This window comes from Cedecea sp. P7760 (genome assembly GCF_013386425.1).
In the GTDB taxonomy this organism is placed as follows: domain Bacteria; phylum Pseudomonadota; class Gammaproteobacteria; order Enterobacterales; family Enterobacteriaceae; genus Cedecea; species Cedecea selenatireducens.
Window position 1 is genome coordinate 1 of the sequence record NZ_JACARU010000004.1, and the last position, 57,671, is coordinate 57,671.

47 protein-coding genes (1 of these 47 running past the window's edge) are annotated in these 57,671 nt (G+C 56.4%); 27 read left to right on the forward strand and 20 right to left on the reverse strand.

Annotated features, from left to right (window positions below; all coding sequences use genetic code 11):
* Positions 1-5: 5 nt before the first annotated feature.
* On the reverse strand, positions 6-1,256 hold the full coding sequence (icd, locus tag HX778_RS00960) for an NADP-dependent isocitrate dehydrogenase (protein WP_038473518.1): 1,251 nt from the start codon (positions 1,254-1,256) through the stop codon (positions 6-8).
* A gap of 388 nt (positions 1,257-1,644) precedes the next feature.
* Between icd and HX778_RS00965 the strand changes: the two genes are divergently transcribed.
* From HX778_RS00965 to HX778_RS01005, 9 genes are all read left to right on the forward strand, one after another.
* Positions 1,645-2,124 (forward strand): hypothetical protein, encoded by a 480-nt coding sequence (locus HX778_RS00965; RefSeq protein ID WP_176981089.1) that lies wholly within the window; start codon positions 1,645-1,647, stop codon positions 2,122-2,124.
* Positions 2,125-2,242: 118 nt separating this feature from the next.
* Positions 2,243-2,842 carry a 23S rRNA pseudouridine(2457) synthase RluE gene (gene rluE / locus HX778_RS00970; protein ID WP_176981090.1) on the forward strand — a complete coding sequence of 200 codons (600 nt, stop codon included), beginning with the start codon at positions 2,243-2,245 and terminating at the stop codon, positions 2,840-2,842.
* 9 nt (positions 2,843-2,851) lie between these two features.
* Entirely contained in the window at positions 2,852-3,313 is a 462-nt protein-coding gene (locus HX778_RS00975; RefSeq protein ID WP_176981091.1) for an NUDIX hydrolase, read from the forward strand.
* A gap of 53 nt (positions 3,314-3,366) precedes the next feature.
* Positions 3,367-4,476 carry a tRNA 2-thiouridine(34) synthase MnmA gene (gene mnmA / locus HX778_RS00980; protein WP_038473524.1) on the forward strand — a complete coding sequence of 370 codons (1,110 nt, stop codon included), beginning with the start codon at positions 3,367-3,369 and terminating at the stop codon, positions 4,474-4,476.
* A gap of 22 nt (positions 4,477-4,498) precedes the next feature.
* Complete coding sequence (gene hflD / locus HX778_RS00985) at positions 4,499-5,128, forward strand: high frequency lysogenization protein HflD (RefSeq protein ID WP_038473527.1); 630 nt, start codon at positions 4,499-4,501, stop codon at positions 5,126-5,128.
* Positions 5,129-5,144: 16 nt separating this feature from the next.
* Positions 5,145-6,515, forward strand: coding sequence for an adenylosuccinate lyase (gene purB, locus HX778_RS00990; RefSeq protein ID WP_176981092.1), 1,371 nt, complete (start codon positions 5,145-5,147; stop codon positions 6,513-6,515).
* 228 nt (positions 6,516-6,743) lie between these two features.
* The gene (gene phoP, locus HX778_RS00995) at positions 6,744-7,415 is read left to right on the forward strand and encodes a two-component system response regulator PhoP (RefSeq protein WP_008453365.1); all 672 of its coding nucleotides are present in this window, start codon (positions 6,744-6,746) and stop codon (positions 7,413-7,415) included.
* A complete protein-coding gene (phoQ, locus tag HX778_RS01000; protein ID WP_038473537.1) occupies positions 7,416-8,885 on the forward strand; it encodes a two-component system sensor histidine kinase PhoQ in 1,470 nt (489 codons plus the stop codon).
* A gap of 73 nt (positions 8,886-8,958) precedes the next feature.
* Positions 8,959-10,080 (forward strand): cupin domain-containing protein, encoded by a 1,122-nt coding sequence (locus HX778_RS01005; protein ID WP_038473541.1) that lies wholly within the window; start codon positions 8,959-8,961, stop codon positions 10,078-10,080.
* Between the two features lie 69 nt (positions 10,081-10,149).
* On the opposite strand, the gene HX778_RS01010 is transcribed toward HX778_RS01005, so the two are convergent.
* From HX778_RS01010 to HX778_RS01020, 3 genes are read right to left on the reverse strand one after another with little or no spacing between them, the layout of a single operon-like run.
* Positions 10,150-11,178 carry an ABC transporter ATP-binding protein gene (locus HX778_RS01010; RefSeq protein ID WP_176981093.1) on the reverse strand — a complete coding sequence of 343 codons (1,029 nt, stop codon included), beginning with the start codon at positions 11,176-11,178 and terminating at the stop codon, positions 10,150-10,152.
* Positions 11,166-12,863: an iron ABC transporter permease gene (locus tag HX778_RS01015; protein ID WP_255483309.1), complete on the reverse strand. Its 1,698-nt coding sequence runs from the start codon at positions 12,861-12,863 to the stop codon at positions 11,166-11,168. Before HX778_RS01015 ends, HX778_RS01010 begins: the two co-directional genes overlap by 13 nt.
* 18 nt (positions 12,864-12,881) lie before the next feature.
* The gene (locus tag HX778_RS01020; RefSeq protein WP_176981095.1) at positions 12,882-13,859 is read right to left on the reverse strand and encodes an ABC transporter substrate-binding protein; all 978 of its coding nucleotides are present in this window, start codon (positions 13,857-13,859) and stop codon (positions 12,882-12,884) included.
* 214 nt (positions 13,860-14,073) lie between these two features.
* On the opposite strand from HX778_RS01020, the gene HX778_RS01025 reads away from it, so the two are divergent.
* Entirely contained in the window at positions 14,074-16,500 is a 2,427-nt protein-coding gene (locus HX778_RS01025; RefSeq protein ID WP_176981096.1) for a DUF3772 domain-containing protein, read from the forward strand.
* Between the two features lie 220 nt (positions 16,501-16,720).
* Here HX778_RS01025 and HX778_RS01030 read toward each other — a convergent pair whose 3' ends face one another.
* Complete coding sequence (locus HX778_RS01030) at positions 16,721-16,879, reverse strand: hypothetical protein (protein ID WP_176981097.1); 159 nt, start codon at positions 16,877-16,879, stop codon at positions 16,721-16,723.
* 678 nt (positions 16,880-17,557) lie between these two features.
* Here HX778_RS01030 and HX778_RS01035 point away from each other — a divergent pair.
* Positions 17,558-17,815, forward strand: coding sequence for a hypothetical protein (locus HX778_RS01035; protein WP_255483310.1), 258 nt, complete (start codon positions 17,558-17,560; stop codon positions 17,813-17,815).
* Between the two features lie 715 nt (positions 17,816-18,530).
* Positions 18,531-20,294 carry a DUF262 domain-containing protein gene (locus tag HX778_RS01040; RefSeq protein WP_176981098.1) on the forward strand — a complete coding sequence of 588 codons (1,764 nt, stop codon included), beginning with the start codon at positions 18,531-18,533 and terminating at the stop codon, positions 20,292-20,294.
* 237 nt (positions 20,295-20,531) lie between these two features.
* Here HX778_RS01040 and pepT read toward each other — a convergent pair whose 3' ends face one another.
* On the reverse strand, positions 20,532-21,758 hold the full coding sequence (pepT, locus tag HX778_RS01045; RefSeq protein WP_176981099.1) for a peptidase T: 1,227 nt from the start codon (positions 21,756-21,758) through the stop codon (positions 20,532-20,534).
* A 284-nt stretch (positions 21,759-22,042) separates the two neighbouring features.
* Between pepT and potA the strand changes: the two genes are divergently transcribed.
* Genes potA through potD form a run of 4 tightly spaced genes read left to right on the forward strand, consistent with a single transcriptional unit; the run spans position 22,043 to position 25,851 of the window.
* The gene (gene potA / locus HX778_RS01050; protein ID WP_176981100.1) at positions 22,043-23,179 is read left to right on the forward strand and encodes a spermidine/putrescine ABC transporter ATP-binding protein PotA; all 1,137 of its coding nucleotides are present in this window, start codon (positions 22,043-22,045) and stop codon (positions 23,177-23,179) included.
* Complete coding sequence (gene potB, locus HX778_RS01055; RefSeq protein ID WP_176981101.1) at positions 23,163-24,020, forward strand: spermidine/putrescine ABC transporter permease PotB; 858 nt, start codon at positions 23,163-23,165, stop codon at positions 24,018-24,020. The genes potA and potB overlap by 17 nt, the downstream gene beginning before the upstream one ends.
* Positions 24,017-24,808 (forward strand): spermidine/putrescine ABC transporter permease PotC, encoded by a 792-nt coding sequence (gene potC, locus HX778_RS01060; RefSeq protein ID WP_176981102.1) that lies wholly within the window; start codon positions 24,017-24,019, stop codon positions 24,806-24,808. Before potB ends, potC begins: the two co-directional genes overlap by 4 nt.
* On the forward strand, positions 24,805-25,851 hold the full coding sequence (gene potD / locus HX778_RS01065) for a spermidine/putrescine ABC transporter substrate-binding protein PotD (protein ID WP_176981103.1): 1,047 nt from the start codon (positions 24,805-24,807) through the stop codon (positions 25,849-25,851). Before potC ends, potD begins: the two co-directional genes overlap by 4 nt.
* A gap of 180 nt (positions 25,852-26,031) precedes the next feature.
* On the opposite strand, the gene cobB is transcribed toward potD, so the two are convergent.
* Genes cobB through lolC form a run of 5 tightly spaced genes read right to left on the reverse strand, consistent with a single transcriptional unit; the run spans position 26,032 to position 30,934 of the window.
* Positions 26,032-26,853: a Sir2 family NAD+-dependent deacetylase gene (gene cobB / locus HX778_RS01070; protein ID WP_038473565.1), complete on the reverse strand. Its 822-nt coding sequence runs from the start codon at positions 26,851-26,853 to the stop codon at positions 26,032-26,034.
* Between the two features lie 3 nt (positions 26,854-26,856).
* Complete coding sequence (gene nagK, locus HX778_RS01075) at positions 26,857-27,768, reverse strand: N-acetylglucosamine kinase (protein WP_038473566.1); 912 nt, start codon at positions 27,766-27,768, stop codon at positions 26,857-26,859.
* Positions 27,769-27,793: 25 nt separating this feature from the next.
* Entirely contained in the window at positions 27,794-29,038 is a 1,245-nt protein-coding gene (gene lolE / locus HX778_RS01080; protein ID WP_038473568.1) for a lipoprotein-releasing ABC transporter permease subunit LolE, read from the reverse strand.
* Positions 29,038-29,742 carry a lipoprotein-releasing ABC transporter ATP-binding protein LolD gene (lolD, locus tag HX778_RS01085; protein WP_038473571.1) on the reverse strand — a complete coding sequence of 235 codons (705 nt, stop codon included), beginning with the start codon at positions 29,740-29,742 and terminating at the stop codon, positions 29,038-29,040. The genes lolE and lolD overlap by 1 nt, the downstream gene beginning before the upstream one ends.
* Complete coding sequence (gene lolC, locus HX778_RS01090) at positions 29,735-30,934, reverse strand: lipoprotein-releasing ABC transporter permease subunit LolC (protein WP_038473572.1); 1,200 nt, start codon at positions 30,932-30,934, stop codon at positions 29,735-29,737. Before lolC ends, lolD begins: the two co-directional genes overlap by 8 nt.
* 234 nt (positions 30,935-31,168) lie before the next feature.
* Here lolC and HX778_RS01095 point away from each other — a divergent pair, with 234 nt between their 5' ends.
* Positions 31,169-32,233, forward strand: a complete 1,065-nt coding sequence (locus tag HX778_RS01095; RefSeq protein WP_038473574.1) for an acyltransferase family protein — start codon at positions 31,169-31,171, stop codon at positions 32,231-32,233.
* A gap of 41 nt (positions 32,234-32,274) precedes the next feature.
* Here HX778_RS01095 and melB read toward each other — a convergent pair whose 3' ends face one another.
* Both melB and HX778_RS01105 read right to left on the reverse strand, forming a co-directional pair.
* Positions 32,275-33,705: a melibiose:sodium transporter MelB gene (gene melB, locus HX778_RS01100; protein WP_176981104.1), complete on the reverse strand. Its 1,431-nt coding sequence runs from the start codon at positions 33,703-33,705 to the stop codon at positions 32,275-32,277.
* A gap of 81 nt (positions 33,706-33,786) precedes the next feature.
* Entirely contained in the window at positions 33,787-35,145 is a 1,359-nt protein-coding gene (locus tag HX778_RS01105; protein WP_176981105.1) for an alpha-glucosidase/alpha-galactosidase, read from the reverse strand.
* Between the two features lie 248 nt (positions 35,146-35,393).
* On the opposite strand from HX778_RS01105, the gene melR reads away from it, so the two are divergent.
* From melR to HX778_RS01120, 3 genes are all read left to right on the forward strand, one after another.
* A complete protein-coding gene (melR, locus tag HX778_RS01110; protein WP_176981123.1) occupies positions 35,394-36,320 on the forward strand; it encodes a transcriptional regulator MelR in 927 nt (308 codons plus the stop codon).
* A 116-nt stretch (positions 36,321-36,436) separates the two neighbouring features.
* Complete coding sequence (mfd, locus tag HX778_RS01115) at positions 36,437-39,883, forward strand: transcription-repair coupling factor (RefSeq protein ID WP_176981106.1); 3,447 nt, start codon at positions 36,437-36,439, stop codon at positions 39,881-39,883.
* Between the two features lie 150 nt (positions 39,884-40,033).
* Positions 40,034-41,008: a L,D-transpeptidase family protein gene (locus HX778_RS01120; protein WP_052048966.1), complete on the forward strand. Its 975-nt coding sequence runs from the start codon at positions 40,034-40,036 to the stop codon at positions 41,006-41,008.
* Positions 41,009-41,114: 106 nt separating this feature from the next.
* Here the strand turns inward: HX778_RS01120 and bhsA are convergent, their stop codons facing one another.
* The gene (gene bhsA / locus HX778_RS01125; protein WP_038473578.1) at positions 41,115-41,372 is read right to left on the reverse strand and encodes a multiple stress resistance protein BhsA; all 258 of its coding nucleotides are present in this window, start codon (positions 41,370-41,372) and stop codon (positions 41,115-41,117) included.
* A gap of 247 nt (positions 41,373-41,619) precedes the next feature.
* On the opposite strand from bhsA, the gene HX778_RS01130 reads away from it, so the two are divergent.
* Complete coding sequence (locus tag HX778_RS01130) at positions 41,620-42,255, forward strand: TetR/AcrR family transcriptional regulator (protein WP_038473580.1); 636 nt, start codon at positions 41,620-41,622, stop codon at positions 42,253-42,255.
* Between the two features lie 30 nt (positions 42,256-42,285).
* Here the strand turns inward: HX778_RS01130 and HX778_RS01135 are convergent, their stop codons facing one another.
* Together HX778_RS01135 and HX778_RS01140 are read right to left on the reverse strand one after the other, a co-directional pair.
* The gene (locus HX778_RS01135; protein ID WP_176981107.1) at positions 42,286-43,176 is read right to left on the reverse strand and encodes a siderophore-interacting protein; all 891 of its coding nucleotides are present in this window, start codon (positions 43,174-43,176) and stop codon (positions 42,286-42,288) included.
* Between the two features lie 15 nt (positions 43,177-43,191).
* Entirely contained in the window at positions 43,192-44,403 is a 1,212-nt protein-coding gene (locus HX778_RS01140; RefSeq protein ID WP_176981108.1) for an MFS transporter, read from the reverse strand.
* A gap of 132 nt (positions 44,404-44,535) precedes the next feature.
* On the opposite strand from HX778_RS01140, the gene iucA reads away from it, so the two are divergent.
* The 6 genes from iucA to HX778_RS01170 all read left to right on the forward strand — a co-directional run bounded on the left by iucA (position 44,536) and on the right by HX778_RS01170 (position 53,778).
* Entirely contained in the window at positions 44,536-46,260 is a 1,725-nt protein-coding gene (iucA, locus tag HX778_RS01145; RefSeq protein WP_176981124.1) for an aerobactin synthase IucA, read from the forward strand.
* Positions 46,261-47,208 (forward strand): N(6)-hydroxylysine O-acetyltransferase, encoded by a 948-nt coding sequence (iucB, locus tag HX778_RS01150; RefSeq protein WP_176981109.1) that lies wholly within the window; start codon positions 46,261-46,263, stop codon positions 47,206-47,208. It abuts the gene before it with no gap.
* The gene (gene iucC, locus HX778_RS01155) at positions 47,208-48,941 is read left to right on the forward strand and encodes an aerobactin synthase IucC (protein WP_176981110.1); all 1,734 of its coding nucleotides are present in this window, start codon (positions 47,208-47,210) and stop codon (positions 48,939-48,941) included. The genes iucB and iucC overlap by 1 nt, the downstream gene beginning before the upstream one ends.
* A 3-nt stretch (positions 48,942-48,944) precedes the next feature.
* Positions 48,945-50,300, forward strand: coding sequence for an NADPH-dependent L-lysine N(6)-monooxygenase (gene iucD, locus HX778_RS01160; protein ID WP_038473590.1), 1,356 nt, complete (start codon positions 48,945-48,947; stop codon positions 50,298-50,300).
* A gap of 123 nt (positions 50,301-50,423) precedes the next feature.
* The gene (iutA, locus tag HX778_RS01165) at positions 50,424-52,625 is read left to right on the forward strand and encodes a ferric aerobactin receptor IutA (protein WP_038473593.1); all 2,202 of its coding nucleotides are present in this window, start codon (positions 50,424-50,426) and stop codon (positions 52,623-52,625) included.
* Positions 52,626-52,758: 133 nt separating this feature from the next.
* On the forward strand, positions 52,759-53,778 hold the full coding sequence (locus HX778_RS01170; protein ID WP_176981111.1) for a Gfo/Idh/MocA family oxidoreductase: 1,020 nt from the start codon (positions 52,759-52,761) through the stop codon (positions 53,776-53,778).
* A gap of 47 nt (positions 53,779-53,825) precedes the next feature.
* Here HX778_RS01170 and HX778_RS01175 read toward each other — a convergent pair whose 3' ends face one another.
* The 4 genes from HX778_RS01175 to nagZ form a co-directional block, all read right to left on the reverse strand.
* The gene (locus tag HX778_RS01175; RefSeq protein ID WP_071842928.1) at positions 53,826-54,362 is read right to left on the reverse strand and encodes a glycine zipper 2TM domain-containing protein; all 537 of its coding nucleotides are present in this window, start codon (positions 54,360-54,362) and stop codon (positions 53,826-53,828) included.
* 211 nt (positions 54,363-54,573) lie between these two features.
* Positions 54,574-55,878: an NAD(P)/FAD-dependent oxidoreductase gene (locus HX778_RS01180; protein ID WP_038473598.1), complete on the reverse strand. Its 1,305-nt coding sequence runs from the start codon at positions 55,876-55,878 to the stop codon at positions 54,574-54,576.
* Between the two features lie 214 nt (positions 55,879-56,092).
* The gene (gene ycfP, locus HX778_RS01185) at positions 56,093-56,635 is read right to left on the reverse strand and encodes an alpha/beta hydrolase YcfP (protein ID WP_176981112.1); all 543 of its coding nucleotides are present in this window, start codon (positions 56,633-56,635) and stop codon (positions 56,093-56,095) included.
* Between the two features lie 41 nt (positions 56,636-56,676).
* On the reverse strand, positions 56,677-57,671 hold the 3' portion of the coding sequence (nagZ, locus tag HX778_RS01190; protein WP_176981113.1) for a beta-N-acetylhexosaminidase. Its footprint extends 31 nt past the window's final position; only the last 995 of its 1,026 coding nucleotides appear in the window; its start codon lies off the right edge, out of view; its stop codon occupies positions 56,677-56,679.

The following is a 57,671-nucleotide window of genomic DNA, read 5'->3' on the forward strand; positions in this document are numbered from 1 at the left end:
GCTGATTACATGTGTTTAATGATAGCGTCGCCAAACTCTGAACATTTCAGCAGTTTAGCGCCATCCATCAGACGCTCGAAGTCATAGGTTACGGTCTTCGCGTCGATTGCGCCTTCCATACCTTTGACGATCAGGTCAGCCGCTTCGAACCATTCCATATGACGCAGCATCATTTCTGCGGACAGGATGATGGAGCCTGGGTTTACTTTATCCTGGCCTGCATATTTAGGTGCAGTACCGTGCGTGGCTTCGAACAGCGCGCACTCGTCACCGATGTTTGCGCCCGGTGCGATACCGATGCCGCCAACCTGTGCCGCCAGGGCATCAGAAATGTAGTCCCCGTTCAGGTTCATACAGGCGATAACGTCGTATTCAGCAGGACGCAGCAGGATTTGCTGCAGGAACGCATCGGCGATCACGTCTTTCACAACGATCTCTTTGCCGGTGTTCGGGTTCTTGATTTTCACCCACGGGCCGCCGTCGATCAGTTCCCCGCCGAACTCTTCGCGAGCCAGCTGGTAGCCCCAGTCTTTGAACGCGCCTTCGGTGAACTTCATGATGTTGCCTTTGTGCACCAGGGTCACGGAATCACGGTCGTTGGTGATTGCGTATTCGATGGCCGCGCGAACCAGGCGCTTAGTGCCTTCTTCGGAGCAAGGCTTAATGCCGATCCCGCAGTGCTCAGGGAAACGAATTTTCGTCACACCCATTTCGTCACGCAGGAACTTGATCACTTTGTCCGCTTCGGCGCTGTCCGCTTTCCACTCGATGCCAGCATAGATATCTTCGGAGTTCTCACGGAAGATAACCATATCGGTCAGCTCAGGCTGCTTAACCGGGCTTGGCGTCCCCTGGTAGTAACGTACCGGGCGCAGGCAAACGTAGAGGTCAAGCTGCTGACGCAGCGCAACGTTCAGGGAGCGAATACCGCCGCCGACTGGAGTAGTCAGTGGGCCTTTGATGGCAACGCGGTAGTCACGAATCAGGTCCAGAGTTTCTTCTGGCAGCCAGACGTCCTGGCCATAAACTTGGGTAGATTTTTCGCCGGTATAGATTTCCATCCAGGAAATTTTCCGCTCGCCGTTGTAGGCTTTTGCCACGGCAGCATCCACCACTTTAATCATGGCTGGGGTTACGTCCACACCGATACCATCCCCTTCAATGAACGGGATCACTGGGTTGTGAGGTACGTTGATTTTGCCATTTTGCAGGGTGATCTTTTTACCTTCCGCCGGAACGACTACTTTGCTTTCCATTCACCTCTCCTTCGAGCGCTTCTGGTTTTTTGTTAATGATTTGTAATTTGCGGGCTCATACTACTGCAATATCAGGCTCGCGCCAATCACTCATCTTTTACGTTGGTACGACTGAATCAATTCAGCTAAAAATTGTTTAGTTATTGCCGTTTTATGAATCAAATTTCTGTGCCATCAAGAACATAACATTCATCCCTGAATAGAGGAACTTATGACAAATCAAAACGAAAAAGATTTCTGTGATGGTATTTGAATTTTGTTACATCTTCTGCAACGGACATCACCCTGATGCGCCATAACACCTCATTTGTGATAAGATTCGGGCGCAATAAACCCACCTCAAAGTCAGCCTGTAGCGCCAGGCTATGTCTTCTGTAAGGACAATAGAATGAAATTTTTGCCTTTCGCCGTCGCCACTCTTGTCGGTGTGGCCGGGATTGCGCATGCCGCACCTGTTTCATATACCTGTGAAGAATCCGCCATCACTGAAGGCCTGGAAACTGAGTGGACGGCCGTTCTCGATGTGGATTACCAGACGGGAGCGTTTCGGCAGTTCACGGTAAAAAACAAAACCTATACTGGTTTCACCATGAATACCCAGGCAGTGAACGCCTGGAACTCTATGGTTCGTGAAGACGATGCACCGGCTCTTGCTTTTTACGAGAAAGACTACAATCCCCGTAAAATTAACGGTACTTATCAAATAGGCCTCTTCGGCGTGACTCGGGGTGTTAAAGCTGGGGACGTGATAAAGATCATGCCGCCTTTCGATGAACCTGCCTATTTTTGCTACAAAAAAGGTAGCCTGAAAGATAAAATCATGACTGACCTGCGTCGTTCGCACAATGCACGCGTGACCGGGCAGTAATCCGCCACAAGAAAACTCAAATCCCGGCTTTATCCGGCTATCAACACGGCAGAGAACTTAGCACGTGAATGACAAAAGCAGTTTCACCAGAAAACCAAATTCCGAGGGGCGCCGCCCGATGCGTTCAGGCACCCGCCCTGCAACCAGACGCAAGCAGCCTGCCGGGCCAAAGAAGCTGGTTATCTTCAATAAGCCGTACGATGTGCTGCCGCAGTTTACCGACGAAGCGGGGCGCAGCACGCTGAAGGATTACATTCCTTTAGGGGGTATCTATGCCGCAGGCCGTCTCGACCGGGACAGCGAAGGGCTGCTGGTGCTCACCAATGACGGGGCGCTGCAGGCAAAACTGACCCAGCCCGGCAAACGTACCGGCAAAATTTATTACGTCCAGGTTGAAGGCGAGCCAACGGAAGAGGCGCTGGCAGCCCTGCGTAGCGGCGTTGAGCTGAACGACGGTCCTACGCTTCCGGCAGGGGCCGAGCTGGTTGCAGAGCCGGAATGGCTGTGGCCGCGCAATCCGCCGATTCGCGAACGCAAGGCTATTCCCACCCGCTGGCTGAAAATCACGCTTTATGAAGGCCGCAACCGCCAGGTTCGCCGCATGACCGCGCATGTTGGCTACCCTACCCTGCGACTGATCCGCTATGCGATGGGGGATTTGACCCTCGACGGCCTCGAGCCGGGCAGCTGGCGCGAACTCCCACTCACCTCCGCGTAAGGAAAGCTCATGTTCAAACCTCACGTCACCGTGGCCTGCGTTGTGCAGGCCGAAGGCCAGTTTTTAGTCGTCGAAGAAACCATTCAGGGTAAGGCACTGTGGAACCAGCCCGCCGGGCACCTCGAAGCCGACGAAACGCTGCTCGAGGCCGCCAAACGCGAGCTGTGGGAAGAAACGGGTATTACCGCCGAGCCGCAAAGTTTTATCCGCATGCACCAGTGGATTGCCCCGGACAACACGCCGTTCTTGCGCTTCCTGTTTGCTATCGATCTGGACAAACAGCTGCCGACCACGCCGCACGACAGCGATATTGACCGCTGCCTGTGGCTCGATGCCGAAACCATTATAAATGCAACAAACCTGCGCTCGCCGCTGGTGGCGGAAAGCATTCGCTGTTATCAGCAGGAGCCGCGTTATCCCCTGTCTATGCTGGGGGCTTTTAACTGGCCGTTTACAGAGGGTGTCAAGTAGCAGGCTGCGTGATAGAATACGCCGCTTTCAAGTTCAATGTCGTGAGTCTCTCCATGTCTGATAACAGCCAGAAAAAAGTGATCGTCGGGATGTCCGGCGGTGTCGATTCCTCCGTCTCCGCTTACCTGTTGATGCAGCAGGGTTATAAGGTGGAAGGCCTGTTCATGAAGAACTGGGAAGAAGACGATGGCGAGGAGTACTGCACCGCAGCGGAAGATTTAGCCGATGCGCAGGCCGTTTGCGACAAGCTGGGCATTGAACTGCACACCGTTAACTTTGCCGCAGAGTACTGGGACAACGTGTTCGAACTGTTCCTCGAAGAGTACAAAGCCGGGCGCACGCCAAACCCGGACATCCTCTGCAACAAAGAGATCAAATTTAAAGCCTTCCTCGAATTTGCCGCAGAAGATTTAGGTGCCGATTACATCGCCACCGGCCACTACGTGCGTCGCGCTGACGTAAACGGGAAAAGCCAGCTCCTGCGCGGCCTGGACGGCAACAAAGACCAGAGCTACTTCCTTTATACTCTCGGCCACGAGCAAATCGCCCAAAGCCTGTTCCCGGTCGGCGAGCTGGAAAAACCGGAAGTGCGCCGCATTGCCGAAGAGCTGGATCTGGTCACCGCGAAGAAAAAAGACTCCACCGGTATCTGTTTCATCGGTGAACGCAAGTTCCGCGACTTCCTGGGCCGCTACCTGCCTGCACAACCGGGCAAAATCCTCACCGTGGACGGCGAAAGCGTAGGCGAGCACCAGGGATTGATGTATCACACCCTCGGCCAGCGTAAAGGCCTCGGTATCGGCGGCACCAAAGAAGGATCTGAAGATCCGTGGTACGTGGTCGATAAAGACGTCGCCAACAATATTCTTGTCGTCGCGCAGGGCCATGACCATCCGCGCCTGATGTCCGTTGGGCTAATTGCCCAGCAGCTGCATTGGGTGGATCGCGAACCTTTAACCGCACCGCTGAGCTGCACGGTAAAAACCCGCTACCGCCAGACGGATATCCCCTGCACGATTACTCCGCTGGATGACGAACGCATAGAAGTGCGCTTTGAAGAGCCGGTGGCCGCCGTTACCCCAGGCCAGTCCGCGGTGTTCTACCTCGGCGAAGTGTGCCTCGGCGGCGGTATTATTGAGCAGCGTTTGCCGCTCGTCAGTTAATTACACACAAGGACGCAGCCCTGTGGCTAAAAACTACTACGACATTACTCTCGCGCTGGCCGGCATTTGCCAGTCAGCCCGTCTGGTGCAGCAGTTAGCCCATCAGGGTCATTGCGACAGCGACGCGCTTCACGTCTCGCTCAACAGCGTGATTGACCAGAATCCGGGTTCAACCCTGGACGTTTTTGGCGGCAGCGAAGCTAACCTTAAGCTCGGGCTTGAAACCCTGCTCGGCGTGCTGAATGCCAGCAACCGTCAGGGCCTGAACGCCGAGCTGACGCGCTACACGCTTAGCCTGATGGTGCTGGAGCGTAAACTCCACGCCGCCAAAGGCGCGATGGACACGCTCGGCAACAAAATTAACGGCCTGCAGCGCCAGCTGGAACACTTCGATCTCGAGTCCGAAACGCTGCTGAGCGCCATGGCCGGGATCTATGTCGACGTCATCAGCCCGCTTGGCCCACGTATTCAGGTCACCGGCTCCCCTGCCGTGCTGCAAAGCCCGCAGGTGCAGAGCAAAGTGCGTGCCGCGCTGCTGGCCGGTATTCGTGCCGCCGTGTTGTGGCATCAGGTTGGCGGTGGCCGCCTGCAGTTAATGTTTTCTCGTAGTCGCCTGACCACTCAGGCCAAACAAATTCTCGCTCATTGTTAACCTCTCAGGAGTTGTTATGGAATTATCCTCACTGACCGCCGTTTCCCCCGTTGACGGGCGCTACGGCGACAAAGTCAGCGCTCTGCGCGCTATTTTCAGCGAATTCGGTCTGCTGAAATTCCGCGTACAGGTCGAAGTACGTTGGCTGCAAAAGCTGGCCGCGCACGCAGCGATCAAGGAAGTTCCTGCTTTTGATGCGGACGCAAACGGTTACCTTGATAAAATCGTTGCGGAGTTCAGTGAGGCTGACGCCGCGCGCATCAAAACCATCGAGCGCACCACCAACCACGACGTGAAGGCGGTTGAGTACTTCCTGAAAGAGAAAGTGGAAGCTATCCCTGCCCTGCACGCGGTATCCGAGTTTATTCACTTCGCCTGTACTTCCGAAGACATCAACAACCTGTCCCACGCGCTGATGCTCGACACCGCACGTAAAGACGTGGTGCTGCCATACTGGCGTAAAATCATCGACGCGGTGAAAGACCTTGCCGTGCAGTATCGCGACATCCCGCTGCTGTCCCGTACCCACGGCCAGCCTGCGACGCCGTCCACCATGGGTAAAGAGATGGCAAACGTCGCTTACCGCATGGAGCGCCAGTTCCGCCAGCTCGGCAACGTTGAAATTCTCGGCAAAATCAACGGCGCGGTCGGTAACTACAACGCCCACATCGCCGCTTACCCGGAAGTTGACTGGCACCAGTTCAGCGAAGAATTCGTGACTTCCCTGGGCATTAAGTGGAACCCGTACACCACCCAGATCGAACCGCACGACTACATCGCCGAGCTGTTTGACTGCATCGCACGCTTCAACACCATCCTGATCGACTTCGACCGCGACGTGTGGGGCTACGTGGCCCTGAACCACTTCAAGCAGAAGACCATCGCCGGTGAGATTGGTTCCTCCACCATGCCGCACAAGGTGAACCCGATTGACTTCGAAAACTCCGAAGGCAACCTCGGCCTGTCCAACGCCCTGCTACAGCACCTGGCCAGCAAGCTGCCGGTCTCCCGCTGGCAGCGCGACCTGACGGACTCCACCGTGCTGCGTAACCTGGGCGTGGGTATCGGCTACGCGCTGATCGCCTATCAGTCCACCCTGAAGGGGGTGAGCAAGCTGGAAGTGAACCGCGATCGTCTGCTGGACGAGCTGGATCACAACTGGGAAGTCCTGGCAGAGCCTATTCAGACCGTGATGCGCCGCTACGGCATCGAAAAGCCGTACGAGAAGCTGAAAGAGCTGACCCGCGGCAAGCGCGTTGACGCCGAGGGCATGAAGCAGTTCATCGACAGCCTCGAGCTGCCGGAAGAAGAAAAAACCCGCCTGAAGGCCATGACGCCAGCCAACTATATCGGCCGCGCCACCACCATGGTTGACGAGCTGAAGTAATCTTAAGGCCCTCTTCGGAGGGCTTTTTTTTGCCTTCTGTTTGCCCCCCACCCCGGCCCTCACCCTAACCCTCTCCCTCCGGGAGAGGGTTAGGGTGAGGGCCTAAGCCGTATTACATTGTTGACTCAGCGTTAATGTTCATGAGGGCATTGTTTATACGAGGTTTATTCCCTGTCATGAATAATTAGCGCTAAACTATCAATACTATGAATAGACTGGGGAAATACGATGCGCGTTCTGGTTGTGGAAGATAATGCCCTGTTGCGCCATCATCTGAAGGTACAGCTGCGTGAAGCGGGCCATCAGGTGGATGCGGCCGAGGATGCCAAAGAGGCAGACTATTTCCTGAATGAACATACGCCGGACATTGCGATTGTTGACTTAGGGCTGCCGGACGAAGACGGCATGAGCCTGATCCGCCGCTGGCGCAGCCACGATGTCACCATCCCTATTATGGTGCTGACCGCCCGCGAAGGCTGGCAGGATAAGGTTGAAGTGCTGGGCGCCGGGGCCGATGACTACGTCACCAAACCTTTCCATCTGGAAGAAGTTGTCGCCCGCATGCAGGCGCTGATGCGCCGTAACAGCGGCCTGGCCTCGCAGGTGATTTCCCTGCCGCCGTTCCAGGTGGACTTGTCCCGCCGCGAGCTGTCGATCAACGACAACCTGATCAAGCTCACCGCGTTTGAATACACCATCATGGAAACCATCATCCGCAACGCCGGGAAAGTGGTCAGCAAAGACTCGCTGATGCTGCAGCTCTACCCGGACGCCGAGCTGCGCGAAAGTCACACTATCGACGTGCTGATGGGCCGTTTACGTAAAAAAATTCAGGCTGAATATCCGCAGGAAGTGATTACTACCGTGCGCGGCCAGGGCTACCGATTCGATCTCCACTAAATGTTGAAAATTTTTCGCCACATTCTGCCCCTCTCGCTGCGGGTTCGCTTCTTACTGGCTACCGCCGCGGTGGTGATGGTGCTGTCCCTGGCCTACGGCCTGGTGGCGCTGGTCGGCTACAGCGTCAGCTTTGACAAAACCACTTTCCGCCTGCTGCGCGGCGAAAGTAACCTGTTCTATACGCTTTCCAGCTGGAAGGACGGCAAACTGCAGGTGGATTTGCCCGACAACATCAGCATACAAAGCCCGACCATGGCGCTGATTTACGACGAGCACGGCAAGCTGCTGTGGATGCAGCGCAACGTCCCGGACGTGGTGCAGCAGATCCAGAAAGAGTGGCTAACCGGCAACGGTTTCCACGAGCTGGAGGCCGACTACGCCACCAGTAGCGCCCTGCTGGACAACGATAAAGACCGCCTCGCCCAGCTGAAAGACATGCACGATGACGAAAGCGACGACGGCTACGAAATGACCCACTCGGTGGCGGTGAACCTTTACCCCGCGACGCCGCGCATGCCCGCGCTGACCGTGGTGGTGGTCGACACCATTCCTATTGAGCTGAAGCGCTCTTACATGGTGTGGAGCTGGTTTATCTACGTCCTGCTGGCCAACCTGCTGTTGGTGGTACCGCTGCTGTGGCTGGCCGCCTGGTGGAGCTTACGCCCGATTCAGGAGCTGGCTCAGGAAGTGCGCGAGCTGGAAAAACACGACCGCGACAGCCTCAACCCGGAAACGACCCGCGAGCTGACCAGCCTGGTTCGTAACCTGAACCAGCTGCTGCGCACCGAGCGTGACCGACACGACAAATACCGCACCACGCTGACGGACTTAACCCACAGCCTGAAAACCCCGCTCGCCGTGCTACAGTCGACCTTGCGTTCGCTACGCACCGACAAGATGAACGTCGAGCAGGCCGAGCCGGTGATGCTGGAGCAAATCAGCCGCATCTCGCAGCAGATTGGTTACTACCTGCATCGCGCCAGCATGCGCGGCAACAGCACGCTGCTCAGCCGCGAGCTGCATTCCGTTGCGCCGCTGCTGGACAACCTGTGCTCCGCGCTGAACAAGGTGTACCAGCGTAAAGGCGTGAACATCACGCTGGACGTGTCGCCGGAAATTACTTTTATTGGTGAGAAAAACGACTTTATGGAAGTGATGGGCAATTTGCTGGATAACGCCTGTAAATACTGCCTGGAGTTCGTGGAAATCACCGCCCGCCAGACCGACGACACGCTGCACCTGATCGTGGATGACGATGGCCCGGGTATACCGGAAAGCAAACGCGCGATGGTCTTCGACAGGGGCCAGCGGGCCGATACGCTGCGCCCTGGCCAGGGCGTGGGGCTGTCGGTTGCCAGAGAAATTGTCGAGCAGTACAACGGCGAGATCCAGACCAGCGCCAGTATTCTGGGCGGCGCGCGCATGGAAGTTATTTTCGCCCGCCAGCAGCCGGAACAGGATGAAGGGTGAAATAGTCCCGTAACCCGGCTCGCCATCCGTTATAATCCGTGTCAGGCTCCTCCATCTGCAGGAAGACAATAATATGGATTATCACCTGGATTTAAACTGGCCCGACTTTATTGCACGCTACTGGCAAAAACGCCCTGTGGTTCTGAAGCGTGGCTTTAAAAACTTCATCGACCCTATTTCACCGGATGAGCTTGCCGGTCTTGCCATGGAAAACGAGGTGGACAGCCGCCTCGTCAGCCATCAGGGCGGTAAATGGCAGGTCAGCCACGGCCCGTTCCAGAGCTACGATCACCTCGGCGAAAACAACTGGTCGCTGCTGGTGCAGGCCGTGAACAACTGGCATGAACCTTCCAGCGCCCTGATGCGCCCCTTCCGCGCCCTGCCCGACTGGCGCATTGACGACCTGATGATCTCCTTCTCTGTGCCAGGCGGCGGCGTTGGCCCGCACCTTGACCAGTACGACGTGTTTATTATTCAGGGCGTGGGCCGCCGCCGCTGGCGCGTGGGCGAAAAAGTCGCCATGAAACAGCATTGCCCGCACCCGGACCTGCTCCAGGTTGAGCCGTTCGACGCCATCATCGACGAAGAGATGGAACCGGGCGACATTCTGTATATTCCACCTGGCTTCCCGCACGAAGGCTATTCGCTGGAAAACGCGCTGAACTACTCCGTGGGCTTCCGTGCGCCAAGCGGCCGCGAGCTTATCAGCGGCTTTGCTGACTATGTGCTGCAGCGTGAGCTGGGCGGCCTGCGTTACACCGACCCGGACGTGCCTGAGCGCCAGCATCCGGCGGATATTCTGCCGCAGGAAGTCGACAAGCTGCGCGGCATGATGCTGGACATCGTCAACCAGCCGGAGACCTTTAACAGCTGGTTGGGTGAGTTTATTACCCAGTCCCGCCACGAGCTGGACGTCGCGCCGCCGGAGCCACCTTATCAGCCGGATGAAATCTACGATGCGCTGCAACAGGGCGACAAGCTGGTGCGCCTGGGCGGCCTGCGCGTGCTGCGCGTAGCCGGTGAGGTGTACGTGAACGGCGAGAAGCTCGACAGCCCGCATCGCCCGGCGGTGGAAGCTCTGGCCAGTCATATCAAACTGGACGCCGGGAAGTTAGGTGACGCGCTGGAAGATCCTTCCTTCCTGGCCACGTTGGCCGCGCTGGTGAACAGCGGTTACTGGTTCTTCGAAGACTAAAGACCCGCCCCGCCTTCATCGTTTTTATTACGGCGAAGGCGGGATATTCCCGCTTACACTATGACTCTCTCACGCCGCATCCAGCCGCCAGCCCTGTAACAGTTGCACATGCACCGTTTGCTGCACCGCCAGCGGCGCAGAATGAAACGCGCTCAGCGCCTGCCCGTCCTGTAAACGTAGCTCCAGCAGATACCGCTCTCCCTGATAAATACAGCTTTCGACGCTGGCACTCAGCCCGCTATCCGCGACCTGAACATGCTCGGGACGAACCAGCACCGGCACGGTTTTACGGCTCGCCGGATGAGCAAAACCCTCATGCAATGCAGGCAGATCCAGCTGCTGTGCTCCGGGCGATACGCCAAGGGAGAGCACGCTGCCTTTGCCAATAAACCGCGCCACCCATCCATTTTGCGGCTGCTGATAAAGCTGCTGCGGCGTGCCCCACTGCATCAGCTCGCCCTGGTGCATCACGGCAATATGGCTGGCGAGCGCCATCGCCTCGGCCTGATCGTGCGTCACGTAGACAAAAGTCGCCCCCGTGCGGCGGTGAAATTCGCGAAAAGTTTGCTCCATCGTGGCGCGGAGGTGGCGGTCAAGGTTCGCCAGCGGCTCATCGAGCAAAACCACCTGCGGCTCCGAAACCAGGCAACGAGCCAGCGCCACCCGCTGCCGCTGCCCGCCGCTAAGCTCCTGGGGCGAGCGCCCAAAGTACGCCCCAAGCTCCACGACTTCCAACGCCTCCATCACCCGCTTCTGGCGAGTGGCGCCGTTAATCTTACGCAGCTTCAACGGGTAGCCGACGTTTTCGCCCACGGTCATATGCGGCCACAGGGCGTAGGACTGAAACACCATGCCCATGTCACGCTGTTCCGGCGGAACGTGGGTGGCGCTGTCCGCCAGCAGCTTATCGCCCAGCAGCAGACGACCGCCGCTCAGCGCTTCAAGGCCAGCCACAATCCGCAGCGTGGTCGTTTTACCGCAGCCGCTGGGGCCCAGCAGCGCGGTAAAGGCCCCTGAAGGGATCGTCAGACTGAGATCCTTCACTACGGCCTGCTCGCCAAAAACTTTGCTGAGCTTGTCCAGCCTTAGCTCTGCCATGGAATGACTCCTTTCGGTAAATACCGCCCCAGCGCGCCCAGCAGCAGCATCACCACGGCCACCAGCATCACCACCAGCACGGAAATCGCCGACGCCATGACTTTGTCGCCGCTTTCGTCGAGGTTAAAAATGACCACGCCGAGGGTTTCTTTCCCGGCGCTCCAGAGCAGCGCGGAAACGGTCAGCTCGTTCACCGCCGTGAGAAACACCAGCAGCGCGCCGGCAAAGGCCGCCGGGGCCAGCAGCGGCAGGACAATGTGGCGTAACCGCCGGGAGGCGTCGGCCCCCGCCAGGCTCGCGGCCTCCTCCATCGCCGGGTCCAGCTGCAGCATGCTGGTGTGAACCGGCTTCAGGCAGACGGTAAGAAACCGGGCCAGATAGGCGAAGAAGATAATCGTCAGCGTGCCGCTGAGGCTGACGTTCAGCAGCGGCAGCGGGCGCGCAAACAGCAGAATGCAGGCGATGGCCAGCACCACGCCGGGCAGCGTGTAGGGAATATCAATCAGGCTGTGCAGCCAGCGCAGCGGCCGGCTGGGGCGGCGCACCAGCAGCCAGGCCAGCGGCAGGCTCAGCGCCATCAGCAGCGCGGCGGCACCGACTGACAGCAGCATACTGTTGGTCAGCGCCCGCCAGGTGGCGCTTTGCTGGTCAAAAATGGCGCGCCAGGCGGTAAACGTCAGCGTGTCACCGTTGAGCGGCACGCCCAGCGTGGGCACCAGGGAAGTAGTAATCAGCGCCAGCAGCGGGGCCACCAGCATCCCGCCCAGCACGATCGCCAGCAGGATCTCCACCGCCAGCCGCCCTTTGCCTGCAGCAAAACTTGCCGCTCGCCCCGCCATGCCGATCAGCGGCAAAGCGTAACGCCGCTGCATAATCCCCTGCAGCGTCACAATGGCGACGGCCAGCACGCCCATCAGCACCGAGAGCGAGGCCACCTCGTTCAGCATCGACGGGCCAAAGCTGGAGAGCGTCTGGTAGATGTAAACGGGCAGCACGAAATAGGAGATGGGGATGCCGAGCATCGCCGGGATCCCAAAGTTACCGAGGGCGGAAACAAAGGCCAGCGCCGCCCCGGCCCACAGCGCGGGTCGGCACAGCGGCAGGATGATGTCGATGAAAACCCGCCCAAGAGAAGCGCCGTTCAGCCGCGCCGCCTCAATCTGTTCCTGGGGCAAACTTTGCAGCTGCGTGCGCAGGGTCAGAAACACCAGCGGCGCGTGCTGGATGCCGAGCAGGAACGCTATCCCCTCGGCGGAATAAAGCGGGTTGGTACTGCCAAAACCCGGTGCCAGGCCGAGGCTGTTGAGCAGCACGCTGCCGGGCCCGAACAGCTGTAGCCAGCTCAGGGCCGTGACCTGCGGCGGGATCATCATCGGCAGCATAAAGAGAAACGCCCATGCCTGGCGGCCACGGATGTTCATCAGCCCGAGGCAAAAGGCAAACAGGCTGCCCAGCAGGAGGGACAACAGCGCCCCAAGGCCGCTGGTGTACAGGCTATTCCACAGCGCTATCCAGGTGGTCGGGTTGCTGAGCACGCGCCCCAGGCTGCTGTGGCTGCCCAGCCGCCAGTCCAGCAGCGCGGAGGCCAGTAATTGCAGGCTGGGGAGCAGGCTCAATAACGCAATGACGACGATAAGCAGACGCAGCAGCCCTTTCATCAGGCTGCCGTCGTCGGGGCGGGACAATGCCAGGCCAGGCATCAATCAGCGGCTACCGAACAGGTCGGCAAATCGCTTTTTGTTCGCTTCGGTGTCCGCCAGCGCCTGGGCGGCATCAAACGGCATGATTTTGATGCTGTCACGCGGCGGGAAGCCCTGCGGCACCGGCAGGCTCGCATCGGCAGGCAGATAGCCCTGTTTCAGCACCAGCTCCTGCCCCGCCTTAGAGAGCACGAAGTCGATAAACGCTTTCGCCGCTTCGGGATTTTTAGCGCCCTTCATCATCGCCACCGGCTCGGTGACAATGCTCACGCCCTCGGTCGGGAATACAAACTCAATCGGCGCGCCCTTGGCCTTCTCGCGGATCGCCATGTAATCGACCAGTACGCCATAAGCCTTGCTGCCGGAGGCAATGGCGTTCATCACCGCGCCGTTACCGCTCTGCGGCATCGCCCCGTTGGCCTTCAGTTTTTCGTAGTATTGCCAGCCCAGCGTCGGGGCGCCCATAACTGCGGCCTGATGGATCTGCGCCGCGCCGGAATACAGCGGGCTGGGCAGCGTGGTCATGTTCTTCAGCTCGGGTTTGAGCAAATCGAGCCACGACCCAGGTTTGACCGGGGCTTTGCTGTGATACGCAATGCCGGTGGTGATCAGCTTGGTGCCGTAATAATAGCCGTCTTTGTCATACAGCTGGGCATCGAAGCGCGTGGCTTCGGGTGACTTGTAAGCCGCCAGCAGGTTTTGCTGCTTGAGGGATTCCATCGTCACGCTGTCGGCAATCAGCAGCACGTCCGGCACTGCCCCCCCGGCCGCCATCTCCGCCTGTAAACGGGCGGTCAGCTTGCTGGTGCCGTCGCGGATCCATTTCACTTCAATGTCCGGGTTCGCTTTTTCGAAGGCGCTGACGGTGGTCTGCGCATCTTCATTGGGCTGGCTGGTGTACAGCGTTAAGGTGGATTTAGCCAGCGCAGAAGCGCTCATGACCGCCAGCATCACCATCAGCAACACATGTTTTTTCGTCATTTTTTGTCCCTTTTTTCCGTTGCGACGATTAAAGCAGCCGAATCTGACAAGAGTGTGACCAGAACCAAACAAAGCAAAGCAAAGCAAAGCAAAGCAGGTCTTTTGGACCAACGGGATAAGTAACCCCTCTGGACCGCCGATGATAAAAAATGGCAATCTGATCGCCCGCTGACCATACTTTAAAAACATTAATAGGGACATTGAGAATTTTCCCATGAGCAAATCGCTGCCTGTTTTCCTCGCCACCTTCTTGCTATTTATCGGCCTGTTTCTGGCACCCCAAAGTACCCTTGCCGCACAAACCGAAGGCCAGGAGCCCAGCCTTAAGGAAATTGCCGGGCAGTTAAAGCAATATAAGACGCAAATAGACAACATTAAGCAGCAGGTTTCCCAGACCAATACCGACAGCCGGCTGATCAAGCTGTTCGACACCACGCAAAAGCTGGGCGTGGAGGTCGATAACCTGGCCGCCCTGCTGCAGCCGATGCATGAGAAAGTCCAGGCTCAGCTGCAGGTTCTGGGGCCAGCGCCGGAGTCTGGGGCGGGAAATGAAACCGCCAGCGTTTCCCAGCAGCGCAATGCGTTAAACAGGGACAAAAAGCAGATTGATGAGGCGATCGGCACCTCGCAAACCCTGCAAACCAATATCCGCGCGCTGGGCATTCAGATTAACGATCTCCGCCGCACCTATTTTAAGTCGCAGCTGACGTCCAACAGCGGCAGCATGCTAAGCGGCACCTTCTGGCTGCAGGAAGCCGACACCCAGGCCGTGGATATCCAGCGCTTCAACGACTTCTGCCAGCAGCTGCTGAAAACCTGGCAGGCGGCCTGGGAGCCAGAGTGGTTCTGGGGCACCTTCTGGCTGCTCGTGGCCGCCGCCGGGATTGCGTTCTCAGGCTGCTATCTGATTGACCGGCTGCTGGTGTGGATCAATATCAGTTATTTGCCGGATGGCCGCCTGCGCCGCAGCTTCAACACGCTGGCCAGCACGTTAGTGACCATGTTTACCATTATGCTGGCGCTTTCCATTGTGAAAAGTGCTTTTTCGCGGGTGGCGGAGTTCTCTCCCCAGGTGAGCGATTTTGTCGACGGCTTCTTCCAGCTGGCCGTGTTCTGCTCGCTAATTTATGGCGCAGGCCGGGCGTTTCTTTCCCTGAAACGCCCTTCATGGCGGCTGGTGCAAATCGACGACAGCGTGGCCGAAAGCGTGCGTTACTTCCCGCCGCTGCTGGCGATTCTGGGCCTGCTTATTGGCTGCCTCGATCTCTTTAATAATACGATTGGCGCCAGCCTCGGGACCACGATCCGCGCCAACGGGCTGATTTCCGCCGTCATGGCCAGCGTCCTGCTGGTGATGATGGTGCGCGTGCAGCACGCCCACCGCCGACTGGAAAAAGAAGGCGAACCTGCCGAGAAACGTTCCCGGCTCGATGCGCTGGTCTGCATGCTGATCATGCTCGCCTCGCTGGTGATTCTGGCGTCGCTGCTGATCGGCTACATCGCCTTCGCCCGCTACCTCACTTACCAGATGATCTGGTTCAGCATGGTGCTGATGGCGTTTTATTATCTGGTGACCTTCGCCACCGACTTTTTCGCCGCCGTTTTTTCACCGCACACCGCCACCGGCCAGGCGATGAAAAAGTCGCTGCGGTTTAAAGACCGGCACCTTGAGCAACTGGCCGTGGTGTTTACCGCCTTCACCAAATGCACCCTGCTATTAATAACCATCATCGCGCTGTTTAACGGGACCTTTGGCACCACTACCCCGAGCCTGCTTATCAGCAAACTGGTGACAATTTTAAGCGGCGACGGGCTGAAGCAGCTGCACATCGTGCCCGGCAATTTACTGAACGCCGTGCTTTGCCTGGTTATTGGCCTGTACATTCTGCGCGTGACCCAGCGCTGGCTCAGCCAGGAACTGCTGCCCAAAACCATTACCGATATCGGCATTCGCGCCTCGCTGATCACGCTGTTTACCAACGTCGGCTACGTGCTGCTGATCCTCATCACCCTGGCCGCGCTGGGCATTCAGTGGAACAACCTGGCCTGGATTGTCAGCGCCCTGTCGGTGGGGATCGGCTTTGGCCTGCAGGAGATTGTGAAGAACTTTATCTCCGGCCTGATCCTGCTGACGGAACGCCCGGTCAAGGTCGGCGATATGATCGGCATCGGCGGCATTGAGGGCGACGTGCGGCGGATCAACGTGCGTGCCACGGAGATCCAGCTCAGCGACCGTTCGACGATGATCGTCCCCAACTCACAGCTGATTTCCCAGAACGTGCGCAACGCCACGATGGGCAACGCGCAGGGAGTGGTCACCATCGCCCTGACCTTCCCGACCAATATTGACCCGGAGCTGGTGCGCGATTTGCTGCTCAGCGCCTATCAGGACTATGAGGTGATCCTGCCGACGCCTGCGCCGTATGTGCGTTTCAGCCAGCTAGGGCCGGAGGGCATTATCCTGAGCGTGACCGGCTACGTCGCCAGCCCGCGCATGGTCGGCGCCAGCAAAAGCGAACTGCTGTTTAATATCCTCAAGCTGCTGCGCAAAAATGAGGTAAATCTTTCCAGCCCGCAGGAAGTTGTTTTTATGAAGCAGCGGGCGAAAGCTTTAGACGATGACGATGAGTTTTCTTCATAGGGCTGGCATGGCTGACGAGCCGCTTGCCTGATTCTCAGGTTCCCTGCCCGCCTTCGCCGTGCTTTATCACGACGAAGGCGGGAGCACCTCTGATCTTCCACCTTTAACAGCTCAATGAGATGCGGCGGCGGCGGATGCTCTAAAACCACTCTCAGCACGCTAAACCCTGCCAGCAAACGCCCCGCCAGCGCGAGATATTCAGCGTGGTTATCTATTTCGATTAATTCATCCACCCGGCAGCGGCAAATATGCAGACATGAAATAAATCGTCCTTTGCGCCTAGAGGCATTTTTAATAAGGCTGCGATGTCCTCAGCAATAATCGTTTGATCCTTCGTCATTTCCGTGTGCGTGAATGTGTTACTATCGGCGTTAGCCATAATGTGACTCCGTATAAGTTACGTTGTGGTTAGTCCTCGTCTGGTATTGGTGTACCTTTCAGGGGCGAATTTTTTCTTCGGTTACCTTTGATTGCTTCTTGGTTATTATCCTCTGTTTTTTGTACTGGATAAGTCAACAGTGGTTTGTCGGATAATTATTGGAAACTAAAAAAATTCGAGGGGGATCTCGGAAATATGATAACTGGGGAGTTGGGTTTCATTGAGGAATGTCTTTCACTTCCGTTACTCTTTTGAGTGCTATTTAACTCTCTATATTTGTGATGCGGGATAATATCTAAATATTGTCAAATAAATACTATTCCCATCCCAACTCACTGTATGTCTTTTTATCCTGCTCAGGAAAATCCGTTGTATATTCCCCCCAACCGCGAAAATGATAGTACTGCGTCATGGCTTCAAAGTGGGAAACAGCCTCGCAGGACCAAACCAATCTGGAGCCTGGTTCGAGCAATCCGCGAGCGGAATCGCCTTGCTGACCTGCAAGGCAAAACAGGTCCTGTCCGTCTTCATTTGTCCAAAGTTCATGTATCATCAAATATGCTTCCAAATTTTAAGGTAACTTATCAATCATAAGAGCGGTTCATTGGCTATATTTATACCAGAAAATCGCTGAAATGAGCGTTAACATTAAACTACATAATCAGCCACGGAAAGAGTATGACATTGTTTGAAGAATGTAGGGCTGCACTTAAAGCCGATTTTACGATTGTTGAAGGCGAACCACTGAATCAGGCTATGGATATTTTTCACCAATACCCATGGCAAAACGGAAACATCGCATGGTCCAAAATTAATTTCAGTGATTATGAAATCACGAATATGCTGCTGAGCGACATGACATTGAAGGACATGCCTGTTTTTGACATCACGGATGATACAGACATCCCCGTTTTAAAACCCAGCCAAGTTTGGTAGTTGACAATATCTATGATGTGATGGCGCTGTCTCCTAAACTATTTATACTTAATGAAGAGGTGATGATGAGGCCGTTGCTCTCAGATGATTTTTTGAGGATTAGTGTTGATGAAGAGTAGAGTAAGAAACATTATTATCCCCCCTTTAATTTTAAATAGTCATTTATTACAGCAACAAACCACATTGTTATATGAACCACAATCATCATAACGATGAGTGCTCAAATAAAAAACAATAAATATATAACCTCGGTGGCATTAGCTCAGTTCCAAGTTCCCCTGAGATAGAAAAATCAGCATAATTGATGTAGTAAAAATAGTACCTACCAATATTAGTGGTTGGAATCCAATCGAATTTACTCAGTTTTTTCTATATATTATCCACAGTTAGCTCTGAGCAAAATCAGAAATCACCTGTACTTATGGTAAGTCAAGCCACGACAGGATAGCGGTCAAGGCAATGACAATTCAGTGCAATTTCCAAGACCAGTATGGTTTGAATCTTGCATAGCGAGATTTCGATGAGCACACATATCGACTTAAATGAAAACACAAAACCTTCACAATGGATACTTTTTTTTCGAAGAGATGAACTGACCTTTAAACATATCACAGAAGGCTCTTCCTAGAGGGGGGGTATATGTTGACTTAAATTAATAACACAGCATGCCTATGATAATATTTATTGTTAAACTTTACTTAAGAGAGTATTTTTGATGAGTGTAGAAAGCAAAAGTGTTCAGAATTTATTTTCGATGTATAAAAATGGGGATTTCATAGTAAATCGCAGGTACCAAAGGAAGCTTGTATGGTTAATGGAGGAAAAAGAGAAATTCATAAATTCATTGCTACATAACTACCCAATACCAATGGTATTAACATCTAGGTTTATAGATACTGAAAACAATGGATATGAGATACTAGATGGACTCCAAAGACTAAATGCAATTACATCGTTCATAGAAAATGAATTTGCTGTTAGTGGTAAGTTCTTTGATTTATCATCTACGGCACAAACCCTTGAGCTTCTCAAAAATGGATTAGTCCAACAAAAAAATCCTACTTTGAGCATAGAAGAGTGTTCTAACATATTGAACTATCCAGTGCCTATATCTGTAACTCAATATAAAGACAGTGAGTTTATTGATGAAACATTCCGAAGGATAAATACAGGCGGCAGGAAATTATCAAAACATGATATCCGCCAAGCTGGTGCTTTAGGTGAATTTCCAATTCTAGTTAGTAATATTGCATCATTTGTTAGAAGGGACAAATCAAGAACAAATTTGGTGAATCTTTCAAATATAAAATCAATAAGTATTAGTAATAAAAAAATGAACTATGGCATCAATATAAATGATGTTTTTTGGGTTAAAAATGGCATTATAAACCACGAAAACATTAGATGTTCAAGAGATGAAGAACTAGTTGCGTATTTATTAAGTTACATTCTCGACAAAGATAACTCATCTACATCATCTATCTACTTAGATAAAGTCTACGATACAAACTCAAGTGAAGCCGCATCTTTAACCACAAAAATAAATGCTTATGGTGTTGAAGAGTTAACCAATCGAGTTAAACATATATTCAATCAAATTGAAAAAGTATTTTCTCTGAACGCTAACACCCCATTCAATAAGCATTGCTACAAAGAAAAAGCTTTAAATTCAGCAATGACTTTTCAAATAATATTCCTGTCCTTTTACGAACTAATAATAAATGACAACATGGAAATAGCTAATTATAAAAAAATTCATGACTCATTACATCACTGCTATGATAAATTATTCAGCAAGACCTTGGAAGGCAATAGCAAATGGACAAACAAAGATAGGCAAACTCTAATAAGTGCACTGTCTGGGTTGTTGGTTAAAAACATGAAAAAATCAGGTGAGGAAAAGTTCCCTCATGGTAAAAAAGTTGAGAATTTAGAAGGTATACTGAACGAATCTTCAGTAGAGCAAACCTATTATGACTTTAAATCCGGATTAGTTCAAACTAGTCCACCCAAGAACTATATAAATACAAAAACCCTAAGTAAAATAGTCAAAACCCTAACAGCAATGATAAATACTTATGATCAAGAGTGCTCAGTACTAATTGGTGTTGCAGAATCAAAAGAAGGTGCAGAAAATCATAAGGCTGCATATGGTAATAATTATATAAAATATAGCAACTTCTACATTGTGGGCATTGCTGATGAGGCAGTAAAAAGCCACAAGTCAATAGATGCCTATCTAAACAAGATCATTTACTTAATAAAGAATGAACCCATTAGCGATGAGATGAAAAGACAATTGGTTGATAAGATTAAGCCATTCAACTACCACGGCAAGGAAGTATTAATAATTAATGCAGAGAGAACAAAAAAACCAGAGACTTATGACAAATCGCTTTACATCAGAGAAGGGTCAAATTTAGAACCAGTTGAGGTAGGAAGCGCTACTTTCTACTCATTGCTTGAAAAATTCAAGTAATATGCTAAATAGCCGCGCTGTAAAAGTGCAGCGTGGCTAATCCCTAATTCAACATTTAATGAAAAACCCGATATTTCAGTTGAGACTAGTACTGTTTTCAAGGAGGGGAGCAGTCGCCAACACATCCAGAAATTAGAAATATCAGGATATGTAGAAGATTTTTCATGCTGAATAAGTTCCTTTTTAAAAGGGGCGTCCTGCCCCTTCCCTTTCAATCACTCAAAGCAAAGCGCCTAATCATCCCGCCTTAGCCGTCAGCTCAGCAATACGCACAATCACCGCCACCGCCTTCTCCATCCCTTCCAGGGTCACGAACTCGTGCTTGCCGTGGTAGTTATAGCCGCCGGTGAACAGGTTCGGACACGGCAGGCCTTTGAAGGACAGCTGGGCGCCGTCGGTGCCGCCGCGGATCGGCTTCATGATGGGCTCGATGTCGCAGTCGCGCATCGCCTGCTGGGCGACTTCGACAATATAAGGATGCTCGGCCACCTTCTCGCGCATGTTGTAATAGCTGTCTTCTATTACCAGCTCGATATAGCAGTCCGGGTGCAGGCCTTTGCCGACCTTTTGGGCGATATCCATCATCCGGCGCTTGCGGGCTTCGAACTGCTCGCGGTCGAAGTCGCGAATGATGTAGTGCATTTCGGCCCGGTCGACGGAGCCTTTCATGGTGTTCAGGTGGTAGAAGCCCTCGTATCCTTCGGTGCATTCCGGGCTTTCGTCCGCCGGGACTTCGGCGTGGATGCGCGCCGCCAGCGACAGGGCGTTAACCATCACGCCTTTGGCCGTGCCGGGGTGCACGTTGTTGCCGACGATTTTGATGGTCACTGAAGCAGCGTTGAAGTTCTCGCTTTCCAGCTCGCCCACGCCGCCACCGTCCACGGTGTAGGCCCACTCGGCATTAAAGGCTTCGACATCGAAGAAGTGCGCGCCCTTCCCGACTTCCTCGTCCGGGGTGAAGGCCACTCGGATATCGCCGTGAGGCACGTTTTTGCCTTTTAATACCGCCAACGCGGTCATGATTTCCGCCACGCCCGCTTTGTCGTCCGCGCCCAGCAGGGTTTTGCCGTCGGTGGTGATCAGCGTCTGGCCCATTAACTGGTGCAATACGGGGAACATCACCGGGGAAAGGATCTCATCGCCGATGCCGAGCGCGATGTCGCCGCCGCGGTAGTTCTCGACGATCTGCGGGTTCACGTTTTTGCCGGTGAAGTCCGGCGCGGTATCAACGTGGGAGATAAAGCCAATGGCCGGGACAGCGTGCCCGACGTTCGACGGCAGCGTGCCCATCACCGTGCCGTGGTCGCTGAGCATGACGTCCACCAGCCCCAACTGCTCCAGTTGCTCTTTTAACAGGCGCAGGAGCTTCCATTGCCCTTCGGTGCTCGGCACCTGCTTAACGCCGGGCCTGGATTGCGTGTCCAGAGAGACATACTGCAAAAAGCGCTCAAGTAATTTATCCATTTAGCCACCCTCGTTTTTAGTGACATCAATTATCAATAAGCCGCAGAAGGCAAATATTGCGTCAGGTCACTTTTAGTCGGTAACGGAAAAAAATAGTTTTCCCGGAACGTGACAAAGCCTTCGTTAAACTTACCCTTAACCGTAGACGATAACGGCCAGGCTTTGTGGCCATCGGGATTGGCGATCCCCTCGCTTTGCCGTAGAATGCCTGCCCTTACTCAACGTGCCAAAACCCAAGGTGGTTAATCACAAACCCCGTATCCTCCGCTCCGGATACGTCATTTATGGGACAGCGTAAAAAATTGAATAAACAGCCACGTTCGCACGCCATGCTGGTCAACCTGGCAGGCGTCGCCAAGAGCTTTGATGGTAAATCTGTAATTTCTGACTTCTCTCTCACCATTAATCATGGTGAATTCCTGACGCTGCTTGGCCCCTCGGGCTGCGGCAAAACCACCGTACTGCGCCTTATTGCCGGACTCGAAAACGTCGATGCCGGGCACATCACGCTCGATAATCAGGACATCACCCACGTGCCCGCCGAGCACCGCCACGTGAATACCGTGTTCCAGAGCTACGCCCTTTTTCCGCACATGACGGTGTTTGAAAACGTCGCCTTTGGCCTGCGGATGCAGAAAACGCCTGCGGCAGAAATCACGCCGCGCGTGACCGAAGCGCTGAAAATGGTGCAGCTGGAAGAATTTGCCCAGCGCAAGCCGAGCCAGCTTTCCGGCGGCCAGCAGCAGCGTGTCGCCATCGCCCGCGCGGTGGTGAACAAGCCGCGCCTGCTGCTGCTCGACGAGTCGCTGTCGGCGCTGGACTACAAGCTGCGCAAGCAGATGCAGAACGAACTGAAAGCCCTGCAGCGCAAGCTCGGCATTACGTTTGTGTTCGTCACGCACGATCAGGAAGAAGCCCTCACCATGTCCGACCGCATCGTGGTGATGCGCGACGGCAGGATTGAGCAGGACGGCACGCCGCGAGAAATTTACGAAGAGCCAAAGAACCTGTTTGTGGCGAGCTTTATCGGCGAGATCAACATCTTCGACGCGACGGTTATCGAGCGCAGCGACGAGCAGCGCGTGCTGGCCAACGTCGAAGGCCGCGAGTGTCATATCTTCGTCAGCAAGCCGGTTACCGCCGGGCAAAGCCTGAAGGTGCTGCTGCGCCCGGAAGATTTGCGCGTGGAAGAGGTTAACGACGCCAGAGAAGTGGACGGGCTGATTGGCTACATTCGCGAGCGCAACTATAAAGGCATGACGCTGGAGTCCACCGTCGAGCTGGAAAACGGCAAGATGGTGATGGTCAGCGAGTTCTTTAACGAAGATGACCCGGACTTCGACCATACGCTTGATCAAAAAATGGCGGTGACCTGGGTAGAAAGCTGGGAGGTTGTGCTGGCAGATGAAACGCTCGCGTAAATTCCAGAATGTGGTAATTGCCACCGTGGTGGGCTGGCTGCTGCTGTTTGTCTTCCTGCCCAACCTGATGATCATCGTCACCAGCTTCCTGACTCGCGATAATGACAACTTCGTGAGCATGGTCTTCACGCTGGATAACTACACCCGGCTGGCCGACCCGCTGTATGCCGAGGTGCTGCTGCACTCGCTGAACATGGCGGCGATAGCCACGCTGGCCTGCCTGGTGCTCGGCTACCCTTTTGCCTGGTTTCTGGCGCGGCTGCCGGCAAAGGTGCGCCCGCTGCTGCTGTTCCTGCTGATTGTGCCGTTCTGGACCAACTCGCTGATCCGCATTTACGGGCTGAAGATTTTCCTCAGCACCAAGGGCTACCTTAACGAGTTCCTGCTCTGGCTCGGGCTTATCGATACGCCAATTCGCATTATGTTCACGCCCGGCGCGGTGATTATCGGCCTGGTGTATATCCTGCTGCCGTTTATGGTGATGCCGCTTTACTCCAGCATTGAGAAGCTGGACAAGCCGCTGCTGGAGGCGGCGCGGGATCTCGGTGCCAGCAAGCTGCAAACCTTTATCCGCATTATTCTGCCGCTGACCATGCCGGGGATTGTCGCCGGCTGCCTGCTGGTAATGCTGCCCGCGATGGGGCTGTTCTATGTGTCGGATCTGATGGGCGGCGCGAAGAACCTGCTGATTGGCAACGTGATTAAGAGCCAGTTCCTGAACATCCGCGACTGGCCGTTTGGCGCGGCGACGAGCATTACGCTGACGCTGGTGATGGGCCTGATGCTGCTGGTTTACTGGCGCGCGGCGCGCCTGCTGAATAAAAAGGTGGAACTGGAATGATCGGACGCCTGCTTCGCGGCGGCTTTATGTCCGCCATTTACGCTTTTTTATATATTCCGATCATCATCCTGATCGTGAATTCTTTCAACAGCTCGCGCTTCGGCATTAACTGGCAGGGGTTTACCACGAACTGGTACAGCCTGCTGATGAATAACGACAGCCTGCTGCAGGCCGCAAAGCATTCGCTGACGATGGCGGTGTTTTCCGCCAGCGCCGCCACGCTTATCGGCTCGCTTACCGCCGTGGCGCTGTACCGCTACCGCTTTCGCGGCAAGCCGTTCGTCAGCGGGATGCTGTTTGTGGTGATGATGTCCCCGGACATCGTGATGGCTATCTCGCTGCTGGTGCTGTTTATGCTGCTGGGGGTTTCCCTCGGCTTCTGGTCGCTGCTGTTTTCCCACATCACCTTCTGCCTGCCGTTTGTGGTGGTCACCGTCTATTCCCGCCTGAAAGGGTTCGACGTGAAGATGCTGGAAGCGGCGCGTGACCTGGGTGCCAGCGAGCTCACCATTCTGCGCAAGATTATTCTGCCGCTGGCGATGCCTGCCGTGGCGGCGGGCTGGCTGCTAAGCTTTACCCTGTCGATGGACGATGTGGTGGTATCTTCGTTCGTGACCGGGCCGAGCTATGAGATCCTGCCGCTAAAAATTTACTCGATGGTCAAGGTCGGCGTTTCGCCGGAAGTAAACGCCCTGGCCACCATTCTGCTGATGCTTTCGCTGGGGCTGGTGATCGCCAGCCAGCTGATTCTTCGTGATAAAACTCAACCTCAGGGGACGTTAAAATGAAAAAATGGCCACGCCACCTGCTTGCTGCGGGCGCTCTGGTGCTCAGCCTCGGCGCCGCTCATGCCGACGACAGCAAGACGCTTTATTTCTATAACTGGACCGAGTACGTGCCGCCGGGCCTGTTGGAACAGTTCACCAAAGAGACCGGCATCAAGGTGATTTATTCGACCTACGAGTCGAACGAAACCATGTACGCCAAGCTCAAGACCTACAAAGACGGCGCGTACGACCTCGTGGTGCCCTCCACCTACTTTGTGGCGAAGATGCGCAAAGAAGGCATGATCCAGAAGATCGACAAAAGCCAGCTCAGCAACTTTAAAAATCTCGACCCTGACATGCTGAACAAGCCGTTCGATCCGAACAACGACTACTCCATCCCGTATATCTGGGGCGCCACGGCGATTGGCGTGAACAGCGAAGCCATCGATCCGAAGAGCATCACCAGCTGGGCCGACCTGTGGAAGCCGGAGTATAAGCAAAGCCTGCTGCTGACCGACGACGCGCGCGAAGTGTTCCAGGTGGCGCTGCGCAAGCTTGGCCTGTCCGGCAACACTACCGACCCGAAAGAGATCGAGGCCGCTTACCACGAGCTGCAAAAGCTGATGCCCAACGTGGCGGCGTTCAACTCCGACAACCCGGCCAACCCGTATATGGAAGGCGAAGTAAACCTGGGCATGGTGTGGAACGGCTCGGCCTATGTGGCCCGCCAGGCCGGCACGCCGCTGGAGATCGTCTGGCCGAAGGAAGGCGGGATTTTCTGGATGGATAACCTGTCGATTCCGGCCAACGCCAAAAACGTCGACGGCGCGATGAAGCTGATCAACTTCCTGCTACGCCCGGACGTGGCGAAACAGGTCGCGGAAACCATCGGCTACCCGACGCCAAACCTCGCAGCCCGCAAGCTGCTGCCGAAGAACGTGGCGGAAGATAAGTCGTTGTACCCGGATGCGGAAGTGATTAAAGCCGGAGAATGGCAGAACGATGTGGGTGACGCGAGCGCGCTGTATGAGTCTTATTATCAGAGGTTGAAGGCGGGGCGATAGGTCTAACTTCGCCAACCCTCACCCCGGCCCTCTCCCTGGAAGGGAGAGGGGGAAAACAATTGATTTATGCTCGATTAAGTTCCCCTCCCCTTTGGTGATGCGGGGAAAACAACTGACTTGTGCTCGATCTAGTTCCCTCTCCCTTGTGGGGAGAGGGTTAGGGTGAGGGGCTCAGAAGAACTACAACCCCTTCAAAAGCTTATCCACAAACTCCGGCACCACCTGGCTCGCCAGCCCGTAATGCTTCTCTTCAAACTCGCTGCCGACCTGGCTTGGCTCCAGGTTCAGCTCCACGGTGTGTGCCCCCTGCAAACGCGCCTCGTGCACAAAGCCCGCTGCCGGGTATACGTGCCCGGAAGTGCCGATGGCAATGAAGTAATCCGCGGTGGCAATCGCCTGATAAATTTCGTCCATGCCCAGCGGCATTTCGCCGAACCAGACGATGTGCGGGCGCAGCGCGGCAGAGATCTGGCAGCAGTGGCAGCGGTCTTCCGGAGTAATATCGCCCGTCCAGTCCAGCACCTGGCCGCTGCTGGCGCAGCGAACCTTCAGTAACTCGCCGTGCATGTGGATGACGTTTTTACTGCCCGCGCGTTCGTGGAGGTTGTCGATGTTCTGGGTGATCAGCACGAAGTGGTCGCCGAGCGCCTCTTCCAGCTTCGCCAGCGCCAGGTGCGCGGCATTGGGCTGAATTTCCGGTTGCTGGAGCTGACGGCGGCGCTCGTTGTAAAACCTCTGCACCAGCGCCGGGTCGCGGGCAAAGCCTTCCGGCGTCGCCACGTCTTCTACGCGGTGCTCTTCCCACAGCCCGTCGGCGGCTCTGAAGGTGCGAATGCCTGACTCGGCGGAGATCCCCGCCCCGGTCAGTACGACCACTCTTGGTCTGTCCATCATTTCCGGCCCCAACCTGTCTCTGAAAAAGATACGCTGACGCAAACGTTGGCGCAGCAGGCGTTTGTTCTTCCGAAACCGGCTGAGCCGGTGTTGACGACGAGAAAGCATGACTTACTCCGTGTAGTGGAGGAATGCCGCGCCACGCATACCGCCTGCGTCACCGTGGCGCGCCTGTTCAATACGCGGCACTGCGGCAACCGGCAGCAGGTACTTCGGCAGGCGCTCCGGCAGTTGGGCGTAGATATCGCTAAAGTTAGACAATCCTCCGCCAATCACCACCAGATGCGGGTCGATTGAGGTCAATAAATTGCCGAGGCAGGCGGCCAGCAGCTCCAGGAAGCGGTCCACGTGCTCGATGGCCTGCTCGTCTCCCTGGCGGTAACGGGCAATAATTTCTTTCGCGTCCAGCGGCTCCTGGTAGAAGTGCTGCCACAGCCAGGCAAAGCCGCGCCCGGAGAGGTAGTTTTCGATACAGCCGTTTTTACCGCAGCCGCAGCGGGTGAAGGGAATGTCGCGCCCGAGGATTTCCAGCGCGTCCACCGGCAGGCGGGTATGGCCGAATTCGCCGGTGATGTAGCTGCGTCCGGTGACCGATTTGCCGTTGACGATGATGCCGCCGCCAACGCCGGTGCCGAGGATCAGGCCCATCACTACCGGGTAGTTAAGGAATTCGTCGTCCCAGGCTTCGGAAAGCGTAAAGCAGTTGGCGTCGTTGTCGATGCGCACGTCGCGCTCAAGCATGGCGCTGAGGTCTGCGCGAAGCGGTTTGCCGCTGGCGGCGGGAACGTTCGCGGCGTAAAGCGTGCCGTCGTCGGTTTCCGGCATGCCCGGAATGCCGATGCCTACCGAACCGCGGCAGTTAAACTTCTCGTCGGCCTGCGCCACCAGCCCGGCTACCGCGTTGAGGAAATTTTCGTAACTGTCATGAGGAGTAGCAACCCGGGCTTCCCAAAGTAAACGCCGCTGCTGGTCGTAAACGCCGAGTGCAATCTTAGTGCCGCCGATATCAAATCCGTAATACATCGCTGCTCCCAAAAGTTAATTAATATTATTGTCCGCTTAGCACCCTTGCCGGATCGATATTGCTTGCGCGTCGGGCCGGGTACCAGCTTGCCAGAAGGCTAAGGACCAGCGCCGTTACCAGGACGTAAACCACGTCCAGCCAGTGCAGCTCAGAAGGTAAGAAATCAATGAAATAAATATCACCGGACAGGAAATTGTGCCCGATGAGTTTTTCAATCACGCCGATGATGTTGGTCAGCTGCCATGAGGCAAGCACGCCGACCACCACACCGCTGACGCTGCCCAGCAGCCCGGCCAGCAGCCCGTACCAGACAAAAATAGCGCGGATCAGGCCGTCTTTGGCCCCCAGCGTACGCAGCACCGCGATGTCGCTGCTCTTGTCTTTCACCGCCATGACCAGCGTGGAAACGATGTTAAAGCAGGCAACGCCGATGACTAATACCATCGCCAGGTACATGATGGCGCGGATCATCTGGATGTCACGGTACATATAGCCGTAGGTGCCGATCCAGCTTGAAATATAGACGTAGGAATTGGTGGCTTCGCCCGCGTCATGCACCAGCTTTTGCGCATTAAAGACGTCGTCTACCTTGATGGAGATCCCGGTGACGCTGTTGCCCATATCCAGGTAACCCTGCGCATCCTGCATCGGCACCATCGCCAGGCTGTGGTCAAGCTGGCCGCTGAGCGCCAGAATACCTGCCACCTGAAGACGCACGCGCTTAGGCTGCATCAGCTTGGTGCCGCCGTCATTGTTGGGGATCATGATAGACACCCAGTCGCCCTGCTTCACCTTGAGCGCGTCCGCAACGCCTTTGCCCATGATGATTTGCTGCTGCCCGGCCTTGAAGTTTGCCCAGGCATTGTTCTGGACGTATTGCGGCAAGGCGCTCAGGCGAGTTTCCTGAGCCGGGTCAACGCCCTTTACTTCTACTGCACGCAGGTTCGCCCCGCTCTCCACCAGCCCGGTAAAGCTGATATACGGCGCGGCGGCCAGGATACCTTTTACTTTTTCAACTTTAGGCAGCACGTCCTGCCAGTTGGTAAACGGCTGGTTGACCGGCTTGATATCGCCGTGAGGCACCACGGCAAGAATGCGGTTTTTCAGCTCGCGCTCGAAGCCGTTCATCGCGCTCAGGCCGACAATCAGCACCGCCACGCCCAGCGCGATGCCGAGCGTGGAGATAACCGAAATCAGCGAAACCATGCCGCTGCGGCGACGCCCGCGGCTAAAACGCAGGCCAATCAATAAAGAAAGCGGGGAAGCCATTACTGCGCTCCCATCAAGGTCAGCTCGTGGGTCAGGCGGCCATCGCGCATTTCCAGCTGGCGGGACATACGCTTCGCCAGCTGCAGGTCATGGGTGACGACGAGGAAAGCTGTGCCCTGGCGCACGTTCAGCTCGCCCAACAGCTCGAAAATACTGTCGGCGTTGCGCGCATCCAGGTTACCGGTTGGCTCGTCCGCCAGCACCAGGCGCGGGTTATTCACCAGCGCACGGGCAATCGCCACGCGCTGACGTTCACCGCCGGACAGTTCAGAAGGTCGGTGGCTGCTGCGGTGATCCAGCCCAACGGCGGCCAGCATCTCCAGCGCGCGCTGCTGAACTTCTTCCGGCTTTTTCTTGCCGATAAGCAGCGGCATCGCGACGTTTTCCAGCGCGGTGAAATCCGGCAGCAGATGGTGGAACTGATAAATAAAGCCCAGCTCGCGGTTACGCAATTCCGCCTTCGCCGCCGACGAGAGTTTGCTCATCGCCTGGCCGTTGAATACCACGTCGCCGGAGGTGGGCGTGTCCAGCCCGCCCAGCAGATGCAGCAAGGTACTTTTGCCGGAGCCGGAGCTGCCGACGATCGCCATCAGTTCGCCCGCATTGATGCTGAAGCTGACATCGTGCAGCACATCCGTTTGCACCTTGCCTTCCTGATAGCGTTTGCACAGGTTGTCACACTGCAACAGGACAGAATTACTCATAACGTAAAGCCTCAGCGGGTTGGGTCGCGGCGGCGCGCCACGAAGGGTAAAGCGTGGACAGCAGAGCAATGGCCATCGCCACAATGGCAATTACCACAACCTGTAACGGCTCGATAGCCACCGGCAGTGCCGCGCCATCGAGCAGAATACCGATTACCGGCATTAAATTATTCAGCTGGCTGGCAAGCAGCGCCCCGAGCAAGGCCCCGAGCAAGGCGCCAATCACGCCCGCGCCCGCGCCCTGAACCATAAACACCGCCATTATCTGGCGGCGGGTCAGCCCCTGGGTTTGCAGAATCGCCACTTCGCCCTGTTTTTCCATCACCAGCAGGCCAAGCGAGGTAATGATGTTAAACGCGGCGACGGCGACGATCAGGCTCAGCAGCAGGCCCATCATGTTTTTCTCCATGCGCACGGCCTGGAACAGCTCGCCTTTACGCTCGCGCCAGTCTTTCCATTCGGTGCCCTGCGGCAGCGTTTGCTGGCTCAGCACGTCGACTTTGAGCGGCTCGGCAAGCCACAGGCGCCAGCCGGTGATATTCCCCGCCGGGTAGCGCATCAGGCGCGAAGCATCCTGCTGGTTAACCAGCATCTGGTAGCCGTCGACTTCACTGCTTGCCGCAAAGGTGCCAATCACGGTGAACAGACGCTGGCTCGGCAAACGCCCCATCGGCGTGAACTGGCTGGCGGATGGCACCATGATACGGATAGTTTCACCGCGCTTAACGCCCAGTGAACCGGCAAGCTGCTCGCCGAGAATGACGTTGTACTTGCCGGCCACCAGGTCGGCCTGCTTGACGTTGACCAGGAACGGAGAAAGCGGGTCTTTTTCGTCCGGCTCAACGCCCAGCATCACGCCCACGCCCACGCTGCGGGCGCTTTGCAGCACCACGTCACCGGTGGTCAGCGGCGCAATACGCGTCACGCCCTGAAGCTTCAGGGAATCGGCGGGAAGTTGTTGAGGATTGATGGAGCCGGACGGCGAGGTGATCAACGCCTGCGGCATCAGCCCCAGGATGTTGTTTTGCAGCTCGCGCTCGAAGCCATTCATTACCGAAAGGACCGTGACCAGCGCCATAACCCCGAGGGTGATGCCAATCGTCGACAGCCAGGAGACGAAGCGGCCGAAGCGGTCCGCTGCTCGCCCACGCATGTAGCGCAGGCCTATAAATAACGCGACAGGTTGATACATGAAGTCCGTCTTGTTGCGGGTTGCCTAAGCAAAGATCCTGGAAGTATACGACACCTCCCCGGCCAAATGAATTCCATCGCCTAAATTATTCCCGTTACTTCTCAAGTGCCTGCAACTTTTCCTAAATTTACCAAATCAGCGCCAAAAACAGACAATTGAGGTCGTGATCGCCTCGATTTAACACCAGGATAACAGGCCAATCTTTACTGGAGCCCGTAACGACGTGGATATGGCATGAAGAAAAAGCAACTCTGGATCAACCAAATCAAAGGATTATGCATTTGCCTGGTGGTTATCTACCATTCGGTGATTACGTTCTACCCTCACCTCACCGCCCTCGGGCCAGGCCTGAATCAGTACGTAGCCAAGCTGTGGGTTTACCTCAATCTCTACCTCGCCCCCTTCCGTATGCCGGTGTTTTTCTTTATTTCCGGTTACCTGATAACCCGCTATATCCATGAGGTCAGGTGGCGAGACAGCGTGGATAAACGGCTGTGGAGCATTTTCTACGTGCTGCTGCTGTGGGGCCTGATTCAGTGGGTCGCGCTCACACACCTCAACCAGTGGCTGGCGCCAGATCTCGAGCGCAACCCGGCGTCTAACGCCGCCTACGCCGACTCGCTCGGGCAGTTCGCTATCAGTATGGCGAAGGCCAGCACCAGCCTGTGGTATCTCTATGCCCTGCTGGTCTACTTCGTGATATTTAAAGCGCTGCGCCGCTACCGCATTCCCGTCCTGATGGTGCTGATGGGGATCAACGTGGTCATCGCCTTTGCGCCGTTGCCCTGGTGGGGGCTGAACAGCGTGGTGCGCAATATGGTGTATTACGGTCTGGGCGCGTGGTTTGGCCCTTTGCTGATGGCCTGGATGAAGGACTTCCGCTTTTCGCAACACCCGTTTAGCTGCGCCGCCGTAGCCGTGGGATCGCTGGCACTTTATTTTGTGAACGTGCCGCTGGTGATTTCTCTGGTGTCGATCGTGGCTATCCTGCGCGTGTTCTACCTGCTGAACGGCTGGCGCGAAGCACGAGAAGACGGCTTCCTTAACGTTGTCGGCTCCAACACCATCGCCATCTATACTACGCACCGCATTTTGATTGAGGCGTTGAGTCTCGTCATGCTGGCTAAAATCAATGCCGGTGATTTTTCCGACTCGCTGGTGCTGGCGATTCTGCTGGTCTATCCGTTTGTCAGCCTCGGCATTTGTACGCTGGTTGGCCTCGGCTTCCGCAAACTTTCCGTGGCGCTGTTCGGCGACCTGTTTTTCTCGCCTCCCGCCCAAATCGCCGCCCGTTCCTGAGTATCATGGCAGCCTGCTTCGGCGGGTTGCTTTTTCATGGATTAAGCCTGGGCATCGCGAGTAACGGCTATCGGTATTGCCGATGTGTCCTGCTGCGCAGCGGGTTGCGGCACTTTGCGATATTTATCCAACAGGTGAATTTGAATTTTGCGAAGCCGATCGCCGTTCAAGCGATAGAAGCGGAAATAGAGCACCAGGGTGATGGCAAAGAACACTGTCGGCAGCGCAATCATGATGAACTGCATCCCGAGAATGGTTTCGGCAGACTGGGCGACGTTAGGTACATAGCCAATCACGCCAAGCACTACCGCGATAAAGAAGGCCGAAAACGCCGAACCCCCCTTTACCACCATCGTCTGCACCGCATAGGCAATACTTTCACAGCGCACGTTAAACTTGTACTCGCCGTAATCAACGGTATCAGCCACCATAATCACCTGTAGCACCCAGAACAGCGCGGTACCGACGTTAAGGAATACGCCTGCAAGGCAGATAACCAGAACATTGGCAGAGCCAGCCAGCGCCATCAGCAGCAGCACGCCACCGCTGACTATCGGCAGAACCGAAGCCCCAGCCCACAGGATTCGGCGGGACAGCGTTTTCGCCAGCCGCGGGAACAGTACCAGAGTGATCAGGTTCGCCGCCCCGGCATACGAGAGATAGTACGGGAACAGATCCGCGTTGCCGACAACATAGGTGAAATAGTAAATGGCAAAGCCGGTAATGACATTGGACGCAACGTTGTAGGCCAGCGCCATCCCCAGCAGGCACGAAAGCTGGTCATTTTTGTAGATCAGGGCGAGAATCGATTTCAGCGACAGCCGGCTACTGTCCGCCGTGGCCTCGCTGTCTGACGAGTACACCTCATGGACATTACGCAGCGTGACAATTGTTGAGCTGATGAAGAAGGCGATCAGTACCAGCGTGAACATCTGAAAACCAAATCCACGGTCCGCACCGCCCACAGCGTTCACGAACGGCAGCGTCACCCCGGCGGTCACGAACCCGGCCAGGCTCGCAAAAAAGCGAGGAAACGGCACCAGCTGTTCGCGTTCGTGTTTATCGAGGGTTATGGTTGGCACCAACGACCAAAATGGAATGTCCATCAGGGTATAGGTCGTGCCCCACAGAATGTAGGTGACACAGACAAACACCACCTGCGTCGTGCCTTCAAAAAGATGGGCGCTGAACAATAAAAACAGCACCAGCGAGTTCGTCAGCGTACCGAGAAGGATCCACGGCTTAAATTTACCCCACCGCGAACGCGTGGCGTTAACAATCCAGCCCATCACCGGGTCATTAAACGCGTTCCAGACTTTTGCCACCAAAAACAGCGTTCCCACCACGCCCATAGATAAACCCACGACATCGGTGTAATAGTACATCAGGTACATGTAGACGATACCAATGGCGAAATCCTTACCAAACGCACCGAATCCGTAACTGAGCTTTGTTGTCAGAGAGATGCTCATAGGGTACCGGGTCGCTGTTACCAGCGCCCGCCTTCTGTTATTAGAGAGGTAAACGCCGGAACTGATGCCCGGCGTCGTTTTTTATTCGCGGTGCAGCCAGGCTGGCAGCCAGTCGCCGTGAGCGGCAATCAGGTCATCCACCAGCGCATAAATCTCCTCAATACCCAGAACGGCAGCGGTATGCGGGTCCAGCATTGCCGCATGGTAAACACGGTCACGGTTTTCGGTCAGAATGGCCTCGGTCAACAGCATCTGCACGTTGATGTTGGTTTGCATCATGGCAGCCAGATGCGATGGAATAGCCCCGACTTTGGTGGGTTGAATACCGTTGGCATCCACCAGGCAGGCCACCTCAACGCAGCTCCCCTGCGGCAAATTATCAATCAGCCCGTCGTTACGGACGTTGCCGTAAATCACGCTGGGTTCGCCTGTCCAGATGGCATTCATAATGGTGCTGGCGTACTCGCGCGATGGCTGAATATCAATACGCTCCGCTGTTTTGTACTCTTCCAGCTCTTTATGCCAGTTGGCAAGCTGTTCAACGCAGCGTTTCGGGTACTCATCCAGCGGCACTTTATAGCGTTCAATCAGATCTTCACGCCCCGGCTTGATAAACCACGGGGTATATTCTGCAAAGTGCTCTGACGATTCAGTGACAAAATAGCCCAGCTTTTTAAACATCTCATAGCGCACAATATTCTGGCAGCGCGTATTACCATGAATATTCGGTTTCGGTGCCTGGCCTGCTTCATAGGCCGCGAGCAACGCCGGATAGAGGCTGACGTAATGCCCCTCAGCAGTTTTGCGCTCCAGCTCCAGATAGAACGCCATATGGTTAATCCCGGCGCTGCGGTAGCGCAGCGTGGCGGGGTCAATGTTCAGGTCGCGCGCCAGCTCTTCCGCCGTGCCCTGCACCGAATGGCAGAGTCCCACTTGCTTAATATGCGGGTAGCGGGCATACATTGCCCAGGTGTTCATCGCCATCGGGTTAACGTAGTTAAGCATCGTCGCGTTCGGGCACACTTCGGTCATATCGTCGCAAATCTGCCACAGGTGCGGGATGGTGCGCAGGGCGCGCATAATGCCACCAGGGCCAAGAGTATCGGCGATCGTTTGCTCCAGCCCATGGCGCTTGCAAACCTCAAAATCGGTGACGGTGCAAGGTTCGTAGCCGCCAATCTGAAAAGCGACCACCACAAAGTCCGCCCCTTGCAACGCGGCTTTGCGATCGGTGTGGCAGGTGATATGGCCGGAAGCCGCGGCGGAATCCATCAGTTTACGCACCACGATGTGTGACTCTTCCAGCCGCGTCTCGTCAATATCCATCAGCGCAATGTGCGCCGATTTGAGCGCCTCACGATGAAAAACATCGCCCAGGATATTTTTGACGAAAATAGTCGAACCTGCGCCGATAAAGGTAATTTTTGGTGGTGTCATCATGACTCTCCAGAACAGTAGTTAACGTTTTCATCGTGGCACGCATACCCGGCAAAAACCTCCATCTTCCCTAATGAGCATTCCCGGAAACTCAGATCTGATGTCGTTCACAACACGATCTGAGCTTTTGGGAGTAAATAGGCTGAAAAGCAGAGTATCCGGCCTGTTAACCAGGCTACTATCTGGTGAAGAGGCGTAGGCTGAATCCGTACTGATGGCATGATTCTGATAATTCAGGAAATGGAGTGACGATGATCGATGAGCCAATTACCTTTCTGCCGCCTGACCCGCATATGTGCAATGGCGATGAGAAGCAGACTCGCAGTCCGCTGTCACTCTATTCTGAATATCAGCGTATGGATATTGAGCTGCGTCGACCGCACGCCATGGCCGCCAGCCACTGGCACGGCCAGGTGGAGGTTAACGTGCCGTTTGATGGCGACGTGGAATATCTGATCAACAACGAAGTGGTGCAGATCAAACAGGGCCATATCACGATGTTTTGGGCCTGTACGCCGCATCAGTTGACGCGCCCGGGCAACTGCCGACAAATGGCGATTTTGAGCCTGCCGATGCACCTGTTTCTCTCCTGGCCACTGGATCGCGAACTCATTAACCACGTGACTCACGGCATGGTGGTGAAATCACTCGAGACTCATCAGCTGAGCAGCTTCGAAGTCCTGCGCTGGCAGCAGGAGGCCAACAGCCCGAACGAGCAGATACGCCAACTGGTAATTGATGAAATTGGCCTGATGCTTAAACGCTTTAGCCTTTCGGGATGGCGGCCAATCTTGCTCAACAAAACCTCGCGTACGCACAAGAACAGCGTCTCGCGCCACGCACAATTCTACGTCAGCCAGATGCTGGGCTTCATTGCCGATAATTACGATAAGGCGCTGACCATTAACGACGTCGCGGATCACGTTAAACTCAACGCCAACTATGCGATGGGAATTTTCCAGCGCGTCATGCAGCTCACGTTAAAACAATACATTACGGTGATGCGCGTTAATCACGTACGCGCTCTGCTCAGCGACACCGACAAAACAATTCTCGACGTGGCGATGACGGCAGGCTTCCGGTCCAGCAGCCGATTTTACAGCACGTTCAGCCGCTACGTCGGGATGTCACCCCAGCAGTACCGCAAGCTCAGCCAGCAGAAACGACAAATGCTCTGAACCGCATCTATCGTCATTTTCAGCGGTTGCACTCCCGCCACCATCACGGATAATAAGTAGAGCAAATTTATATTATTACCGTGAGAACACGGTTTTCTGGAGAACGCGCGCTGACTATGCCTGAACATGTCCGTTACGACCTACCGAGTAAACCAGGTGAACAACGCCTGCTGGGCGAGCTGACCGGTTCGGCCTGCGCCACCGAAGTGGCTGAAATCGTTGAACGCCATAGCGGCCCGGTGGTACTGATTGCCCCGGACATGCAGAACGCGCTGCGCCTGCACGATGAAATCACCCAGTTCACCGACAACCTGGTTGTTAATCTCGCCGACTGGGAAACGCTGCCTTACGACAGCTTCTCGCCGCATCAGGAAATCATCTCGTCGCGCCTGTCCACGCTTTACCAGTTGCCGACTATGCAGCGCGGCGTGCTGATCATGCCGGTGAATACGCTGATGCAGCGCGTTTGCCCGCATAGCTACCTGCACGGCCACGCGCTGGTGATGAAAAAAGGCCAGCGCCTGTCGCGGGATAACCTGCGTGCGCAGCTGGAACAGGCGGGCTACCGCAGCGTCGATCAGGTGATGGAGCACGGCGAGTTTGCCACCCGTGGCGCCTTGCTTGACCTTTATCCGATGGGCAGCAGCCAGCCGTACCGCATCGATTTCTTTGACGATGAAATCGACAGCCTGCGCGTCTTCGACGTGGACTCCCAGCGTACGCTGGAAGAGGTTGACGCCATCAACCTGCTGCCGGCCCATGAATTCCCGACCGACAAAAACGCGATTGAGCTGTTCCGCAGCCAGTGGCGCGACAGGTTCGACGTGAAGCGTGACGCCGAACATATCTATCAGCAGGTCAGTAAAGGCACGCTGCCTGCCGGGATCGAATACTGGCAGCCGCTGTTCTTCAGCGAACCGCTGCCGACGCTGTTTAGCTATTTCCCGGCCAACACGCTGCTGGTGAATACCGGCGATCTTGAGGCCAGCGCGGAGCGCTTCTGGCTGGATGCTCACGCCCGCTTCGAAAACCGCGGCGTGGACCCGATGCGCCCTCTTCTGCCGCCGGAAGATCTGTGGCTGAAAACCGACTCGCTGTTTAGCCAGCTAAAAGCCTGGCCTCGCGTGCAGCTCAAAACGGATTCGCTGGCGAAGAAAGCCGCCAACGTGAACCTGGGTTACCAGGCGCTGCCGGACCTGGCCATTCAGGCGCAGCAAAAAGCCCCGCTGGACAGCCTGCGTAAGTTCCTCGAGTCCTTTACCGGGCCGGTGATTTTCTCGGTCGAAAGCGAAGGCCGCCGCGAAGCTTTGGGCGAACTGCTCGGGCGCATTAAAGTCGCGCCAAAACGCATTTACCGCCTGGAAGAAGCCGAAAGCAACGGCCGCTATCTGACGATCGGCGCCAGCGAGCACGGCTTTATCGATACCCTGCGTAACCGGGCGCTTATCTGCGAAAGCGACCTGCTGGGCGAACGCGTCAGCCGTCGTCGCCAGGACAGCCGCCGCACGATTAACCCGGACACGCTGATTCGCAACCTCGCGGAACTGCATGCTGGCCAGCCGGTGGTTCACCTTGAGCACGGCGTGGGCCGCTACGCCGGGCTGACCACCCTGGAAGCCGGGGGCATTACCGCCGAATACCTGATGCTGACCTACGCGGGCGACGCCAAACTCTACGTCCCGGTTTCGTCCTTGCATCTTATCAGCCGTTACGCCGGCGGGGCCGACGACAACGCGCCGCTGCATAAGCTCGGCAGCGATGCCTGGTCCCGTGCCCGTCAGAAGGCGGCGGAGAAAGTGCGCGATGTCGCCGCCGAACTGCTTGATATCTATGCGATGCGTGCCGCCAAAGAGGGCTTTGCCTTTAAGCACGACCGCGAGCAGTACCAGCTGTTCTGCGACAGCTTCCCGTTTGAAACCACGCCGGATCAGGCCCAGGCTATCAACGCCGTGCTGAGCGACATGTGTCGCCCGCTGGCAATGGACAGGCTGGTGTGTGGCGACGTCGGCTTCGGCAAAACAGAAGTGGCGATGCGCGCCGCGTTCCTGGCGGTGGAGAACAACAAGCAGGTGGCGGTCCTGGTACCGACGACGCTGCTGGCTCAGCAGCACTACGATAACTTCCGCGACCGCTTCGCCAACTGGCCGGTGCGCATTGAGATGCTCTCCCGCTTCCGCAGCGCCAAAGAACAGACGCAAATTCTGGAACAGGCAAGCGAAGGGAAAATCGACATTCTGATCGGCACCCACAAGCTGCTGCAGGCCGACGTGAAATGGCGCGACCTGGGGCTGCTTATCGTCGACGAAGAGCACCGCTTCGGCGTGCGCCACAAAGAGCGCATTAAAGCCATGCGTGCCGACGTGGATATCCTGACGCTGACCGCAACGCCAATTCCGCGCACCCTGAATATGGCGATGAGCGGCATGCGCGACCTGTCGATTATTGCCACGCCACCGGCTCGCCGCCTGGCGGTGAAAACCTTCGTGCGCGAATACGACAGCCTGGTGGTGCGCGAGGCTATCCTGCGTGAAGTGCTGCGCGGCGGCCAGGTTTACTACCTCTTCAACGACGTCGAAAACATCCAGAAAGCCGCCGACAAGCTGGCCGAGTTGGTGCCAGAGGCTCGCATTGCCATCGGCCACGGCCAGATGCGCGAGCGCGAGCTGGAGCGGGTGATGAACGACTTCCACCACCAGCGTTTTAACGTGCTGGTGTGTACCACCATCATCGAAACCGGGATCGACATTCCGACCGCCAACACCATCATCATCGAGCGGGCCGACCACTTTGGCCTCGCCCAGCTGCACCAGCTCCGTGGCCGCGTCGGGCGCTCGCACCACCAGGCCTATGCCTGGCTGCTGACGCCGCATCCAAAATCTATGACCACCGACGCGCAAAAACGCCTGGAGGCCATTGCCTCGCTGGAGGATTTAGGCGCCGGGTTCGCGTTAGCCACCCACGACCTGGAAATTCGTGGCGCGGGCGAGCTGCTGGGCGAAGATCAGAGCGGGCAAATGGAAACCATCGGCTTCTCGCTGTACATGGAGCTGCTGGAAAACGCCGTTGACGCGCTGAAAGAAGGCCGCGAGCCGTCGCTGGAAGATCTCACCAACAGCCAGACGGAAGTCGAGCTGCGTATGCCTGCCCTGCTGCCGGATGATTTCATTCCTGACGTGAATACCCGCCTGTCGTTCTACAAGCGTATTGCCAGCGCGAAGGGCGAACACGAGCTGGACGAGCTGAAAGTGGAGCTTATCGACCGCTTCGGGATCTTGCCTGACCCGGCCCGCAATCTGCTGGACATCGCCGCGCTGCGCCAGCAGGCCCAGAAGCTTGGCGTGCGTAAGATTGAGGGCAATGAAAAAGGCGGCACCATAGAGTTCGCGGAGAAAAACCACGTCGATCCGGTGTGGCTGATTGGCCTGCTGCAGAAGCAGCCGCAGCATTACCGCCTTGACGGGCCTACCCGACTGAAGTTCTTCCAGGAGCTTGAGGACAGAAAAACGCGCATGGAATGGGTGCGCAACTTTATGAACAGCCTGGCGGAAAACGCCGCGGCCTGATACCTCTGCGCCTTACCGCCCGGTAAGGCGCAACTTTCTGTGACATTTACACATTCTTTGCAATCCCCAGGACTTCCCGACACGCGAGTCGCCGATAATTGGCGTTTGTCTGCCTAAGAAATTAGCCATTATAATCGCAGGGTTTAAGCTATGTTTGCATCGCGTACTTTGTCTTTCCGCCGCTGGTTTGCCGCCGCAGCCTTGCTGGGCGCAGCAGCAATGGCGCTGCCCGCCAGCGCTAACGATTACCCGCTTCCCGCCGCCAACAGCCGCCTGATAGGCAAAAACCTGTTCCATCAGGTTGCCAACGACGGCGGATCGCTGGAGGCCATTGCGAAAAAATATAACGTCGGCTTCCTGGCTTTATTGCAGGCCAACCCCGGCGTCGATCCTTACGTGCCGCGCGCCGGGAGCGTACTGACTATTCCGCGCCAGATGTTGCTGCCGGACGTGCCGCGCGAGGGCATCGTCATTAACCTTGCCGAACTGCGCCTGTACTACTTCCCGGCAGGGAAAAATAGCGTCACCGTTTACCCGATTGGCATTGGCCAGCTGGGCGGCGATACCCTGACGCCGACGATGGTGACAAAAATTTCCGACAAGCGAGCCAACCCGACGTGGACGCCGACGGCCAATATTCGTGCGCGCTACCTGGCGCAGGGCGTAAAACTGCCGGCGGTTGTCCCTGCCGGGCCGGATAACCCGATGGGCCACCACGCCATTCGCCTGGCGGCGTTCGGCGGCGTTTACCTGCTGCACGGCACAAACGCCGACTTCGGCATCGGCATGCGCGTCAGCTCCGGCTGTATCCGCCTGCGCGACGGCGATATCAAAGCGCTGTTTAATACGGTGCCGGTTGGCACTTCGGTGCGTATTATCAACACGCCAATCAAAGCCTCCGTTGAGCCAGACGGCTCACGCCTGGTTGAAGTCCACCAGCCGCTGTCCAAAGCGATTGATGACGATCCGAAAGTCTTGCCGATTGTGCTGAACGAGCAGATGACTAAGTTCCGCAACGCACCGCAGACCGATGCGCAGGTGATGGAACAGGCCATGGAGCACCGCTCCGGGATGCCGGTCAACGTCAATGCTCACGCGGCTGAGCAGCCAGCAAACGAAATCTAGATTCAGGATTGATGCGTAAAAAAAAGGCCCTGTCTCGCGACGGGGCCTTTTGCTTGCAGTGGCATATAACGAATAAGGTCAAACGTATTGAGGGTTAACGTCTGGCTTATTTATAGATGACGGCAGTACCGTGCAGGGTGTTCGGACCATTAACGGAGGTAATACGGAACGATTTAGCGCCCATTGCATCGGCCTTCGCGGCCAACTGTTCTTCCAGGGAAGAGAGGTTGCTGCCCGCATCGGCGCTGATGTTGCCGATTTTTTGCTGGCCGGCAGGCGTGGCGGAAACTTCAACAGCCGCAAAGCTGGCGAATGAGAGTGAGCTAATAACGGCGGCAGCGAACAGAGTAGTTAAGGTTTTCATGATTTATGTCCTAAGCAGGTGATTGTTAGGTCGTTAAACTTAATTAGTTAACGATCGATAACTAAATGATAAACGTGATCCACATCACACGTCAATACGTTTTTATAACGACCGTTAAGTAATTAAAAAAAGCGCTATTTTTCATCGTGATAAGAAATAATTATTTTTCATAACAAGGCGCTGGCTACCGCCGCCGATTATTTTTATAATGAGTGTTCACTAATTAGACAGAGGTTAAACGGCAGGTATGGCAACCGAGACATTAAGTTGCAGTAAAAAAAGCCGTGGCCGTCCAAAGGTGTTTGACAGGGAAGCAGCACTCGACAAGGCCATGACACTCTTCTGGCAGCATGGCTATGAAGCAACATCCATGGCGCATCTGGTAGAAGCCACCGGGGCAAAAGCGCCCACGCTCTACGCGGAGTTCAGCAATAAAGAAGGTCTTTTCCGCGCGGTGCTGGATCGCTACATCGCGCGTTTTGCAGCCAAACACGAAGCCTGCCTGTTCTGTGAAGATCAGACCATGGAGGCCGCGCTGGAGAATTATCTCTCTGCGGTCGCGCAGTGCTTTACCGACAAAAGAACCCCATCGGGCTGCTTTATCATCTGCACCTCATCGGTACTGGCGGCATCGTCGGAAGACATTGCCGAAACCATAAAAGCCCGGCATGCGGTGCAGGAGCAGACGCTGGTGCGGTTCCTGGAGCTACGCCAGCAAAAAGGCGAAATTCCGGCCGAGCGCAACATTCGCTGCCTGGCCAAATACCTGTGCTGCATTATTCAGGGGATGTCGGTCAGCGCTCGTGAGAACGCCAGCTATGAAGAGTTAATGCAGATTGTGAAAACGACGGTGATGCTGATGCCGCAGTTGAAGAAGATCTGATTACGGGGCGGCCTGTGGCCGCCCTTTTTGTTAGCGCTGACGCCCTTTCGCCCAATAGGCCATAAAATTGATGGCCTCGTGCTCAACGCCGCGTTCGCCGATCAAATGGCGGCGCAGCAGCTTAACCACCGTCGATTCCGCCGCCACCCAGCCGTAAAACTCGTTGTTGCCGGTAGTGGCCTTGTCCCATAACAGCTCGTCTTCCGCCTCTTCCTGGACGGCTTCATGATGGCTGCTTTCCGGCACCCTCGCCTGCATTTTCACCGCCTGAATCAGGCATTCACCGTGCGTGGCGGAGACGGTTTTGCGCGGCAGCCAGTTAATCTCAGCGAAGCCATAAGCGCTTAAGTCCACGCAGTCGCCCTCTTCCGGGACTTCAAAAAAGGCCTGAACCTTCGGGGGATGCTCCTGGTGCGCGAGCATTTCCAGAATGCCGCGCGCGGCAGGCAGCGCGGTTTCATCGGCAACAATCAGCGCATTGCGCAACCCGGCAGGCGGCGTCCATTCGTAGCCACCGCTGTCCTCCGGATGAGCCGCGTTAGGCGCCACGATCTGAATAACATCGCCAGGTACTGAATTGATCGCCCATGCGGAAGCCGGGCCTTCGGTGCCATGGCTGACAAACTCCACCGTCACTTCCTGGCGGGCAGGATCGACATGCCGCAGCGTATAGGTGCGAATAATCGGGCGCTTCTCTTTCGGCATCCCCAGGGAAATTTGATACCACTGACCTTCAGCGGGCAGCGACGGCGGCGTACCGTCTTCGGACGGGAACAGCATTTTAATGCGCTGATCCGGCGAGTCACATTTCATCTGCGCCACCTCCGGCCCGCTAAACACCAGGCTCAGCAGCGAAGGCGACACGGCAGTTTTCCGCGCCAGTTGAACGTTAAACAGACGGTAGCCCTGAACTCCAGCCATAACTTTTCCTTACGCTTAAATTGCAGAATGACGTGAACGGTGGCGGCTGCGCCAGATAACGCCGGACACCACGGTAAATAACACGGCGGCTAAAAAGGCCACCGTAATCAGCGCTGCCTCGGCCCCGGTTTTTGACACCAGCGGCACCAGCATCGCGCAAAGCCCGTAGCCGAGCGTGTGGCTGGTAGCCACCCAGCCCGCCCCGGCTCCGTCGGCGAGTTTGTCGTTCAGCAGAAGCTGGTACGCAGGGGTCGCCAGCGCGGCCCCGAACGACAGCACCGCACAGCCGAGGTAAAACAGCCACAGCTGGAGAGAAATCATCATTGCCAGGCCACAAACCATCAGCGCTCCGGCACTTAACAGCAGCGCCATCGGCGACAGGCGCTGCGGGCGGAGAACGCCAAACTGCGCGGAGAGCGAGGCCACCGCCGCCAGGCTAAGCAGCCATGCAACCTGGTGACTGATGGCCGCCGTATCCGTTGCAAACTGGCGGGCGAGCGCCGGAGAAAGCCCCAGCTGCATCAGGCTTACCGACGCGGACAGCAGTAAAGCGCAAAGCAAGTACGGCAGGCAGTCAGGGCGAAGGCTGGCGCTTTTGCGCTCGGCGGCAGGCTGCGGCGGCGTGCCCGGTAAGCGCAACAGCATCACCAGCGCAAGCAGAGGCGCAACCATCAACAACCCCAGCGGTGCGAGCGGATGAACGACCAGCATGCCGGCGGCGCAAAGCGGCCCGAACAGGCGGCCACTGCTTAGCCCGGAGCTAATCGTCGCCAGCGCGGCCATACGCTTTCCTTCCCCCGCTCGCTGCAGCGCCCAGACCTGGCAGGCCGGGACCATCGCCGACACGGTCAGGCCGTAGATAATCCGCGCCACAATTAATATGCCCAGCCCGACGATGCCCGTTACGGTATTCGTTGCCAGCAGCAGGCTGCCGAGCCCCAGCAGCATAAAGCTTGCGCCGTACCCCGCCAGCGCCCACAGCACCACAGGCTTGCTGCCCAGCCGCGCAATCTGTTTTCCCCACCACGGCGAGGACGGTAAGAACAGCATCGATCCGAGCGTGAGCAATGCCGCCCAGACGGACAGGCTCAAATGTGTCTGCATCACCAGCACCGGGATCGCAACCAGCAGGCCATTTTGCCCGACGCCAAGCAGCCCGGCGCTCAGCGCAAGTGGCCAGCAGGAAAGGGATTTTTGCGGCGATTCCGCCAGTTCAAGAGATGTCACAATGTTGCTAACCCGTGGATTGATTGTGCGTATTTGTAAAATTTATTTTAGCGATTCTAACAATTGTTATTGATAATGAGAAACGTTATCGGCAGAATTCGCATTATCATAACGCGTGGAAACTGTTTGATGATGACTTTGCCAAATAAAACTCTGGCCTGGGATGTGGCCGCACAGTGCTTTCTGAATTCCCTTGTTCGCGAAACCAACGACTGGCGACTGACCGACAGCCAGCCCGCCGAACTCATTATCCCGCTGGGTGAACACCAGGCCCTCTACTTCAAAGTGGCCTATTTCTCCCCCACCCAGCATCACCGCTTTGAATTCCCGGCTCGCCTGGTCAATGCCACCGGCAGCCAGCCGGTTGACTTCGCTACCCTGTCCCAGCTGATTATCGATAAACTCCAGCACCAGCAAATGCTGCCGGCCACCGGCTGTGAGGCGTTTTATCAGCGCGTAATGGAAAGCCATGCGCATACCCAACAGGCGATTGAAGCTCGCCATGACTGGAACGGGCTACGCGAAAAAGCCCTGAACTTTGGTGAAGCCGAGCAGGCATTGCTGGTGGGACACGCCTTCCATCCCGCGCCGAAATCCCACGAACCGTTTAACCAGCAGGAAGCCGAACGCTACCTGCCAGACTTTGCTCCACACTTCCCGCTGCGCTGGTTCGCGGTGGATAAAAGCCATCTGGCGGGTGAAAGCCTGCATCTCAATTTGCAGCAGCGCCTGACGCGCTTTGCCGCTGAAAATGCGCCGCAGCTGCTGAGCGAACTTAGCGACCATCAATGGCTGTTCCCGCTGCACCCGTGGCAGGCAGGCTATCTGCTGGAGCAGGACTGGTGCCAGCAGCTGGTCGCCAAAGGGCTGGTGAAAGATTTGGGCGAAGCGGGTGCTCCGTGGCTGCCAACCACGTCTTCACGCTCGCTCTACTGCGCCACCAGTCGCGACATGATCAAATTCTCCCTGAGCGTGCGCCTGACCAACTCCGTGCGCACCCTGTCGGTGAAAGAAGTTAAACGCGGAATGCGCCTGGCGCGCCTGGCACAAACTGACCGCTGGCAGACGCTGCAGGCCCGCTTCCCGACCTTCCGCGTAATGCAGGAAGACGGCTGGGCCGGGCTGCGCGATCTGCACGGCAATATCATGGAAGAAAGCCTGTTTGCCCTGCGTGAGAACCTGCTGGTTGAGCAGCCGCAGAGCCAGACTAACGTGCTGGTATCCCTGACGCAGTCTGCTTCCGACGGCGGTGATTCCCTGCTGGTTGCCGCGGTTAACCGCCTGAGCAGCCGCCTGGGAATTACGCCAAAGCAGGCCGCACACGCCTGGGTCGAAGCTTACTGCCAGCAGGTGCTGAAGCCGCTGTTTACCGCCGAAGCGGATTACGGCCTGGTTCTGCTGGCGCACCAGCAAAACATTCTGGTGGAGATGCAGCAGGATCTGCCGGTCGGGCTTATCTACCGCGACTGCCAGGGCAGCGCCTTTATGCCGCATGCGGCGGGCTGGCTCGACATGATTGGCGAAGCGCAGGCTGAGAACGTCTTCACCCGCGAACAGCTTCTGCGCTACTTCCCTTATTACCTGCTGGTGAACTCCACGTTCGCCGTGACCGCCGCCCTCGGCACTGCGGGTCTGGATAGCGAAGTGAACCTGATGGGCCGTGTACGCAGCGCGCTCAGCGCCGTACGCGATGAGGTTACGCATAAAACCTGCCTCGACTACGTGCTGGCAAGCCCGCACTGGAACGTGAAGGGTAACTTCTTCTGCTATCTGCACGACCATAACGAAAACACCATCGTCGATCCTTCGGTGATTTATTTCGACTTTGTGAACCCGCTGCAGGCTCAGGAGGGCTGAATGTTTCAGGCAACGATTGTGCACGGCGGCCACGGGCTGCGCTGCGAAAAACTGGGTAAACCCCTGAACCTGAGCTGGGGCCAGGACGGTGGGGCAGTATTGCACTGGCCGGGAGAATTGCCTGCGGGCTGGCTGCGCGACGCGCTGGATCAGATGTTTGTTGCCGCGCCTCAGCTTTCAGCCATCGTGCTGCCGTACGCCGAATGGCGTGAAGAGCCGCAGGCGCTGGTGCTGTTCGATTTGCTGAAAAGCGACATTGTTCACCGCGCGACCTTCTGGCAGCTGCCGCTGTGGCTGAGCGCTCCGGCTAATCAGGCTTCCGGTGAAATGGTGTTTGACGCTGAACGCGAAATCTATTTCCCGCTCCGCCCCGCTCGGCCGACGGGCGAGGTTTATCGCCGTTACGATCCGCGCGTTCGCAAAACGCTGAGCTTCCGGGTAGCCGATCCGGCGCTCGACGCCGAGCGTTTTACCCGCTGGATGAACGATCCGCGCGTCGACTATTTCTGGGAACAAAGCGGCTCGCTGGAGGTTCAAACCGCGTACCTGGCGCGCCAGTTGACCGGCAAACACGCTTTCCCGCTGATCGGCTGTTTTGACGACCAGCCGTTCAGCTACTTCGAAATTTACTGGGCGGCAGAAGACCGCATCGGCCGCCATTATCCGTGGCAGCCGTTCGATCGTGGCCTGCACCTGCTGGTGGGCGAGCAGCAGTGGCGCGGCGCGCACTATGTGCAAAGCTGGCTGCGCGGGCTGACCCACTACCTGCTGCTGGACGAGCCGCGCACGCAGCGTACCGTGCTGGAGCCGCGCGCCGACAATCAGCGCCTGTTCAAGCATCTGGAGCCTGCGGGCTACGCGACGATCAAAGAGTTTGATTTCTCGCATAAGCGCTCGCGCCTGGTCATGGCTGATCGCCACAACTTCTTTAGCGAGGTAGGCCTGTAATGAATCGCAAGGATTGGGATTTTGTTAACCGCCAGCTGGTCGCAAAAATGCTGGCCGAGCTGGAGTACGAGCAGGTTTTTCAGGCCGAGTCGCTGGGCGAAAACCGCCACTGCATCAGCTTAGCCGGTGCCGAGTGGCATTTTAACGCCGAGCGCGGTATCTGGGGCTGGCTGTGGATTGATGCGCAGACGCTGCGCTGCGCGGATGAGCCTGTGTTAGCCCAAACGCTGCTGATGCAGCTCAAGCCGGTGCTGTCGATGAGCGATGCCACCGTGGCCGAGCATATGCAGGATCTGTACGCCACGCTGCTGGGCGACCTGCAGCTGCTGAACGCGCGCCGTGGCATGAGCGCAGAAAACCTTATCGATCTGGACGCTGACCGCCTGCAGTGCCTGCTCAGCGGCCACCCAAAATTTGCCTTTAACAAAGGGCGTCGCGGCTGGGGTAAAGAAGCTCTGGAGCGCTATGCGCCCGAGTATGCCAATACCTTCCGCCTGCACTGGCTGGCGGTGAAACGCGAGCATATGGTCTGGCGCTGCGACAGCGAGCTGGATATCCAGCAGCTCATCGCCGCGGCGATGGACGAGCAGGAGCTGGCCCGCTTTACGCAGGCGTGGCAGGCCAGCGGCCTGGATGACGGCTGGCTTCCGCTGCCGGTGCATCCGTGGCAGTGGCAGCAAAAAATCGCTCTCGACTTTGTGGCCGATCTGGCCGAAGGCAAGATGGTTTCCCTGGGCGAATTTGGCGACCAGTGGCTGGCCCAGCAGTCGCTGCGCACGCTCACTAACGCCAGCCGCCAGGGCGGTTTAGACATCAAGCTGCCGCTGACGATTTACAACACTTCCTGCTATCGCGGCATTCCGGGCAAGTACATTGCCGCCGGGCCGCTCGCCTCCCGCTGGCTGCAAAACGTGTTCACCACGGACAGCACGCTGGTGAAAACCGGGGCGGTTATCCTCGGCGAACCGGCTGCAGGCTACGTCTCCCATGAAGGCTACGCCGCGCTTGCTCAGGCCCCCTATCGTTACCAGGAGATGCTGGGCGTTATCTGGCGCGAGAACCCGAGCCGCTGGCTGAAGCCGGACGAAACGCCGATCCTGATGGCGACCCTGATGGAGTGCGACGAAAACAATCAGCCGCTGATTGGGGCGTATATCGCTCGCTCAGGCCTGGACGCGGAAGCCTGGCTGACGCAGATGTTCCGCGTGGTGGTGGTGCCGCTGTACCACCTGCTCTGCCGCTACGGCGTGGCGCTGATTGCCCACGGACAAAATATTACGCTCGCCATGAAAGACGGCGTGCCGCAGCGCGTGCTGCTGAAGGATTTCCAGGGCGATATGCGTCTGGTGAAGGATGAGTTCCCGGAGATGGACTCCCTGCCTCAGGAAGTGCGGGACGTGACCGCCCGCCTGAGCGCCGACTACTTAATTCATGATTTGCAGACCGGCCATTTCGTGACGGTGCTGCGCTTTGTTTCGCCGCTCATGGCTCGCCTTGGCGTGCCGGAGAGACGCTTTTATCAGCTGCTGGCAGCAGTGTTGAGTGATTACATGCAGGAACACCCGCAAATGTCGGCGCGTTTTGCGCTTTTCTCACTCTTTAAGCCACAAATCATCCGCGTTGTGCTGAACCCGGTAAAACTGACCTGGCCTGACCAGGACGGAGGCAGCCGCATGCTGCCGAATTACCTCGAGGATTTGCAAAACCCGCTGTGGCTGGTAACCAGGGATTGAATTATGACAAACACTGTTGATTTTATTGGCGTAGGTATCGGCCCGTTTAACCTGAGCATTGCGGCACTGTCTCATGAAGCTGAGGGATTTAGCAGCCAGTTCTTTGACGGCCGCCCTGACTTTGCGTGGCATCCGGGCATGCTGGTGCCGGACTGCCATATGCAGACCATGTTCCTGAAAGATTTGGTCAGCGCCGTGGCCCCCACCAGCCCGTTCAGCTTTGTGAACTACCTGGTGAAACGTAAAAAATTCTACCGCTTTCTGACCACCGAGCTGCGTACCGTTTCGCGCGATGAGTTTTCGGACTACCTGCGCTGGGCCGCAGAGGGCATGGATAACCTGAAGTTTAACCAGACGGTTGAACGTATTGATTTCGACGAGCAGCGCAAGCTGTTTGTGGTACAGACCGGCCAGGGTGAAACGCTCGCGCGCAATATTTGCCTCGGCATTGGCAAGCAGCCTCACCTGCCGCCGTGCGTAAAAACCGCCACGCCGACCTGCTTCCACGCCAGCGAAATGAGCCTGCGCCTGCCGAATCTGGCCGGTAAACGCGTCACCGTAGTCGGCGGTGGGCAGAGCGGCGCGGATTTGTTCCTTAACGCATTCCGTGGCGCATGGGGCGAAGTCGCCGAAGTTAACTGGGTCTCACGTCGCAATAACTTTAACGCGCTGGATGAAGCCGCGTTCGCCAACGAATACTTCACCCCGGAATACGTCTCTGGCTTTGTGGGCCTGAATGAAGATGCGCGCCAGAAGATGCTCGATGAGCAGAAAATGACGTCGGACGGCATTACCGCCGATTCGTTGCTGACCATCTATCGCGAGCTTTATCACCGCTTTGAAGTGCTCGGCCAGCCACGCAATGCGCGCCTGCTGCCGAGCCGCTCGGTCACCGGCCTTGAAAGCCGCGGCCAGGGCTGGCAGCTGCTGTTGGAACATCACCTCGACAAGGGCTATGACACGCTGGACAGCGACGTGGTTATCTTCGCGACCGGCTACCGCCCAACGCTGCCGCAAATGCTTTCGCCGCTGATGCCGCGCATGACGATGCTCGACGAGTGCAATTTCAAGGTGCGCGATGACTTTACGCTGGAGTGGAACGGCCCGGCCGGAAATAACATCTTCGCGGTCAACGCCAGCATGCAAACCCACGGGATTGCCGAGCCACAGCTGAGCCTGATGGCGTGGCGCTCCGCCAAAATTCTGAATCGCGCGCTTGGGCGTGATTTGTTCGATCTCAGTACGCCGCCCGCGCTGATCCAATGGCGCAGCGGCAGCCGGGAAAAACCGCAGCACAGTGCTGCTTCCTTAACTCACTATTCCTCTAAATCATTCGAAATGCAGCCCGGCGCTAACTGAGCACATCCCCCGAAACGTAGGCCGCTACGGGACGGGGGATTGCCGTTAACACCGGGACAGATTGAAGGGTAACGAGGACACAGCATATTTGGGCCGATGTTTGTCAGCCCGTGTGAAGGAACAATGATGATAACCAAAAAGCAAACGCTTTGGGCGCTTAACCCGTTACTGCTCGCCATGATGGCGCCGGCAGTCGCACAGCAAACCAGTGACGAGACGATGGTGGTTTCCGCCAACCGCAGCAACCGCACCGTCGCCGAAATGGCCCAAACCACCTGGGTGATTGAACAGGCCGAACTGGAGCAGCAGATCCAGGGCGGCAAAGAGTTTAAAGACGCGCTGGCCCAGCTGATCCCCGGCCTTGACGTCAGCAGCCAGAGCCGCACCAACTACGGCATGAACGTCCGTGGTCGCCCGCTGGTAGTACTGGTTGACGGCGTACGCCTCAACTCTTCCCGTACCGACAGCCGCCAGCTGGACTCTATCGATCCGTTCAACATCGATCATATTGAAGTTATTTCCGGCGCAACCGCCCTTTACGGCGGCGGCAGTACCGGCGGACTTATCAACATCGTGACCAAAAAAGGCCAGAAGGATACCCAGGTAGAATTTGAAACCGGGATCAAGAGCGGCTTTAACAGCAGTAAAGATCACGATGAACGCGTCGCCAGCGCCATTTCCGGCGGTAACGACCATATTTCTGGCCGTGCGTCGGTAGCCTACCAGAAGTTTGGCGGCTGGTTTGACGGCAACGGCGATGCCACGCTGCTGGATAATACCCAGACCGGCCTGCAGTATTCCGACCGCCTGGACGTGATGGGCACCGGCACGCTGAACATCGACGAAAACCAGCAGCTGCAGTTAGTCACCCAGTATTACAAAAGCAAGGGTGACGATGATTACGGCCTGAACCTCGGGAAAAACTTCTCCGCCATCAGCGGCTCAAGCAGCCCGTACGTCAGCAAAGGCCTGAATTCTGACCGTGTGCCGGGCACCGAACGTCACCTGATCAGCATGCAGTATTCCAATAGCGATTTCCTCGGCCAGGAGCTGGTGGGCCAGGTTTACTATCGCGACGAGTCGCTGCTGTTCTATCCGTTCCCGACGGTGAATGCGAACAAGAAAGCGACCGCGTTTTCTTCTTCCCAGCAGGATACCAATCAGTACGGCGCGAAGCTGACGATGAACAGCAAGCCGCTCGACGGCTGGCAGCTGACCTACGGCCTGGACGCCGACCACGAGCGCTTTACCTCTAACCAGATGTTCTTCGATCTGGCGCAGGCCAGCGCCTCCGGCGGCCTGAACAATCAGAAGATTTATACCACCGGGCGTTACCCGTCGTATGACATCAGCAACCTGGCCGCCTTCCTGCAGTCCAGCTATGACATCAACGATATCTTTACCCTGAGCGGCGGCGTGCGCTACCAGTACACCGAGAATAAGATTGATGATTTCATCGGCTTCGCGCAGCAGCAGCAACTTGCGGCCGGTACGGCAAAATCTGCCGACGCTATCCCTGGCGGCTCCACCGACTACGATAACTTCCTGTTCAACGCCGGTTTGCTGATGCACATCACCGAGCGCCAGCAGGCCTGGCTGAACTTCTCCCAGGGCGTAGAGCTGCCGGATCCGGGTAAATACTACGGCCGCGGCACCTATGGCGCAGCGGTTAACGGCCATCTGCCGCTGACCAACAGCGTCAACGTAGACGCCAGCAAGCTGCAGGGCGTGAAGGTTGACTCCTACGAGCTGGGCTGGCGCTACACCGGCGACAACCTGCGCACGCAGATTGCAGCCTACTACTCGCTGTCCGATAAGAGCGTGCTGGCGAATAAAGACCTGACCATCAGCGTCGTGGACGACAAGCGTCGTATTTACGGCGTGGAAGGCGCGGTAGACTACTTTATTCCGGATACCAACTGGAGCACCGGCGCGAACTTTAACGTCCTGAAAACGGAATCTAAGGTTAACGGCAGCTGGCAGAAGTATGACGTGAAGGTGGCAAGCCCGTCGAAAGCGACTGCCTACATCGGCTGGGCGCCAGATCCGTGGAGCCTTCGCGTGCAGAGCACCACCTCCTTTAACGTGAGCGACGCGGCAGGCTACAGCGTAGACGGCTATACCACCGTCGACCTGCTCGGCAGCTACGATCTTCCGGTGGGTAAACTCAGCTTCAGCGTAGAAAACGTCTTTGACCGTGACTACACCACCGTCTGGGGCCAGCGTGCACCGCTGTACTACAGCCCGGGCTATGGCCCTGCTTCACTGTATGACTACAAAGGCCGCGGCCGCACCTTCGGCATGAACTACTCCGTTAAGTTCTAAGCTGCTCCCCTTGCCCGGCGCCTGCCGGGCAAGTTCACTCGCTTACCCTTCCTAACAGTTTATCCCTCGACCAGCGCCAAATAGTCTTTTAAAAATAAGGGATATTTAAGCCTCTCTTATGACCGGAGACGATATGCAAATTGGGTTTATTGGCGTGGGCAGCGTGATAGAAACGGCTTATCTGCCTGCCATTCAGCGGCTTTCCCGGCGGGATGTGGTTTGCTACGGCTTTGATCCCGCGCCACGCTACCGTTCAGAATCCATTACGCTGTTACCGTCTTTGCCGCAGCTGTTGGCCCTGCCGCTGGATCTGGTATTTATCACCACCTCTTCGCTCCAGCATCTGCCGATGCTTAAAAGCGTGCTGCAGCAAAGCCCGGTGCCCGTGGTGGTGGAAAAACCTGTCGCGGCCACGCGACAGCAGCTTGATGAACTTGACGCCCTGCTAAGCGACCCGGCCGTTGCCGCCAGGGTTCTCGCCCTGGATCACTGGATGGTGAGAACCGATGCGGCACGATTTATTGAGCGCCTGGAAGATATCGACCGTATTGAGGGGTTTTTACTTGAGCCGAGCGGCTTTAATGCCGCCGGAGAGCCCATCGCGCTCAATTTTGCTACCGGCGAGCCCGATACTCGCGAGCTGCGCCACCCGGACGGCGTTATCGTGGATATCGGCACGCACGTGCTGGCGATGATGCGGGAAACGTTGATGCAGGCAGGTGCCGACGAGTCGCTGGAGCTTGAATTGTTGCTGGCCAAAGACCGGCTCGGCAACGGTATTTTACCCGGCGACTTCACCACCGCAGAAGGCCAGGCGCTGCTGCGCGGCCAGCTTGGCGGGGTCCCCTGCGTACTGCAACTGAACAAATACGCCGGACCAGCCGGGGGGCAAAAAGGAATAAATATCGTGCTGAAAAATGGCAGCGTGATTGCCGTCGACCGCCGTGGCACAGAGGAAACGCTGACCATAGACGATGAACCCGAGCTGAACATGAGCGGCCCGCTGTACGACCGCTGCCTGAGCGAAGTTATTTTTGGCGACAAAACGCTGTTTGAGCGCTCGCCGCAGGCAATACCCGCCTTAAGCCGCCGCAGAATGCAGGAAGTCAGGGCCTTATTGACGTTGCAACAAACGCTGCGTGGCGAGCACTAAAAACGCAAAACCCGCCGTGGCTGGCGGGTTTTCTTTAACGCTGGATATCAGGCTTTGTTCAGCACCAGCTGGCCTTTGCTATCCAGAGGGATCTGGGTGCCGGGGTCTTTATCCATGCGGATTTTACCCTGCTGATCGCCGATTTTGTAGGTGACGTCATAGCCGAGCATTTTCTCTGACTTGTCATACACCGTCTTACAGCGCTGCTGGGAGGTGGTATAAGTGTCCCCATCCTGCATCGCGCCCTGCACCTGGTTTCCGGCATAACCGCCGCCCAGCGCACCGACGACCGTGGCAACATCTTTCCCGCGACCGCCGCCAAACTGATGACCCAGTACGCCACCGGCCACCGCGCCCAAGGCAGAACCCAGAATACGGTTCTCATCCTGGACAGGCTTACGGTGCGTCACGGCCACATTCCGGCATTCCTGACGCGGCGTTTTTACCGTTTCCTTGATTGGCGTCGCAGACACCACCTGTGCATACTGGGGACCACGGTCAAACACGTTCAAACTGGCTACCGCAGCCACGCCCAGCGCAGCGGCCACGCCAATACCAATACCCGCTAACATTGATTTATTCACAGGACATCCTCCTGACCTTGTTGTTAACCTAATTTTGCACTGCGGTGACAGCTTTGAGAAATCAGACAACGGATCAAAAGTGCGGGATTGTGTGGCGACAAGGCGTGTTTAAGACAACTCTGAGCCGCCACTTAGGAATATGCCGAGTTTTATGCTGGTTACCGGCAATAAAAAACCCGGCGCGGTGGCTGGGTTTCAAAAGAGTAAAAACTCAGTGCAGCTTCAGGCGCGGGCGGATCACCCGGTTGATGCTGCCTACCAGCATCATCAGGCCGGTTTTGAAGTAGCCGTGCAGCGCAATCTGGTGCATACGGTACAGGGAGATGTACACGAAGCGGGCGATGCGGCCTTCTACCATCATCGAGCCGCGCATCAGGTTACCCATCAGGCTGCCGACGGTGGAGAATTTGGACAGCGAAACCAGCGAGCCGTGATCTTTGTAGCTGTAGGCTTTGAGCGGCTGGCCTTTCATCTGCGCAAGAATGTTGGTCAATGCGCGGGAAGCCATCTGGTGCGCAGCCTGAGCGCGTGGAGGCACGAAGCCACCTTCAGGACGAGCGCAGGAAGCGCAGTCGCCGATTGCGTAGATATCCGGGTCGCGCGTGGTCTGCAGCGTCGGCTCAACCACCAGCTGGTTAATGCGGTTAGTCTCAAGGCCGCCGATATCTTTCATAAAGTCTGGCGCTTTGATCCCCGCCGCCCAGACCATCAGGTCCGCTTCGATAAACTCGCCGTCTTTGGTGTTCAGACCATGCGCTTCGGCGCTGGTGACCATGGTTTGCGTCAGCACGCGAACGCCAAGCTTGGTCAGTTCGCTGTGTGCTGCGGCGGAAATACGTGGCGGCAGCGCAGGCAGGATACGCTCCCCGGCTTCCACCAGCGTGACGTTCAGCGCTTCGTTAGTCAGCCCTTTGTAGCCGTAGCTGTGCAGCTGCTTAACGGCGTTATGCAGCTCAGCGGACAGCTCAACCCCGGTCGCCCCACCGCCGACGATAGCGATGTTAACCTTGCCGCTCGCGCCGAGGTTTGAGGAGTACTTCAGGAACAGGTTCAGCATCTCAGAATGGAAGCGACGCGCCTGGTGTGGGTTGTCGAGGAAGATGCAGTTTTCTTTTACGCCAGGGGTGTTGAAGTCGTTGGAGGTACTCCCCAGGGCCATCACCAGCGTGTCGTAAGGCACCTTACGCTCTGGCACCAGCAGCTCGCCCTTCTCATCACGCAGCTCGGCGATGGTCAGCGTTTTGCTTTCACGGTTGATGTCCACCACGGAGCCCAGCTGGAACTGGAAGTTATGGTTACGCGCGTGCGCCAGGTAGCTCAACGCATCCACGCCTTCATCCAGCGAACCGGTTGCCACTTCATGCAGCAGCGGCTTCCACAGGTGGCTGTGGTTACGGTCTACCAGGGTGATTTTGGCTTTTTTGCCGCGGCCCAGTTTTTTACCCAGCTGAGTCGCCAGCTCCAGACCACCAGCCCCACCGCCGACAATCACTATTTTTTTCAATGGTGTAGTCAACTTGACCCCCTAAAATATTAACCAATTGTTAATTAAAAGTTATCTAAATAGCCTTTAATTAACAAAGGGTTACTGCACGTTTAACGCTTAACTTTACCGAGAATAACATGAAGGGTGCATTGGTCATACCAAAATTGATATACATCAATTTTTATGCCGAAAAGATAAACAAAAGGCCAGCACGAGGCTGGCCTGTTTTAGTGCGCGGGAAAAATCAGCCCAACGTTTTAAAGGCTTTAATGCGCTGTAAATGCGTGGAGATATTTTTGAACTTATGTGTCTGCTGCTCGTCCCAGACGATTTCGTAATAGGGATGCAGCGCTTCTGCCGTGCGCCGGTTGTCCAGCGCTTCGTCGTTGCGGGAGAGGATGGCCAGGCAGCGATCGCGGTTCTTCTCGCGGAAGTTCTGCACGCACTTGGTGGTGATATCGGCGTACTCTTCCGGCCTGTTGATTTTCCCTTCCATGTTTTCATGGGGGTAAAGGTTTGGGTTGAAGATAACCTGCCGCATATCGCAGAGAAAACCGATACGTTCCGCCCAGAATCCGCCCAGCCCCACGCCGCAAATCAGCGGCCGTTCGTCGTCGGTAAGCTGCTGCATTTTATCGACTTCTTTCAGCAGATGCTGCATGTCGTGCTTCGGATGCAGCGTGCTGTAGCTAATGAGCCGCACGTCGGGATCGATAAACTGAAGCTGCAGCACTTTTTCATGGTTACCGGGACTGTTTGAGTCAAAACCGTGTAAATAGATAATCATTGCATCCTCACCGCATACAATCAGGCCTCACGGCCTGAATATTAGACGCCCGCCTTCTGGGCCTGCCACTGTTCGTGCAGCGCTTCCAGCTGCTGGCTCACCTGCTTCCAGCGCGCCGATGAACGCAGCTCCTGGCGGGTAAATGAACCTTTATGATACAAACCTGTAACACGATCTGCTTTGACCGGCGACAGGTTATCCAGCACGCTCACCGCCCCACTACGATTATTGCAGACGAGGATCATATCGCAACCCGCGTCCAGCGATGCCTGCCCGCGTTCGGCGTAACTGCCCATGATGGCCGCGCCTTCCATCGACAGATCGTCGGAGAAGATAACGCCGTTAAAGCCCAGCTCTCCTCGCAGTACCGTTTTTAGCCAATACTCCGAACCGCTCGCCGGGCGTGGGTCAACTTCATCGTAGATGACGTGGGCTGGCATGATGGCATCCAGCTTGTTCTCGCTAATCAGCGAGGCAAAAATACGCATATCATGCTCGCGAATTTCCGCTTTAGGCCGCGGGTCGTGCGGCGTTTCTTTGTGGGAATCAGCGGTGACCGCGCCGTGGCCCGGGAAGTGTTTGCCGGTGGTTTTCATGCCTGCGGCATGCATACCGTCGATAAAACGGGTTGCCATCGCCAGCGCTTTGGACGGATCTTCATGATAAGAGCGCTCGCCAATCGCCGCGCTGATATGCCCGATATCCAGCACCGGCGCGAAGCTGATGTCGATATCCATGGCGATCATTTCGCTCGCCATCAGCCAGCCTGCTTCTGTCGCCAGCTTGCCGCCCTCTTCGAGCCCGCGAAGTGCCGCAAAAGATTGCGCCGCAGGCAGGCGAGTAAACCCTTCACGGAAGCGCTGGACGCGCCCGCCTTCCTGATCGACGGCCACAACCAGACGGTTGTACGAAGCTTCCCGGATCTGGCGAACCAGCTCGCGCAGCTGCTCCGGATCGTGGTAGTTACGGGTAAAAAGAATCAAACCGCCGACCAGAGGGTGCTGCAAAATTTCACGCTCTTCGGCATCCAGCTCAA

Excerpts from the sequence above, each read along its gene's own strand:
- HX778_RS01035 (WP_255483310.1), top strand. The coding sequence starts at position 17,558 with ATGACATTGTTTGAAGAATGTAGGGCTGCACTTAAAGCCGATTTTACG.
- lolC (WP_038473572.1), bottom strand. The coding sequence starts at position 30,934 with ATGTATCAACCTGTCGCGTTATTTATAGGCCTGCGCTACATGCGTGGG.
- potD (WP_176981103.1), top strand. The coding sequence starts at position 24,805 with ATGAAAAAATGGCCACGCCACCTGCTTGCTGCGGGCGCTCTGGTGCTC.
- icd (WP_038473518.1), bottom strand. The coding sequence starts at position 1,256 with ATGGAAAGCAAAGTAGTCGTTCCGGCGGAAGGTAAAAAGATCACCCTG.
- iucA (WP_176981124.1), top strand. The coding sequence starts at position 44,536 with ATGACTTTGCCAAATAAAACTCTGGCCTGGGATGTGGCCGCACAGTGC.
- cobB (WP_038473565.1), bottom strand. The coding sequence starts at position 26,853 with ATGCTTTCTCGTCGTCAACACCGGCTCAGCCGGTTTCGGAAGAACAAA.
- potB (WP_176981101.1), top strand. The coding sequence starts at position 23,163 with ATGAAACGCTCGCGTAAATTCCAGAATGTGGTAATTGCCACCGTGGTG.
- melB (WP_176981104.1), bottom strand. The coding sequence starts at position 33,705 with ATGAGCATCTCTCTGACAACAAAGCTCAGTTACGGATTCGGTGCGTTT.
- HX778_RS01020 (WP_176981095.1), bottom strand. The coding sequence starts at position 13,859 with ATGACGAAAAAACATGTGTTGCTGATGGTGATGCTGGCGGTCATGAGC.
- HX778_RS00975 (WP_176981091.1), top strand. The coding sequence starts at position 2,852 with ATGTTCAAACCTCACGTCACCGTGGCCTGCGTTGTGCAGGCCGAAGGC.
- phoQ (WP_038473537.1), top strand. The coding sequence starts at position 7,416 with ATGTTGAAAATTTTTCGCCACATTCTGCCCCTCTCGCTGCGGGTTCGC.
- rluE (WP_176981090.1), top strand. The coding sequence starts at position 2,243 with ATGCGTTCAGGCACCCGCCCTGCAACCAGACGCAAGCAGCCTGCCGGG.
- iucB (WP_176981109.1), top strand. The coding sequence starts at position 46,261 with ATGTTTCAGGCAACGATTGTGCACGGCGGCCACGGGCTGCGCTGCGAA.
- pepT (WP_176981099.1), bottom strand. The coding sequence starts at position 21,758 with ATGGATAAATTACTTGAGCGCTTTTTGCAGTATGTCTCTCTGGACACG.
- HX778_RS00965 (WP_176981089.1), top strand. The coding sequence starts at position 1,645 with ATGAAATTTTTGCCTTTCGCCGTCGCCACTCTTGTCGGTGTGGCCGGG.
- HX778_RS01010 (WP_176981093.1), bottom strand. The coding sequence starts at position 11,178 with ATGGCAGAGCTAAGGCTGGACAAGCTCAGCAAAGTTTTTGGCGAGCAG.
- lolE (WP_038473568.1), bottom strand. The coding sequence starts at position 29,038 with ATGGCTTCCCCGCTTTCTTTATTGATTGGCCTGCGTTTTAGCCGCGGG.
- bhsA (WP_038473578.1), bottom strand. The coding sequence starts at position 41,372 with ATGAAAACCTTAACTACTCTGTTCGCTGCCGCCGTTATTAGCTCACTC.
- iucD (WP_038473590.1), top strand. The coding sequence starts at position 48,945 with ATGACAAACACTGTTGATTTTATTGGCGTAGGTATCGGCCCGTTTAAC.
- HX778_RS01130 (WP_038473580.1), top strand. The coding sequence starts at position 41,620 with ATGGCAACCGAGACATTAAGTTGCAGTAAAAAAAGCCGTGGCCGTCCA.
- HX778_RS01025 (WP_176981096.1), top strand. The coding sequence starts at position 14,074 with ATGAGCAAATCGCTGCCTGTTTTCCTCGCCACCTTCTTGCTATTTATC.
- purB (WP_176981092.1), top strand. The coding sequence starts at position 5,145 with ATGGAATTATCCTCACTGACCGCCGTTTCCCCCGTTGACGGGCGCTAC.
- HX778_RS01120 (WP_052048966.1), top strand. The coding sequence starts at position 40,034 with ATGTTTGCATCGCGTACTTTGTCTTTCCGCCGCTGGTTTGCCGCCGCA.
- HX778_RS01095 (WP_038473574.1), top strand. The coding sequence starts at position 31,169 with ATGAAGAAAAAGCAACTCTGGATCAACCAAATCAAAGGATTATGCATT.
- HX778_RS01170 (WP_176981111.1), top strand. The coding sequence starts at position 52,759 with ATGCAAATTGGGTTTATTGGCGTGGGCAGCGTGATAGAAACGGCTTAT.
- HX778_RS01005 (WP_038473541.1), top strand. The coding sequence starts at position 8,959 with ATGGATTATCACCTGGATTTAAACTGGCCCGACTTTATTGCACGCTAC.
- HX778_RS01105 (WP_176981105.1), bottom strand. The coding sequence starts at position 35,145 with ATGATGACACCACCAAAAATTACCTTTATCGGCGCAGGTTCGACTATT.
- lolD (WP_038473571.1), bottom strand. The coding sequence starts at position 29,742 with ATGAGTAATTCTGTCCTGTTGCAGTGTGACAACCTGTGCAAACGCTAT.
- melR (WP_176981123.1), top strand. The coding sequence starts at position 35,394 with ATGATCGATGAGCCAATTACCTTTCTGCCGCCTGACCCGCATATGTGC.
- iucC (WP_176981110.1), top strand. The coding sequence starts at position 47,208 with ATGAATCGCAAGGATTGGGATTTTGTTAACCGCCAGCTGGTCGCAAAA.
- ycfP (WP_176981112.1), bottom strand. The coding sequence starts at position 56,635 with ATGATTATCTATTTACACGGTTTTGACTCAAACAGTCCCGGTAACCAT.
- iutA (WP_038473593.1), top strand. The coding sequence starts at position 50,424 with ATGATGATAACCAAAAAGCAAACGCTTTGGGCGCTTAACCCGTTACTG.
- HX778_RS01040 (WP_176981098.1), top strand. The coding sequence starts at position 18,531 with ATGAGTGTAGAAAGCAAAAGTGTTCAGAATTTATTTTCGATGTATAAA.
- nagK (WP_038473566.1), bottom strand. The coding sequence starts at position 27,768 with ATGTATTACGGATTTGATATCGGCGGCACTAAGATTGCACTCGGCGTT.
- mnmA (WP_038473524.1), top strand. The coding sequence starts at position 3,367 with ATGTCTGATAACAGCCAGAAAAAAGTGATCGTCGGGATGTCCGGCGGT.
- phoP (WP_008453365.1), top strand. The coding sequence starts at position 6,744 with ATGCGCGTTCTGGTTGTGGAAGATAATGCCCTGTTGCGCCATCATCTG.
- potA (WP_176981100.1), top strand. The coding sequence starts at position 22,043 with ATGGGACAGCGTAAAAAATTGAATAAACAGCCACGTTCGCACGCCATG.
- potC (WP_176981102.1), top strand. The coding sequence starts at position 24,017 with ATGATCGGACGCCTGCTTCGCGGCGGCTTTATGTCCGCCATTTACGCT.
- HX778_RS01135 (WP_176981107.1), bottom strand. The coding sequence starts at position 43,176 with ATGGCTGGAGTTCAGGGCTACCGTCTGTTTAACGTTCAACTGGCGCGG.
- HX778_RS01030 (WP_176981097.1), bottom strand. The coding sequence starts at position 16,879 with ATGGCTAACGCCGATAGTAACACATTCACGCACACGGAAATGACGAAG.
- mfd (WP_176981106.1), top strand. The coding sequence starts at position 36,437 with ATGCCTGAACATGTCCGTTACGACCTACCGAGTAAACCAGGTGAACAA.